We start from the raw sequence: 57,163 nt of genomic DNA, 5'->3' as shown, positions 1-57,163 counted from the left end.
GTAGCCGCGGAAGGTGTAGGGGCCGCGGGTCCACAGCTCCCCCACCGCACCGGGCGGGACCGGGTGGCCGGCGGCGTCGAGGATGCGGATCTCGTCGTCGGGGCTCATCGGGCGGCCCTGGGTGTTGACCACCGTCCAGGGATCGTCGTCGAGCCGCGTGTAGTTCACCAGCCCTTCCGCCATCCCGAAGACCTGCTGGAGACGGCAGCCCAGCCGCTCCGGCACCCGCTCGGCGATGGCGGGGCTGAGCTTGGCGCCGCCCACTTGGACCACCTCCAGGCTCGACAGGTCCTCGGCACCGCCGGCGGCCTCCAGCCAGACCGACAGCATCGGCGGGACCAGGGCCGCCCAGGTGACGCGGTGGCGCGCGATCAGTGGGAAGCAGGTGGCCGGACCGGGGTCGCCCGCCATCACCACCGTTCCGCCGGCCTGGAACACGCCGAGCGCGCCGGGCGAGCTGAGCGTGAAGTTGTGCGGCGCCGGCAGGGCGCAGAGGAAGCGGCAGGACCCGTCCAGCCCGCAGATCTCGACGCTGCGGCGGACGCTGTAGAGATAGTCGTCGTGGGTGCGCGGGATCAGCTTCGGCGTGCCGGTGCTGCCGCCGGACAGTTGGAAGAAGGCGACACCGGACGGGTCGGCGACGGGGGACGGCCCGGCGTCTTCCGCCAGCGCATCGCCGTTGGCCCAGGCGAAGCCATCGATCCCGTCGTCGGACGGAGCGCCGAGCAGGAGCAGCCGCTCCGCCCCGACCGTCTGGGCCATCAGGTCGGCCAGGGGCGTCGCCGTCGCCTCCAGAACCGCCAGCGTCGGCTCGATCTGGCGCGCGTAGGCGGTCAGCTCATGGACGCCGTGGCTGTTCAGCGCGTTGACCGGCACCACCCCGCAGCGCAGCAGGGCGAAGAAGACCAAGTAGAATTCCGCGCGGTTGGGCAGCCGCACCAGCGCGGTGTCGCCGGGCCGTAGGCCACGGGCGCGGAAGGCGGCGGCCAGACGGAGCGACAGGCTCTGCACATCCGCGTAGCGGAACCGGCGTTCCCCGCAGAGGATCGCGGTGGCCTCCGCCGCAGCACCCTGGTGGCGGTCGACCACGTCGGTCAGCGGGTCGCCGGTCCAGTAGCCCTTGGCGCGGTAACGCTCCGCGAACGCGGCGGGCCAGGGGGTGAAGGGAATGGTCACGACGCCAGCTCCACCGGACGGTCGGTGTTGGAGGGCCGGGCGGACGCGACGCCGAACAGGTTCAGCATGGTGGTCAGCTTGGCCGCCGTTTCCTCCCACTCCGCCGCCGGGTCGGAATCCGCGACGACGCCGGCCCCGGCGTAGAGGCGCAGGTGCCGGCCCTGGACCAGCCCGCAGCGGATGGACAGCGCCCATTCGCCGTTGCCGCGGCTGTCCATCCAGCCGACCATGCCGCCGTACCAGTTGCGGGCGTAGCCCTCCAGCCGGTCGATGGCGTCGCGGGCGAGGTCGGTTGGCGTGCCGCAGATCGCCGGCGTCGGGTGCAACGCGTGGGCGAGCCGCAGCGACGACACCACGGGATCGGCCAATTCACCGGTCAGTTCGGTGGACAGATGCAGCATGGTCGGGGTGCGGATCACGCTGGGCGCGTTCGGTACGGACAACGGGCTGCAATGGCCGGCAAGCGCCGCGCGCACCGCGTCGACGACGTATCGGTGCTCCGTCCGGTCCTTCGTGGAGGCGAGCAGGGTGGCGGTGCGCTGGCGCTCCACCTCGGCGGATGGGCTGCGCGGGGCGGAGCCGGCCAGCGGGTTGCTGACCACGGTCCGCCCGGTCTTGCGGATCAGCAGCTCCGGGCTCGCCCCCACCAGGGTCTGTCCGTAGGCGACCGGGGCCGCGAAGACGTAGGCTCCGGGATTCTGCCGCAGCAGGGCGCGCAGCAGGCGCCCCGGCGCGAAGGCCTCGCGCGCTTCCACGTCGAGCGGGCGCGACAGAACGACCTTTTTCAAAGCGGTGTCGCGGAACAGGTCGATGGCCTGGGCCACCGCCGCTTCGAAGGCGCTGCGTCCCACGGTTTCTTCGATGGCGTTCAGCGCGACGGGGTCGGGGTCGGCGGCCATGCGGCCGGCGTCCTCGTGGTCGCAGTGCTGGGGGATGAACAGGCGGGCGTGCTGGCGTCCATCGAAGGGGACGGCGCCGACCAGAATGGGATTCTCGACACCCTGGGCCTTGCGGCGGCGGAAGGCGCGGTCCAGCGCCTCCTCCCACCGGCCATCGGCGAAGCGGCGGTCGTCGAGGGCGACGTCCAGCCGCTCATCCACGCCGTAGGCTTTCAGGACGCGGCCGCGCGAGGCGAAGGCGAAATCCGGGTCGGAACGGCCGCCGAGCGGCCGTTCCCCGGCGGGCAGGGGTAGAACGTCCATGGAAACACGAGCCTCCACTGTCCATCCGCCAGCGCGGACGACGTTGACATGTTCGGAAAAAGCGCGCCGCCATCGGTCCGTGTGGGCGCAGGAATCACCACCGGCGTTCTGCCGGAGCCATGAGTGGCGTCCGCATACATAGAAATGCGAATGATTCTCATTCGCAATATAGGGATATGTTCGATCCCGCGCAAGCGCTTTCTTCAACCGATGCGGGATTTTTCTCTCTCGGAATTAATCGCCCGCTTCCGCCATCCTCCGGTCGTGCGCCGAAGCGCCCAAGCGGTCGGACAGGCGGAAGACCAGCGACAGCACCACGGGCAGGACCGTCACCGTCACCAGGCTGGAGATCAGCAGGCCGCACAGCACGACCAGCCCCAGACCGCGGTACAACTCCGTCCCGGCGCTGGACACCGCCACCATCGGGATCAGGCCGGCGATGGTCGTCACCGTGGTGATCAGGATGGGGCGCAGCCGGCTCTGCAAGGCGTCGGCGATGGCCTCCGCTCCGGACATGCCGTGCGTCCGTCGGTTCACGGCGGCCTGCTCGACGATCAGGATGGGGTTGTTCACCACCGTTCCGACCAGCACCAGGAAGCCCATCATGGTCAGCACGTCGAAGGGCTGTGGCGGGCCGAAGCCTCCGGACAGGCCGGCGACGAGGTTGTAGAGCCACAGCCCGACCAGCCCGCCGCCGATCCCCGTGGGCACCACCGCCATGATGATCAGCGGATAGCCCCAGTGCGAGAAGACGGCGACCAGAACCAGATAGGTGATGGCGAGCGCCAGCAGGAATCCGCCGGCCAGGGCGGAGCGCAACTCGTCCAGCGATCCGCCGGCCCCGGTGATGCGGGTGCTCATCCCGTCGGGTATCACGCCCTCGGCGCGCAGCCGGTCCACCAGATCGCTCCGCACCGCGGCGATGCCGGATTCCAGCGCCACCGACCGTGGCGGGATGATGGTCAGGGTGACCGTCCGGAACCCGTCGATCCGCGTGATGCTGGAGGAACCCACGGTTTCCCGCAGTTCGGCGAGACTGGACAGCGGCACCGGTGCGCCGCGGCCGGTGTGGAGCACCAGATCGGCGAAGCTCTGGCGATCGCGACCCAGGCCCCCGGCCACCCGCAGATAGATGTCCAGCGTCTCGTCGTTCAGCAGATACTCGTCGGCGAAGGCGCCGTCCGAATAGGCGCGCAGCGTGTAGCCCAGTTCGGCCAGCCCGATGCCCATCTCGCCCGCGCGCTCCCAGTTCGGGTGCAGCTCCAGGAAGGGCTGCGACATGGCCAGGGTGGGCGGGGAGGGGTCACTGTTGACCTGCCCGTCGGGGAACAGATCGCCCGCGCGGTCGAGCACCGTCAGCGCCGTGGCGTAGAGCGTGGTCGGCGAAGCCGCGCATGCCGGGGATCGCCCGCATCCGCTTGGTGACGTTGGCGATCAGCGCGTCGGTGTCGGCGGGGTTGATCGGCTCCGTCACGAAGCGGATGAAGCCGGGCCGGATGAAGCTCAGATTGACGCGCAGCGGCGGAATGCCGGTCTCGGCGTCGGTGTCCGCGGCGCCCACCTGACGGCTCAGCAGCGGGTCGATCTGCCGCCAGACCTCCTGCATCGACTCCATGCTGTAGCCGGGCGGGGCGGCCATGAAGCTGAAGACGGTCGCCTCCTCGCCCTCCGGCAGATATTCGGCGGGCGGCACCATGGTGAGCATGACGGCCGCCATGGCCGCGGCGGAGATGGCGAGGATCGCCAGCTCCCGCCGGGCGCTGCGCAGCATCCAGCGCACCGCCACGCCCAGCGCGCCTTCCTTTGGGGCCATGGCCGCCGGGGAGGCCACAGACCAGCGTCCGGCGACGACGGGGACCAGGACGAGGGCGGCGACCATCGACATGACGACGGCGCCGGTGATGGCGATGGCGATGTCGGAATAGAGCTGCCCGGCCTCCGCGGTGATGAACAGCACCGGCAGGAAGACCAGGACGGTGGTGAGGGTGGAGGACAGGATCGCCGGCCACACCTCGGCGATGCCGTCCTCGGTTGCGGCGGCGCGCGGTTTGCCCATGCGCAGATGGCGGGCGATGGCGTCCAGCGCGACCACGCTGTTGTCGAGCGTCATGCCGATGGCGAAGGCGACGCCGGACAGCGAGATCACGTTGATGCTGCGCCCGGCGGCCGCCAGGACCAGCAGGGTCGCCAGCGTGCAGACCGGCATGCTCGCCGCCGCCGCCGCGGTCGCCGGGATGGAGCGCAGGAACAGCAGGAGCACCACCGCGGCCAGGACGCTGCCGGCGATCAGGTTGCTCAGCACGTTGTCAATGGACCGTTCCATGTAGCGCACGTCTTCCGACAGCAGCCGCATGGTCAGCCCGCGCTCCTTCAGGGCGTGGCGGTTCAACTCCTCCACCGCCCCGGTCACCGCCTCCTTGACGGCGATGACGTTGGCGCCGGCCCGCTTGCCGATGGTGACGAGCAGGGTGGGGCGCCCGTCGGCGAAGGCGACGCTGCGCGCCTCCTGGGTCGCCATGGTCACCGATCCGACGTCGCGCAGGCGGATGGCCGTGCCGTTCTCGCGGGCGACGATCAGGTCGGCCAGATCCTCCAGGTCGGCGAAGCGCCCGATGGTGCGCAGGAAATAGCGGCGCTTGCCGAAGTCGCGGTCGCCGCCGGAGACGTCGCGGTTGCGCGCCCGCACGGCGTCGCGCACCGTTCCCACATTCAGGTTGCGGGCGGACAGCTTCAGCGGGTCGAGCAGGATGTGGATCTCCTGCGCGGCCCCACCGATCACCTCGGCCTTGGCCACACCGGCCACACGCTCCAGCCGCGGGCGCAGGACGTTCTCGATCCAGTTGGTCTCGCGCTGGATGGTCTCCGCGTCGGTGGCGCCGTCCAGCCGCTCGACGCCGAAGAACAGGAAGGGCTCCGCCGTCGCGGATTCGGCGACGATGCGCGGGCGGTCCACCGTCTCCGGGTAATCGGTGACCTGGGACAGCGCGTTGTCGATGTGGATCAGCGCCTCGTCGACGGAGGTTCCGGAGGGGAACTCCAGCTCCACCTGACCGCCGCCGAACTCGGCGCTGGAGGACAGGCGGACGAGGCCGGGGATGGCGCGCAGGTACTTTTCCTGCTCGATCAGGATGTCCTGCTCGACGTCCTGCGGGGTGGCGCCGGGCCAGTTGGTTTCCACCATGATCCGGCGCGGGCTGATGTCTGGGATCATCTGCACCGGAATGCGGAAAACCGACACCGCGCCCAGCAGGCACAGGATCAGGACCGACACCAGGGCGGCCAGCGGGTTGCGCAGGATCAGGCGGGTCATCGCGACTCCGGATAAGGAAACTTGCGGTTTCCCCTCTCCCCTCCGGGGAGAGGGTTAGGGTGAGGGGGTTGCGCGTTTTGGAGCGTCCGGCAAAAGCGCAACCCCCTCACCGGCCCTCCGGGCCACCCTCTCCCCAGAGGGGAGAGGGCTGAATCCCTCACCCCACCATGTCCGGCACGACCGGCTGGTCGGGGCGCAGGCCCTCGTTGCCCTGGACGACCACCAGATCGTCGGGGCGAAGCTCGTGGCTGAGGATTTCCACATGGTCGCCGGAGTGGCGGCCCGTGCGCACCGCCACCGGGCGGGCCACCGCCCCGTCGTCGCCGCGCTGCACCACCCAGACGCGGGCGCTGCCGTCGGGATGGCGCTGCACCGCGTCCGCCGGGACCTGGAGCGCGATCTCCGCCGTTCCCGGCGCCGGGCCGAGCGCGACGCCGACGCGCGCCGACATGCCGGGCATCAGCCGCCCCTCGGGGTTGGGAAGCGCGATGTGGACGCGGAAGCTGCGGCTGACCGGATCGGCGGCGGGCACCACGCGCTCGACCGCCGCGGCGATGCCGGCCCCCTCCGGCGCGTCGGCGACCAGAACGCTGACCGGCGTGCCGGCCGTGATGCGCCCGTGCTGGCGCTCCGGCACATCGACCACGACGCGCAGCGGGTCGGTGGCGGCGAGTTGAAGCACCGAGCCGCCGGACCCCACCCATTGCCCGCGTTCGGTGCGCCGTTCGGTCACCACCCCGGCGAAGGGCGCGATCAGCGCGTGACGCGCCACCTGCTCCCGCTGGATGGCGACGGCGGCGCGGAGTTGGCGGACCTTGGCCTCCTCGATGGCGGCTTGGGCGAGCTGCGTGCGGAAGCGGGACTGCGAGACGCTTTGCACGCCGGCCAGCGCCTCCGCCTCGCGGGCCAGCCGCAGGGCGTCGCGCTGGAGGTGTTCGGCCTCGGCCAGCGAATGCTCCAGCCGTTCCAGTTCCAGCCGGGCGATGGTGTCGTCCAGCCGCAGCAGCGGTTGCCCGGCCTCCACCCGGTCGCCGGCCTCGACCAGCAGGGCGTCCACCCGGCCCTCGACCTGGGCGGAGAGTGCGCTGCTCTGCGGCGACACCAGCGTGCCGGGGAGATGCAAGGTCTGGCGGACGGGGGCGGCGACCACCGCCGTCACCTTCACCCGCGTCTGGGCGGCGGCGGGAAGCGCGGCGGCGAGCAGGGCGGCAGTCAGCAGGATCGGCATGGCGCGCGTCATCATCCGGTTTCTCATCATCCGGTTCCCTCCAGGGCGGGGTCGTTCATCGGCGCTCCGCGCATCGTGGTGGCGGTGGCGGTCACGGCGGCGGCGAGCGCCAAGGCGCCCAGGCCCAGCGCCAGGATTCCGACGGCGGGGCTCAGCAGCGTCGCCAGCAGGCCCATGCCGATGGTGCCGGCGCTGTCGCCGAACACGTCCTGCGCGGTCCACAGGCTGTTGACGCGGCCCAGCAGCCGGTCGGGCGTGTGGCCCTGGACCATGCTGTATTCCAGGAGCGAGGCGATGGAGGTGGCGTAGCCGAACAGCACCAGCACGGGCAGCGCCACATAGAAACCACTGGGAAGGCTTCCGGCGGCCCCGATCGCGGCGACGCAGGCGAAGGCGCCCATGCAGGCGCCGCCCATCACCAGACCCGGACGCTCCAGCCGCGCGGCCCAGCCGCTGAGCGCGGCGCCCAGCGTCGCCCCGACGGGAACGGCGCTGTACATCAACCCAGTCTCGAAGGCGCCGCCGCCAAACACCTCCTCGACCAGAGCCGGGAAGAGGATTCGGATGGAGGTGGCGACCGTGGTCAGGCAGCCGAGAGCGACCACGCTCAGAATCACCTTGTGACCGGCGAGAAAGGCGAAGGCCTGCGCCATGGCGCGCAGCGGATTCTCCCCGGCCTCGCCCTGCGGCATCATCCGGGGCAGGCCGAGCAGCGTCAGAACGGTCAGCCCGGTGCCCAGCGCCGTCAGCAGATAGACCCAGCCGACGCCCAGCCCGGCGATCAGCAGGCCGCCCAGCGCCGGCGACAGGATGGTGGCGACGCGCATCGACAGCATGCCCAGCGCGCGGGCCTGCACCAGATTGGCGCGCCCGACGAGATGCGGCATCGCCGCCAGCAGAGCGTTGACGCCGATGGCTCCGAAGAAGCCATCCCAGAAGGACAGGATGTAGATCGCCGGAAGGGACGGGGAGGGCAGCGCCGCGTTGGCCGCCAGCCCGAGGAAGCCCAGGCCGCAGACGCTGCGGGCGACCAGGATCAGGCGGCGGCGGTCCATCCGGTCGGCCAGCACGCCGCCCAGCAGCAGCCCCAGGAACATGCCGACGCCGTCGCAGGCGGCGGCCAGCCCGACCTGAAGGCTTGATCCGGTGAGGGCGTAGACCTGGAGCGGCACCGCCACCGACAGCAGGCCGAGGGCCATCAGCGAGATCGTCCGGGCGATCAGCACGCGGCGGAAGTCAGGGTTGGTCTTCAGGAGGCTGACATCGACGAAAAGGTTCGACAGGAGCATCGGCGGGCCTTTCCGGCACCGGCGCCCGCGGCAACGGGACCGAAGGCGGCTTTCAGAAGGCGGGCGCGCCCGCCCCCGGAGCAGGCCGGGGACGGGCGGCGGCGGATCAGAAGCGGTAGTTGGCGGAGACGTAGTAGTTGCGTCCCACCTCCACCGACGTGAAGTTGACGTTCTTCTCGCTGAGGATCACGTCGGTGATGTTCTTGACGCCGGCCCCGACGGTCAGTGCCTCGGTGACGTCGGCGCTGACGCCCCAGTTCAGCAGGGTGTAGCCGGGCATCTTGCTGGTGCCCTGGAGCTGCGGGCCGGTGTAGCTGGTCGACACCGACGTGCTGACGGCGTCCAGCGCCTGCCACGTCAGGGAGGCGTTGACCTTATGGCGCGGACGGTAGTCCAGCTCCGCACCGTTGCTCTGCTCGGTGTAGAGGTAGGTGTAATTGCCCGACAGCAGCAGCTTCGGCGTCAGGCTGACGGAGCCCGTCACCTCGACGCCCGAGATGTCGACGTTGTTGATGTTGCTCCAATTGCGGGCGACGGCCACAGGATCGTAGACCGCCTGGATCATGTCCTTGACCTTGTTGTGGAACAGCACGACGCTGCCGTCCCAGCGGTCATAGCGGGTTTCCAGGCCGATCTCGTAGTTGGTGCTGGTCTCCGGTTCGAGGTCGGGGTTGCCCGACAGGAAGCAGCGGCCGCCGCAACTCACGATCCGGTATTCGCGGCTGAGCTGGTAGGCGTCCGGCGCCTTGTAGCCCTGGCTGACGCCGGCCTTCAGCGACAACGCGTCGGTCAGCGCGTAGACGACGTTGGCGCGGCTGGTGAAGTTGCCGCCGAAGATCTCGTGGTGGTCGTAGCGCGTGCCGACCGTCAGGGTCAGCCCATCGATCAGCCCGATCTGGTCCTGGAGATAGACCGCCTTCTGCCCGATTTCCGACTTGCCGGACTGCAGGAAGGTGTTGGGGTCCTCCACCGTCTGCTTGCGGTATTCCGCACCCGCGGTCAGCCGGTTGAAGCCGAGCTGGAAGTTGCTGCGGCCGTGCAGGAAGAGGTTCTTCTCCTTCAGGTGCCGCTGCTGCGGCGCGTTGAAGGCGGAATTGAAGTCGTCGATGCGGCCGTCTTCGTAGTTGGCCTCCACCAGCGTGTCGCCCCAGCTCCAGTTGCCGCGATGGGCGGCGCCGAAGGTGTTGCGGACGATCTCCTGCTTCTGGGAGGAGAGCCAGCGGTCGTAGTAGCCGCGCGGCCGGTTGTCGCGGTTCAGGCCGTAATTGGCCTCCAGCGTCTGGTTCTCCGTAACGTCCCAGGCAAGCGTGGTCAGCAGGTTCGCCAGGTTCTTCTTTTCCAGGACCGGAACCACGCCGTTGTAGCGGGAGTCGTCGTACCAAGCCTGCCGGTTGAAATACTCGGCGGAGACGGAGGCCGAGACCTTGTCCACGATCGGGCCGGCGGCGTAGAGGCCGGTGCGGTACTGGGTGCCGCCACGGCCCGGCTCGACGACGCGGTAGTCGCCGTTGATCTCGCCCGACCACTTGTCGGTCGGCTTCTTGGTGATGATGTTGACCACGCCGCCGATGGCGTCCGATCCGTAGAGCGCCGACAACGGGCCGCGCACCACCTCCACCCGCTCGATGGCCGACATCGGGATCGAGTGGTAGTCGAAGTCGCCGCCGCGCCACAGCGCGTCGGAGGTGGAGACGCGGCGTCCGTTCACCAGCACCAGCGAGTAGTTCTGGCCCATGCCGCGGATCACCACCTCGTCGCGGCCGGTGGCGTCGGTGCGGTCGTTGACGCCCACCGAACGGCCCAGGACTTCCGGCAGGCCGGAGGAGGCGACGCCCTCCTTCTTCAGATCCTCCGACGTGATGACGGTGGTGAAGGCGGGAGCGGTCAGCGTGCTTTGTGCCGTGCCGGTTGCCGTCACCGTCACCGGCCCCAGCGTTTGGACGGCGGCGGGCGACCCTTCCGAGGCGGACTGCTGGGCCAGCGCCGGCGTTCCCCCCGCCAGCGCGGCCGCCAGCGCCGCACCCACCATGGTTGCGGATTTCACCGCAGCCACCGAACGGCCGGCCGCCGTCCCTTCCTCTGCACACGCCCCCGCTGTGCGATTGGTCATACTCATATCCCCTGATTAGACAGTCACGTAGTTGCTAATGCGACTCATTCTCAACTACCTCTTTCGATTGTTAGTGCATATCCCTTTTCGCCGCAAGGACTATGACTCGGCGAAGTTGTTTTTTAGGTGGACCCGATCACTCCGCCGGGTGGGTCAGCGGCTGGATGCCCATCTCCGATTCCGAGCGCTCATGCGGGGCGGACCAGACGCTGTCCCGCGGGCCGGTCTGGGCGCGCCGCTCCGCGCCACGCGCCATGGCGGCGAAGGCCAGGGCGCCGGCCACCGCCACCAGATCGATCCCGATGAGCCCGTCCGACAGCCAAAGACCCGGCATGACGAGGCCGAGCAGCGAGGTCGCCGGGATGGCGGCAGTGGCCGCCGCGCTGGCCCACAGAAGTTCCACACCCGCACGGGACGCCCCGCGCAGAAACGCCCAGGCGCAGGCACCCAGAAAGACCGCGTAGTAGATGCCCCAATGCCAGGCGTGCAGGTCGTCCACCAGCCCGCTCAGCCATTTTCCGGCGGCGATGGTCAGCGACAGGCCGGCCACGCAGCCCAGGCAGACCCCGACCGTCCCGGCGGCGAGCAGGCGGGTGGCGCGGCTCTGCTCGACCGGGCCTCTCGCCTGCCGCTCCGTCCGCCGCCGCGACTCGATCCACAGCAGGTTGCCGGTGTAGAACAGCGCCGCTCCGGCCAGCCCGAGCAGGAAGTAGGACCAGCGCACGATGCCGCCGCCGAAGCTCCCGAAATGCAGCGCGAAGAAGGCGGAGACGGTGGCCGACCATCCGTTCTGGTGCCCCGGCATGTATTCGGTGTCGATGATCCGGCCATCCACCGCCCCCATCAGCACGAAGCCCTCCCGCCGCACCAGATAGCGCGGGTCATGGCCCCAGACGCGCACGGTGGCGGCCCCGGTGCCGGCGTCGTGATACTCCAGGCTGACCGGCTGGAAGCCGGGGGCTAGGCTGTGGACGCGCGTCAGGAACTCCTTGGGCGGCAGCATGCCCGCCGGACCCATGTCCTTCGACACGGTGCGGAAGGGGCTGCTGGCCGCCGCCACCGCGCGCATCTGCCCGCCATAGACCACGCGGTCCAGCGTGTCGTAGATGTGGTCGTGCAGCCCGAACACCACCGCCGACAGGGCGATGACGAGGTGGAAGGGCAGGCTGATCAGCCCCAGCACGTTGTGGGCGTCCAGCCACAGGCGCTTCACGTTCCGGGTGACGCGCAGGATCAGGAAATCCTTGACCAGCGATGGCAGCAGGATGATCACGCCGGACACCAGCGCCACGACGTAAAGGGCGCTGGCGATGCCGGTCACCGTCGTGCCGATGTCGAGATCGCCCGGAATGCCCACGGTGCGGTGCAGGAAATCCACCAGAAGCCCGATGCCGGACGGGTTGAGCTGCTCGACCGCCACGCTCCCGTCCGGCGACAGGGTGGCGGCCCAGGGGGCGGGGTCGAAGCGTTCCTCCGTCCAGGTCAGGCGCAGCGGCGCCTCTCCGGCCAGGGCCGGTTCGACCGCCAGGGTGAAGTCCCGCACCTCCGGCCGCAGGGCGCGCGTGGCGGCGACCAGATCCTCCGCCCGGTCGAGCGTCGCCGGCGTCACCGCCACCGGCGGCGTGATCCAGCGTTCCAGCGGTTCCTTGAACATGGTCAGGGCGCCGGCATAGAAGCAGACGAACAGGATCAACCCGGTCAGGATGCCGGTCCAGGTGTGGACCTGACGGTATAGGCGCACGACGTCGGTGCGGATGGCCATGGCTCGGCTCGCGGCTGTGAGGGCGGGACGGGTGGGCGACGGGTCAGTGCAGCAGCGGACTGCGCGCGGCGAGCAGCGCCGTGTGGGCCAGGATGTTGGCGCAGCCCAGCCACAACCAAGCCTGACGCCCGCTGCGGAACAGGAAGCAGACGCTGACCACTCCCAGCCAGATCGGAACGACGAGCCACATGATGAATTGCAGCTTGTTCACCGCGGCCGGCCCGCCGGGGCCGATCCAGGCGAACAGTCCCGACAGGGCGATGGCCAGCGAGAAGCCCAGGACCACTCCGGCCAGACTCTTGCTCCACCAGTCAGGACGGATCGGCGCCTGCGTGTTGCGGGTGGAGGATGCGTCGGCCATCGCTCAGCCCTCCCGGCGCGCGAGCATGGCTCCGCGGGCGGCGGCGGCGAACGGCAGGATGGTGAGGACCAGCATCGCAACGGTGAGGCTGGTGAACAGTGCGGTCACCGGATGCATCACCACCGACCACAGCAGCCACCCTTCCAGCAGAGCGAGCGTCCCGATCATGCGGCTGCGGCGACCGGCCAGTGCGCGGGTCAGCCATTGCTGGCGCGGTGCCGAAAGGTAGAACCCGGCGATTCCGGCCACGGTCGCGGCCAATGCCAGCCCGTGGAAGGCGGCTTCCGCCATCGATGCGTTTCCAAACATGGCGCGCCAATCCGATTTGGTGGATGAGGGCCATGTTCTGCCAATCAGTGATTGAAATTGCAAGTGATTCCTATTTGCATTAAAAATCACCGCCGCGATCGGCTGTGGGCGCACGCTCCATCGTTTCCGGAAGATTCCCGAGGCCGGCTTCAGGGCGTTTGCGACGGCGGGTTCAGGCTGTCTTCAGGTCAGCCATTGCGTCATTCCGACGTTGCTGGACACCACCGCGTCGATGCTGTCGCGCAGCTTGGCGAGGCTGATCGGTTTGACCAGATAGCCGTTGACGTTGTGCTCCTTGGCGAAGCGTACGGTGCTGAGGTCCGAGTCGCCGGTCAGGAAGATCACCGGGGTCTTGTCCACGTCCTTCACCTTGATCCCCCGCACGCCCTGGAGGAACTGCTTGCCGTTCATCGGCGCCATGTGGATGTCGCAGAAGACGATGTCCGGGCGCGTGCGCACCACCTCCATCAGCCCGTCCTTGCCGTTGGAGGATTCCGAGATCGAGCGGACGCCGATCTCCTTCAGCACCTTGCGGATCAGGCCACGGGTGAAGTTGTCGTCCTCGACGATCAGGATGCTCAGCTTCGAGTAATCTACCGCCATGGTGGGCTGCCCTTGTTCAAGACGTCGGTGCGGGACTGTGCGACGCCCGCATCGCGGCGGTCGCGGTGATCAACTCGTCCAGGGTGGCGTCCAGCATGCCGGCGAGAAGCGCGGCGGTCTCCGCGTCCCCGGCGTCCAGCAGGTCCTGGGTGTCGGCGGCCAGCCGGCCCAGCCGGGCCGCCCCGATCGACAGGGCCGCCCCCTTCAGCGTGTGGACCGCGTCGCGGGCTTCCCCGGCGGCTCCGGCCTCCAGCGCCGTAACGGCAGCCTGGATCAGTCCCGGCGCCATGCTTAGGAAATCGCCGAGGAAGACCATGGCGTCCGGATCGTCGCTGCCGAAATTCTGGCCCAGCTGGCCGAGGTCGAAGATCTGCGGGTCGATGTCGGCGTCCGCCCAGCTCGGCGCGGAGAGCGCTTCGGCCACGGCCGTCGGCTCCGGCTTGGCGGGCGTGCGGCGGGCCGGCAGGCGCAGCGAGCGGGCCTGCGGCAGGAAGCGGTCCAGCGTTTCGGCCAGCAGCCGGGATTCGATGGGCTTCGTCAGATAGCCGTCCATTCCCGCTTCCAGACAGCGCTGCTGCGTGCCCGGCAGGGCATCGGCGGTCAGCGCGACGATGGGCAGCCGGGTCACGGCACCGGCGCCCAACGCCTCCGCCAATTCCCGTTCGCGGGCGCGGATGGCGTGGGTCAGGCCGAAGCCGTCCATCTCCGGCATGTGGAAGTCGGTCAGCAGCAAGCCATAGCGGCCAGGCCTCAGCATCTCCAGCGCGCGGGCGCCGTTGTCGGCCATTTCGATGGCGTAGCCGCGCTTGCTCAGCATGCGGCGGATCACCGTCTGGTTGATCGGGTTGTCCTCCGCCACCAGGATCAGCGCACCGGCCGCGATGGCGGTCTCGATGGGCGGCGGTTCCCAGCCGGCGGCGTCATGCTCCCGCGGTTCCGACCGCCGTTCCAGGCTGGCCCGGCCCAGCGCCGCCGCGATGGCCAGCCAGACCCGCCGCCGCCGCAAAGGCAGATTGACGGCGCACAGCAGCCCGATGCGGTCGGCTTCCGACATGGTGGAGGCCAGCGCCCGCGGCACGGCCAGGATGACCGCGGGGATGGGACCGTCGGCGAAGGCGGGGGACTGCACGATGGCGCGGCAGCAGGCGATGGCGGCTTCGGACTGAACCCCGCCATTGACCACCACCACCAGACGCCCGGCCTCGCCGCCAAGAGTGGACTGTTCCGCCGGACCGACCTGGGTCTCGGTCACCGCCTCAAGGCCGCCGTTCAGATCGTACCAGCCCAGCGGGGCGATGCCGGCGGCGGCCAGGATGCCCTGCAGCGCCCGGCGCCCGTCCCCGTCGAAGCCGATGGCCACCACGCGGGCGTCGTCCACCGCCACCGCCGGAGCCGCTGGCGTTCGCGGCTGCGGGCAGTCGGCGGAGGGAGCGGCCACCGCGAAGGGCAGCTCGAACCAGAAGGTGGAGCCCTCGCCGAACACCGAGTCCACCCCGATGCCGCCCCCCATCATGGTGCACAGCTTGTGGCAGATGGTCAGCCCCAGCCCGGTGCCGCCGAAGCGGCGCGAGGTCGAGCTGTCGGCCTGCTGGAAGGGCTGGAACAGCTTGGCCCGCTGCTCCTCGGTCAGGCCGATCCCGCTGTCGGTCACGGCGAAGCGCAGCATCACGCCTCGATCCGGGGCGCCATCCGTGCCGGAACGCGGTTCGGCGCTGACCGTCACGGCGACGCTGCCCTTCTCGGTGAATTTGACGGCGTTGCCCATCAGGTTGATGAGGATCTGGCGCACGCGCGTCGGATCGCCGGTCAGCCGGTCGGGAACGCCCGGCCCGACGTCGACGGAGAGCTGAAGCCCCTTTTCCTCGATGCGCCCGGCCACCAGTTCCGCCGACTCCTCGACCACCTCCAGGGGGGAGAAGGGGACGGATTCGATCTCCAGCTTGCCCGCCTCGATCTTGGAGAAGTCGAGGATGTCGTTGATGATGATGAGAAGCGCCTGGGCCGACGACCGGATGACGCCCAGCATGCCGTGCTGTTCCTCGGTCAGGTCGGTCTGGTCCAGCATCTCGGCCATCGCCGTCACGCCGTTCATCGGCGTGCGGATCTCGTGGCTCATCACCGCCAGGAAGGAGGACTTCGCCCGCGTCGCCTCCTCCGCCTGGTTCTTGGCCTCGTGCAGGGCGGTTTCCCGTTGGGCGATCTCGGTGACGAAATGCTGAACCGAGCGGGCCATGGCCCCGACCTCGTCCTGGCGTCCGGTGTCCACGATGGCGCCGGTCAGCGGGTTCCCGGCCAGATGGACCATCTGCCGTTGCAGGCGGTCCAGCGGGCGGGTGATCGAGCGGGCGGCGTAGAAGGCCCCGGCGATCGCCAGCAGCAGGCCGGCGGTGGCCCCGAGCACGAGGGCGGACCGCAGGAAGGCCCCGATGGTTTCGGCGTTGCTGCGGAACGTGTCGTTCAGCGCGCTGGCGCCCGACGCCATTTCCTTCGCGTCCGCGTCCATTTGGGCGATCATCAGGTCCTGAACGCTCAGCCCCTCGCGCACCTTGTCCAGGCTTTCCCGCCATCCGGCCACGGCGGACATCATGCCGCCGCGAACCAGCGGAGGCAGCGCGATCCGCTCGATCTGCTCCTCCACCGCAGTGCCGTCCGCGATCAGTGCGATGGTCGCGCCGATGTCCCGGTGGCTCACCGCATCGGCGGTGGCGTGCGCCAGCTTCAGCACGGCGATGGTCACGCCTTGCGCCTGCTGTTCGGTCTCGTTGGCCGACACGGCGTGGGCGGTGAGTTCGGTGACCTCGTTCAGCGTGGCGGCGTAGGCCGTGCCGTAGACGTTCAGGATCTGGTCGATGCGCTTTTCCAGTTCCTGTGCGCCGTCCCGGATGTCGCCGCCGTCCATCAACGCGCTGGACACCTGCGAAACCGCCGCGACGATGCGTTTTTGCCCACGGCCCCCGCGCCCTTCCGCGGCGGCGGCCCGCTCCAGCGCGTCCTCCAGCGCGTCCGCGCTGTTGCTCAGGCGCAGCATCAGCACGCCGGTGTCGTGCGCGCCGGAATTGCCGGGTGTGGCGCCGCCGCCTTGAGTCTGGCCGTGTTCCCGAGACAGCCGGGCGGCCTCGTGCCGCCACAGCCCGGCCAGCGCGGCGTAGATGCTGCGGGCGTTGTCCAGAACGTCGCGGTGCAGGCTCAGGCGGCGGTCGGAGTCGGCCACGGTTTCGGCATAGCCGAGGTTGGCAAGATTCTGGCGCTGGCGGGCGGCGTCGGTGATGTCGATCAGCAGGGCCGCCTGCTGGGCCATGGCGCCGATCAGGGCGTCGTTCCGCTCCGTGACCGCCTTCAGCTCCTCCATCTGCGTGGCGTAGCGGTCCAGAATCCGTCGCGTCTCGCTGACGGCGCTTTCCAGCGCATCGTCCTCGGTGGCGTCGGCCAGGGCGTCCAACTGGCGGCGCGCCGCGCCGGTGTGGGCGTCGAACCGGACGGCCTGGGCCGCCCGCCGGCTGGCCGCGGTGTTCAGATAGTCGGAACGCGCCGCCTCCGCCCCCAGCAGTTCGCGGTAGATCGTCCCGGCGGTGACCACCGAGCCGTTGGCGCGGTCGGACTGCTGCAGCAGGAACCAAGCGACGATGGCGATCGCCGCCGCCACCAGCACCGGCATGCCGCCGACCGCGGCGATCCGCTGGGCGATGTTGGTGCGGATCGTCACCGCGCGCCGCCGCTCACCGGGCGAGATCGACGCGGTGGAACAGGTGCAGGCCGAAGGGATTCATCCGATAGCCCGTCACCTCCTCGCGCAGCACCATGAACACCATGGAATGGGCCAGCGGCAGCCACGGAGCCTGATCCTTGAAGATCTCCTGAGCCCGATGATACAGGGCGGTGCGCTTGGCGACGTCGGTGGTCTGCTTGGCCTCGATGATGGCGTCGTCGAAGGAGCGGTCGCACCATTTGCCCATGTTGCCGCCGCCCTTGCGGGCCCCCTCGCAGCTCAGCAGCGTGTAGAGGAAATTGTCCGGGTCGCTGTTGTCACCGGTCCAGCCGATCATGCCCAGCTGGTGGTCGCCGTTCATCAGCCGCTTCATGTAGACCGACCAGTCGTCGGTCACCAGGGTGGCCTTGACGCCGACCTGGGCCAGATCGTTGGCCATCATTTCCGCCGCCCGCTTGCCGGCGGGCATGTAGGGCCGGGCCACCGGCATGTGCCACAACTCGATCTCGAATCCGTTGGCGTAGCCGGCCTCGGCGAGGAGTTGGCTCGCCCCCTTGGGGTCGTAGGGAATGTCCGCGATGGCGTCGTTGTAGCCCCAGCTCGTCGGCGGCAGCGGATTCTTCGCTGTACGACCGGTGTCGCCGTAGAGCGCGTCCACCAATGTTTCCTTGTCGATGGCCATGCTGAGCGCCCGACGCACCCGCACGTCGTCCAGCGGCTTCCGTTCCACGTTGAAGGTGAGGAAGGCGACGTTGTAGCCCTCCTGCCGCAGCAGGGTCAGCGACGGGCTGTTCCGGATCTTCGGCAGGTCGGTCAGGTTGGGATAGGGCATGACGTGGCACTCGCCGGCTTGCAGCCGGTTCAGCCGGACCGTGGCGTTGGGGGTGATGGCGAAGACCAGATTGTCCAGCGGCGGCCGCCCGGCCCAGTGCCCCTCGAACGCCTTGTACTGGAGCAGGTTGTCCTTCTGATAGGAGAGAAGCTGGAAGGCGCCGGTCCCCACCGGCTCCAGGTCGAACAGCTCCGGCGTGCCGCGCTTGGCCATGGTGTCGGCGTATTCCGCCGAGGTGACGGCGGCGAAGACCATCGACAGGTTGGCCAGGAAGGGCGCCTGCGGCCGGTTGAGGGTGAAGCGCACCGTCAGGTCGTCCACCGCCTCGATCGACTTCAGGATCGATCCCATGGAAAGATCGTTGAAGTAGTTGTAGGCCCCGTTTCCGACCGAATGATACGGGTGGTCCTTGTGCCATTGCCGGTAGAAGCTGAACAGCACGTCGGCGGAGGTCAGCGTGCGCGTCGGCGTGTAGCCGGGCGTGTCGTGGAAGCGCACGCCGGGGCGCAGCTTGAAGGTGTAGACGGTGCCGTCCGGCGAGATGGTCCAGGATTCCGCCAGCGCGGGCACGATGCTCCTCGATTCCGCGTCGAAGCGCACCAGCGTGTCGTAGGCGTGCAGGATCGCGTCGAAACTGGTGTTGGTGCGGGCCAGCGCCGGGGCCAGATTGTCCGGATTGCCTTCCGAACAGAAGACCAGCGTCGATGCCGCCTCGGCCTTCTGCTGCGCCCCGGCGCCCGCCAGAGCCGCCGCCGCGATCAGGAATGCCCCGCCCAGCCGGGCCACCCCATTCTTCAACACATCCGCCTTCACTCCGCCGTCCTCCCTCAACCGACCATCTGCCCGAGCCCCCAATTGGTGTGCGGAGATTAAAGCCAAACGGCGCCTACTTGCAATTGACGATATCTTTCAGAAGACAATCAATGAGTTTCTTTGGGGAAACACGGCTTCTTCAACGAAATTTTTTATAACGACCGGAATGAGTCGATGGGGATTGATGGAAAAAACACATTTCGGGGTTGTATCGAGAGATTTGGCGGGGAGCGGACAGGGAGGCGGCGTCGCCATCGTTGTGCGACGGATCGGAACACACGACCGGACCACGTCCAGAGCGGCGTCATCGTCCCGGGCTGTTTTGGCGACGAAATGATGCACGGATTGGTGGGGGGCGCCGACCCGGCCGCCGAGATCCATGACGCCTTTCTGATTGGAGCATGAATCCCGTTCACAGATTGTCTGGAAACGTCTCCATGTGTTCGGCGACAATCCCCACGTCGTCATCCCCGCGAAGACGCGTTCTTCACGGGATGTCCGGCCCTTTGGTCAGAAGACCCTTCGAGAGAAGCTGAAGATACATTCGAACGGCTTCTTCCGGCAGATTGACGACGCCGTCCTCATCGGTGTAGCGGAGGGCGAGATAGCCCCGCGTGGCGATCAGCATGTACACCAGCGGCTCCAACGCCTCGTCGCCGAGGTTGGCGATCTCGCCGTTCTTGCGGGCGCTGCGCAGGAAGCGCATGTAGCCGCCGGTGATGTTGTGGAAGTGCTGGCGGTGGGCCTTGGGTGCGAAAATCTCCGCCTCGTTCAGGATGCGCAGGAAATAGGGCATGCGCTTGAGGAAGGAGAAGAAGGCCCGGAACGACTGTTCCTCCTTCTCCAGAAAGGTTTTGGCGCCGCTGGCCTGCTGGCGGATGTGGGCCAGCATCTTGGCGCCCAGCACCGGAAGCAACTCGTCGAAAATTTCCTGCCGTGAGGAAAAGTAGTTGTAGAAGGTGCCCTGCGCCAGGTTCGCCCGCTGGGTGATGCGGGTGATCGAGGCGTCGATGTAGCCGTATTCCCCCACCACCTCGGCGGCGGCCTGGAACAGGGCGTCGCGGACCTCTTCCGATCGCTGCACCCGCGTCTTCTTTCCCGCCGTCCGCCCCATCGCCGCCATCGCCTGCAATCTCCCTCACCGTCCCGGATTTAGCCGTTCCCCACGCCTTTGACGAGAGAAACCGACACCTGATGCGGGTGATCGGGAAGCCGCCCGAACGCTTCCAGCACGTCGCCGATTGCCGCGTCGGGCAGGGCGCGGGCGAAACGCTCGATCCGGTCGTAGGCGTCGGCGGGTACCCCGGTTTCGTCCCCGATGCGGCGGACCAGCGCGCTCACCGCCTCCCAAGGCAGTGAGAAGTCGTCGGTTGTCATGTCCTGGCGGCGGGTCAGCGCCGTGCCGTCCTCCAGCACCACCTCGATGGCGCAGCACAGCCGCCGCACGCCCTCGTCGGGGACGAGATCGACCCGTTCGACCAGGGTGTTGACCGCGCCGTCGTCGTAGCGGGTCATCGTCTCCATGGTCGGCACGCCGCGCAGCAGGGTCAGCGCGATGCAGAAGGGGATGCTCATCAGCGTGCCGGAGATGCTGACGAACGGTCCCTTCGAATCCATGCCGGCGTAGCCGGTCTCGAACGGGTTCATGCGCACGGTCACCGACCGGATGGCCCTGCCTCCCACCTCGCCGCGCAGGGCGAGCGCCGCGGTGACCGGGGTCTGGTTGAAGGCGCAGACCGGGTAGGGCTTGAAGGTGACGCGGTGGATCGACCAATCGCGGCCCAGCCGCGCCGCCAGTTCCACGGGATCGCAGCCGGTGCGGGCGAAGGCGCGGATGAAACCGGTGCGGCCCTCGAAGGCGCGGGGGGCGGAGACGGAGCCCGCCGCCGCCAATCGCGCCGCCGTCAGGCCGTTCACCGCGGCGACGCCGACCTGATAACGCCACTCGTCGGTGCCGTCGTCGAAGGATTGCAGGATACCGCCGGTGAAGGAGGCGGCGTTGGCGAGCGCCGCCGCGATGCGCTCCTCCGGCAGGCCGAGCAGGTACGCCGCCCCGGCGGCGGCGGCCAGCGTGCCGTAGAGCGGCGAGGCGCGCAGGCCGGTGGGCGTGGTCAGCGGCGAAAAGGCGTTCTCCAGCAGCCCGCCCGCCTCGTAGCCGGCGACCAGGGCGGGCAGCAGCCGTTCCACCGGCCCCTCCCCGGCCTCGACCAGTGCGGTCAGCAGCGGGATCAGCACGGCGCCGATGTGGGCGGCGCCGCAGGTGTCCTCCTGCGCCCGGCCATGGAACAGGGGGGAGCCGGCCAGCGCCGCGCCGGGAACGCTGGTCCGTCGTCCATCCCCCAGCATGGTAACGCCGCCGGAATGTTCCCCATGCAGGGCCAGCGCCGCCGTCCGCGCCACCGGGGCGTAGGGCGTGCTGTGGCCGCCGAGCGCGATGCCGTAGCCGTTCAGCAGGCAGACCCGCGCCTTCTCCACCACGTCGGGCGGCAGGCTGTCCAGGGTGAGGCCGGCGACGAAGCGGGCGATGGCCGCCGCCAAAGTTTCGGAAGCGGTCATGGGGTGTCCTCCTCGCGGGTCGGAATCAGCTCGTCGCGCAGCACGCGCTTCAGCACCTTGCCGGACGGGTTGCGCGGCAGGGCTTCGCGCAGCAGCAGGCGCTTGGGGATCTTGAAGCCGGCGAGGTGCCGGCGGCAGTGCTGTTCCAGCGTCTCGGCGTCGAGGCTCTCGCCCTCCTTCAGCACCACGACCGCCGCCGGTACCTCGCCCCAGCGCTCGTCGGGGACGGCGATGACGGCGACCTCGACGACCTGGGGCAGCAGGAAGACGACCCGTTCGATCTCCGAGGAGGCAATGTTCTCGCCGCCGCTGATGATCATGTCCTTCTTGCGGTCGGTCAGGAACAGGAAGCCGTCGGCGTCGAGATAGCCGACGTCGCCGGTGCGGAACCAGTCGCCGTAGAAACTGCGCGCCGTCTTCTCCGGGTCCTTCCAGTAGCCCTTGGTGACCTTCGGCCCGCGCAGGCAGATCTCGCCGATCTCCCCGGCGGGCAGGGAGGTGCCGGCATCGTCGCGGATGTCGATCTCCACATGGGCGAGCGCCCGGCCCGTCGAGCCGATCTTCTCGATCTCCCGCCCGGCCTCCATCAGCGTGTCGCCCGAACAGCTCTCGGTCAGGCCGTAGCCATCGATGTAGCGGGCGTTGGCGAACAGGCCGGTGAAGTCGCGGATGCGCTGTTCCGGCGTGCGCTCGCCGCCGCCGATCGCCCATTTCAGGCTGGAGACGTCGTAGCGCCCGCGCTCCGGGTGGGACAGGATGCGCCCGACCATCACCGGGGCGAACCAGGCGCCGGTCAGCCGCTCGCGCTCGATGGCCGCGAGCGCCGCGTCCGGATCGAAGTCGCGCAGCAGGCAGATCGTCCCTCCCAGCCACAGCACCGCGAGGCCCGGCAGGTCGAAGGCGCCGACATGGTACAGCGGCCCGACCGCGAGAAGCCGGTCCTCCGCCGTCAGCCCCAGCGCCGTCACATGGTCCATGCATTTCCAGTAGAAATTCTCGTAGGAATGCATGACCCCCTTGGGGTGGTCGGTGGTGCCCGACGTGTACATCAGCCGGAACAGGTCCTGCGTCCCGCGCACCCGCATCGGCGGCACCGGCCCCTCCATGCCGGCCAGCGTCCGCCCGTCCGCCTGCGCCGCCGCGTCGACCAGGACGGCGTTCGGTTCGCCCTCCACCGCCGCGGCCAGTTCGGTGTCGGCGAAGACCAGCACCGCCCCGGCGTTGCCGGTGATGAAGGCGACCTCGGGGGCGGCCAGCCGGTAGTTGATCGGCAGGAACACCGCGCCGATGTGGCTGGCGGCGAAGGCGATCTCCAGGAAGGCGGCGCTGTTCTTCATCACCACCGCCACCACGTCGCCCTCGCGCACGCCGCGCCGGTGGAGGAAGGCGGCCATGCGCCCGATGCGGTCGAGGAAATCGGCGTAGCTGATGCGCTGGTCGCCGTAGACCAGCGCCAGCCGGTCGGGCGTGCGCAGCGCGTGGAACCGGATGAAGGCGCTCAGATTGACCACGGGTATCCCCTCCCTCGGGATGTGCGTCCGGCGTTGCCCGCCGGTTCCGCTGTCTATACGACCTCACTTGCCGGTCGGGCTTCGGCCGCATGGGCGGCCGGGACCGCGGTCGCGGTCCGAAGCGGATCGTAATCCGCTTCAGTAGGATTTCGGCATGCCGAGATCGTGCATGGCGATGAAGTTCAACACCATCTCTTCCGACACCGGGGCGAAGCGGAACAGCCTTGCGTCGCGCCACAGCCGCTCGACGTGATACTCTTTGGCATAACCCATGCCGCCCATCGCCTGCATCGACCGCTCGATGGCGTGGGACGCCGCCTGCGCCGCGATCAGCTTGGCGATGTTGGCCTCGCTGCCGTAGGGCAGGCCCGTGTCGCACAGGGACGCCGCCTTCAGATTCATCAGCCGGGCGCATTGCAGCTCGGCGTGGGCCTGGGCGAGCGGGAACTGGACGCCCTGGTAGGCGGCCACCGGCTTGTCGCCGAAGACCTTGCGGTCCTTGGCGTAGTCCACCGCCAGCCGGATGGCGAGGCTGCCGGCGCCGACCAGTCCGGCGGTGGTGACGATGCGCTCGGTGTTCAGCACGTCGAGAAGCTGGTGCCAACCGCCGTCGAGCGTGCCGATCAGCTCGTCCGGCTCGATCCGCACGTCGTCGAAGTAGACGGTGCTGGAGGCCAGCGTGTTGGTGCCCACCTTCTCGATCGGCTGGTGGCTGAGCCCCTCGCGGTCCACGTCGATCAGGAACAGGCTGATGCCGGCGGTGCGGCGGCCCGCCTCCTCCAGTCGGGTGGTGCGGGCGACCACCAGCATCTTCTGCGCGTCGGGCACCCCGGTGATCCAGATCTTCTGGCCCTTCAGCCGCCAGCCCTGCCCGTCGGCGTGGGCGAAGGTCCGGATCTCCAGGCTGTTGGAGCCGGCGTTGGGCTCGGTCAGCGCCATGCAGAAGTTCAGCTTGCCCTGGATCAGGGCGGGCAGCATGGCGTCCTTCTGCGCCGTGGTGCCGAACTTTGCCAGCGCCACGCCGCCGAAGATCGGGTTGATCATGAAGAGCTGGGCCAGCGTGGAACCGCCGCCGGCCGCCGACAGCGCCTCCACCACCAGCGCCATGTCAAGCATGCCAAGGCCGGAGCCGCCATACTCCTCCGGCAGGGAGACGCCGCCGAGTCCGGATTCGCAGATGCCGGCCCAGGCTTCGGTCGGGAAGCTCTTCTTCGCGTCCTGCTCGCGCCAATAGTCGGGACCGAACTCGGCGCCGACGCGCGACGCCGTCTCGATCATCAGGCGCTGTTCTTCGGAAAGCTGGAAGTCCATGGGGATTCGTTCCTTGGGTCAGGCGGCGCGAAGCAGGCGCAACGGCCGCTCCAGCCCGGCGATGATGCGGTTGAGGAAGGCCAGGGCGGTCACGCCGTCGAACAGCCGGTGGTCCGCCGACAGGACGAGGCCGAGTTCGCGCTTCAGCACCGGGGCTCCCGCCGCGTCGGGACGGAAGACGGAGCGGATGCTGCCGACGCCGAGGATGCTCGACTGGCCGGGGTTGATGATCGAGGTCATGTAGGTGACGTTGTGCATGCCGGCGTTCGACACGGTGATGGCGCCGCCCTGGAAGTCCTCCTCCGTCAGGCGGCCGTCGCGGGCGCGGCGGGTCAGCGACGCGGCCTCCGCCGCCAGCCGGTCGAGCGGCAGGGTCGCCGCCCCGCGCAGCACCGGGGCGACCAGCCCGCGCGGCGTGTCCACCGCCATGCCGATGTCGCCGCGGCCAAGGGCGAGGATCGCCCCGCCGGGAGGCTCGTCGTCCCACACCCGGTCCATTTCCGGCATGGCGGCGAGCGCCCGGCCGACGGCGGCCAGCACCAGATGGGTCATTGAAATCCGCGGTAGCCCGGATTCGGTGTCGGCGTTCAGCCGGTCGCGCAGGGCGGCCAGCTCCGTCACCTCTGCCTCGGCGGCGAGGTAGAAGTGCGGGACGTCGCGCTTGGCGGCGGTCAGGCGACGGGCGACGGTCGCTTGCAGGGTGGTGGGCTTCGACCGCTCCCCGGCAGGGGCTTCGACCTTTAGCGGCTGGGGCGCTGGTTGGGGCGCCGGTTGAGGCGTGGGCCGCGTTTGGGCCGCCACCGCCTCGACGTCGGCGACCTTGATGCGGCCACGCGGGCCGCTTCCGGCCACCGCCGCGAGATCGACGCCGAGCCCCTCGGCGCGTCGGCGGGCGAGCGGCGTCGACAGGATGCGCTCCCCATTGGCGCGGACCGGGGCGGGCAGGGAGCGGGCGTTGGCGGCGACGGGTGCCGGGGCGGCCTTCGCGGCGGCGGCCTCCGCCGGTTGCGGAGCGGGGGCGGCGCCCGCGCCATCGGTGGACCAGCGGGCGATCGGGGTGCCGACGGCCACCGTCTCGCCGGCCGGGATGGTCGTCTCGATCAGCACGCCGTCGCTGTCGGCCTCGACCTCCGAGGCGATCTTGTCGGTTTCGACGACGAGCAGCACGTCGCCGCTGCGGAAGGGCTGGCCGGGAGACACCCGCCATTCGGCGAGCACCCCCTCGGTCATCGTCAGCCCCAGCTTGGGCATCACCAGTTCGCGGACCATGGTCATTGCCCCGTGAAGGCGGCCTTGCGCTTCTCCAGGAAGGCGCGGCAGCCCTCGTGCGCGTCCCGGCTGTCGAGCACCAGCCCGATCATCGCCTGCTCGTAGGCCAGCGAGGCGCCGAGCGGCATCTCCGCGCCATGGCGCAGCGTGCGCTTGGTCAGCTTCAGGATCAGCGGCGATTTTGCGGCGATCTTGTGGGCGGTGGCCATCGCCTCGGCCATCAGCTCGGCCTTGGGGACGGCGCGGTTGACCAATCCCCAGGCGACGGCCTCCGCGGCGGTGAACTGGTCGCCGGTGAAGACCAGCTCACGCGCCCGGCAGGCCGGGATCTGGCGCAGGATGCGCTGGGTGCCGCCGGCGCCGGGGAACAGGCCGAGATTGATTTCCGGCAGGCCGAACTTCGCGCTGTCGGCGGCGATGCGGATGTCGAGCGACAGCACCAGCTCGGTCCCGCCGCCGAGCGCCCAGCCGTTGACGGCGGCGATGGTCGGCTTGTCGCAGGTTTCGAACCGGCGGAACACCCGGTGCACGACCTCCGCGAAGTCGAGATAGTGGGCGAGGCCCTGGCGGCTGTCGAGGTCGGCGATGTCGCCGCCGGCCACGAAGGCGCGCTCGCCGGCGCCGGTGACGACGATGACGTGCACGCCGTCGTCGGTCTCCAGCTCGCCCAGCGCCCGCTCCAGCTCCAGCAGAGTCGGCACGTCGAGGGCGTTGAGAGTCGCCGGGCGGTTGATGGTGATCAGGCCCACGGCGCCGTCGCGGCTGATGAGGATGGGGCTTTCTTCCGTCATGGTGTTTGTCCTCCCGTGGGGCGTTCAGGCGAGCGTGCTCTTGACCGCCGCGACGATCCGGTCGGCGTCGGGCAGATAGGCCGCTTCGAGGGTCTTGGCGAAGGCGATGGGCATGAAGGGCGCGCCGACCCGCAGCACCGGGGCGTCGAGGTCGTCGAAGGCATCCGCGGCAATGCGCGCGGCGATCTCCGCCCCGACGCCGAAGGCCTGCACCGCCTCGTGCGCGATGACCACCCGGTGGGTCTTGGCGACGGAGGCGAAGACGGCCTCCTCGTCCCAGGGCTGAATCCAGCGCAGGTCGACGATTTCCGCCTCGATGCCCTCGGCGGCCAGCCGGTCGGCGGCGGCGCGGGCGGCGTAGAGGGTGGCGCCGTAGGTGACGATGGTGGCATCGCGGCCCGCCCGGTCGATGCGCGCCTTGCCGACCTCGCGCGGGGCGTTCACGTCGATGTCGCCCTGAAGCGCGTAGAGCGCCTTGTTCTCGACGACGACGACCGGGTCCGGCGCCTCGATGGCGGCGCGCAGCAGGCTGTAGGCGTCGGCGACGGTGGCCGGGCAGACGACGCGCAGGCCGGGGATGTGGGCGAACCACGCCTCCAGGCACTGCGAATGCTGCGGCCCGGCGTTCAGCCCGCCGCCGTGCGGCGTGCGCAGCACCATCGGCACGCTGCACTGTCCGCCGAACATGAAGCGGGCCTTGGCGGCCTGGTTGACCACGGCGTCCATGGCCAGCGTCACGAAATCCATGAACATGATCTCGACCACCGGCTTCATGCCGGTCAGCGCGGCCCCGACGGCGGCGCCGACCAGCGAGGCCTCGGAGATCGGCGTGTCGCGCACCCGCTCCGGCCCGTGGGCGTCGAGCAGGCCGCGGGTCGCCTTGAACGGCCCGCCGGCGGCGGCCACGTCCTCGCCCATCAGCATCACGGCGGGGTCGGCGGCCATCGCGTCGTTGAGGGCCTGGGCGACGGCGTTCACATAGCGCAAAGGCTTCGGCATCGGAGGTCAGGCCCCGGCGGTGAGGGTGGCGGTCGGCGTGTAGACGTCGCGAAAGGCGGCGTCCACGTCGGGCAGGGCGTCGGCGCGGGCGGCCTCCAGCGCCTCCCGGATCTCGGCGTCCACCGAGTCGACCAAGGCGGCGAGCGCCGATTCCTCGACCCCGGCGGCGAGCAACGCCTCGGCGGAGCGGCGCAGCGGGTCGTTCTGCGGCAGGCCGGCGATCTCGTCGGCGTTGCGGTAGCGCTGCGGATCGCCCTCGAAATGACCGTGCCAGCGGGTGGTCAGGCATTCCAGGATGCGCGGGCCACCGCCGTTGCGGGCGGCGTCCACCACCTCCGCGGCGGTCTCGGACACGGCGGCGACGTCGTTGCCGTCCACCCGGCGGTGCGGCACGCCGAAGGCCGCGCCCAGCTTGTCCAGCGTCGCGGCGAACTGGGTGGAGGTCGGCGAGAATTCCGACCAGCCGTTGTTCTCGCAGACGAAGACCATCGGCAGCTTCCACAGCGCCGCCATGTTCAGGCACTCGTGCAGGGCGCCCTCGGCCATGGCGCCGTCGCCGAAGAAGGCGACCGCCACGCCGCCGGTGCGCTGCGTCTGGTGGGCGAGCGCGCTCCCGGTGGCGAGCGGCAACCCGGCCCCGACGATGCCGTTGGCCCCCAGCACGCCGAGCGACAGGTCGGCGACGTGCATGGAGCCGCCGCGCCCGCCGCAGATGCCGCCGGCCCGCCCCATGATCTCCTTGAAGAAGAGGTCGAGCCTCACGCCGCGGGCCAGCACGTGGCCGTGGCCGCGGTGGGTGGTGGCGAAGCTGTCCTGCGGCCCCAGCGCGCCGACGACGCCCGCGGCCACCGCCTCCTGCCCGACGCTGAGATGGATGAAACCGGGGATCTCGCCGTCGGCGAACAGCCGGGACAGGGTGGTTTCGGTCGCCCGGATCGTCTGCATGGTGCGGTGGAGCGCCAGCCGCCGGTCGGTTGGGATCGTGGTGGCCGCGATCGTGGTGGCCGGGGCCGGTGGAGTGGGGTCTGCCTGCGCGGCGGATGACGGCATGGGTGCCTCCCTTCGCAATTCTTCCGCGCCCCGCCGGTGTGTGGGAAAGCGCGGTGCGGAGTCGATGCTCCGTTGGTCGACCAAACAATGAACGATGATTCATGTTTCAGTCAAGTGGTCTGTTTGCCCCCACGCCGGCTCCCTTCTGCTGGGTGGGGCGACGACATCTGGTGCCCCTCTCCCGCCCCGGGAGAGGGAAGGGGCCCGCGCCCAGCGCGGGAAGGGTGAGGGTGCCGCCGCCAATAAGGTCTTTGATCCTTGTGCTACCCTCACCCGCCCGCTTCCGCGGGCACCCTCTCCCGGGGCGGGAGAGGGGACAGCCTCAAATACACCGTTGCGCGGAAAGTTGGCGCGCGTTACATTCTCGATGAAAAATGACTCATGGTTCATTCAAATAGGCGAGCCCGCACGCTCCGCCGCATAAGGGAGGGAAAAGCGCCATGCACCGTCGTTCCGTCATCCGCCTGCTCGGGGCCGCCGTCACGCTGACCTCGGCGCTCGCCCTGTCCGCCGGGTCCGCCGCCGCGCAGGACACCATCAAGATCGGCATGACCTCGGCCCTGACCGGCCCCTACAACGAGTATGGCGAGGGCGGGCGGCGCGGTGTCGAACTCGCCATCGAGAAGTGGAACGCCAAGGGCGGCATCAACGGCAAGAAGGTCGAGCTGGCGATGCTGCTCGACGACCAACTCGTGCCCGACCGCGCGGTGCAGAACATGCGCCGGCTGCTCGACAACAAGGAGCTGGTCGCCATCATCGGCCCGGCGGGCAGCGGCCCGACGCTGGCGGTGATCGAGATGGCCGCCGCCGACGGCCGTCCCTACATGAACCCGGTGGCGCAGACCCCGACCGTCACCTACCCGGACGGCGGCAAGCCGCGCCCGAACGTCTTCTCCTTCGCGTTGCAGAACGACGTCGAGTCGACGGTGCTCGGCCGCTACGTCGCCAAGCAGTTCAAGAAGCCGGGGCTGGTTCACGAGAGCACGGCCTATGGCGTGTCCGGCGCCGACATGATCGCCAAGGAGCTGAAGGCGGCGGGCGGTGCCGTCGTGGCGACGGAAACCTACAACCAGCGTGCGCAGGACGTGACGGCGCAGATCGCCCGCCTCCAGCGGGCCGGGGCCGACGTGGTGGTTTGCGTCGGGCTGGGCGCCGATCTGGCGGTGATCCGCCGCACCATGGCGCGGCTGAACTTCAACGTGCCATTGGTCGCCTCCAACGGCGCCCTGTCGATCCCCTATCAGGAGGCCGCCGGTGATCTGGTGACCGGCACGCGCGGCTCGATGGTCTACGTCTTCGGCGAGGAGACGCTGAACCCGGCGGCGCAGGGCTTCGCCGACGCCTACAAGGCCAAGTACGGCACCGACCGCTGGTGGGGCAACGACCCGCAGCGCCCGCAGATCTTCATGTCGCTGTCGGTCAGCAACGCCTACGACGCCGCCGACGTGCTGTTCGAGGGCATCAAGCGCGCCAACTCCACCGATCCCAAGGCCATCGCGACGGCCATCGAGGGCATCCAGGGCCTGCGCGGGGTGAACGCGACCTATTCCTTCTCCGCCACCAAGCATCACGCCATCGCGCCGGAGGATGTCGCGATCTTCGAGTATGTGAAGACCGGCGACAAGATCGGGCTGACGATCGTCAAGAACTGACGGGGTTCCCTCTCTCCTCCTTTCGTCTCCGGAGCGATCCCCCTCTCCCCTCTGGGGAGAGGGTCGGGGTGAGGGGGATGTCGGGGGACCGAAAGCGCAGGCGATGCGGGACCCCCTCACCCTAACCCTCTCCCCAGAGGGGAGAGGGGACTCAAAGGCGGGTGCTGCGACGGGGGAGAGACAACAAGGACGACGCCATGCATTTCGTGCTGCAACTCGTTTTCGCCGGCGTCTGCGTCGGCGCGGTCTACGCGCTCATCGCCATGGGGCTGTCGCTGACCTTCTGGACCACGCGGACGCTGAATTTCGGCCAGGGCTCGCTGCTGATGACCGCCTCGGTGGCGACGGTGGCGATGCTGGCGGCCGGGATGCCCGCCGTCATCGCCGTGCCGCTCGGCATCCTGCTGGCCGGCGGGCTGATGGTGGTGGCGGAGCGGATCGCCATCCGCCCGCTGCTGAAGTCCGGCGACAGCATGGGCTGGGTGGTCTCCACGCTGGGGCTCGGCATCTTCCTCCAGGGCTTCGTCTCCACCGTCTTCGGGTCGCAGGCCATCGCCTTCCCGTCGCTGGTCTTCGACAGCCTGGATTCGGTGGACATCGCCGGGGTCCAGGTCTCGTCGCAGTATCTCGCCGTTCTCGGCCTGTCGCTCACCCTGATGGTGGCGATGGAGCTGTTCCTGCGCCGCTCCGCCTGGGGCCGCGCGGTGCGGGCGGTGTCGCACGATGCCGACGCGGCGGCGCTGGCCGGCATCCCGGTGCGCCGGGTGATCGTGCTGTCCTTCGTCGCCAGCGGCGTGCTGGCCGGCATCGCCGGGGTGATGGTGGCGCAGATCACCGGCACCGTCGATCCCAGCTTCGGCTTCAACCTGATGGTGCTGGGCTTCGTCGCCGCGGTCTTCGGCGGCATGGGCAACACCGCGGGCGCCCTGGTCGGCGGCATCGCGCTCGGTGTCATCGAGAAGCTGGTCGGCGGCTACGTCTCCACCGCCGCCGAACACGGCATGGCCTTCGCCATCCTGATGGTGATCCTCGCCATCCGCCCGCAGGGTCTGTTCGGCCGCAAGGAATTCACGAAGGTGTAAGGGCCAGCGATGCGGAATTTCCTCTCCTTCCTCACCCGGACCCCGGTGGTCGCGGCCCTGCTGGTGGCGCTCGGCGTCGCGGCGGAGTTCGTCAGCGGCTCCACCGTGCAGATCTGGTCGTTCCTTCTCGTCAACGTCCTGCTGGCCCAGAGCATCAACCTGCTGACCGGCGTCGCGGGTCAGATCTCGCTGGGGCACGCCGGTTTTCTCGGCATCGGCGCCTACGGCTCCGCCCTGCTGATGAAGAATTTCGGGCTTCCGCTGCCGCTGACCCTGCTGGCCGGAGCGGCGATGGGGGCCGCGAGCGGCTGGCTGCTGTCCTTCGCCGCCGGTCGGGTGCGCGAGTTCTACCTCGCCATGATGACGCTCGGCTTCGGCATGATCTTCTACGAGGTCGTGCGCGAGTGGACCTCGGTCACCGGCGGCATGATGGGGCTGAGCGGCGTGCCGTCGCCTGGCCTGCGCACGCTGACCCTGTTCGGCTGGTCCGTCGGCCCGACCGCCTATTTCCAGATCATGCTGGCGGTGGTGGCCGGGGTTGTGTGGCTGCTGCGGAACTTCGTCACCAGCCCCTTCGGCCGCGCCTTCTTCGCCATCCATGTCAGCGAAGTGGCGGCCGGCAGCATCGGCGTTCCGCGCGCCCGCACCAAGCGGAACGCCTACATGCTCAGCGCCGCGCTGGCCGGGCTGGCGGGGGGCTTCTACGCCCATCTCGTCGGCTATCTCGGGCCGGAGACCTTTGGCCTGCACCGCTCGGTGGAGGTGCTGGTGATGGCGGTGGTCGGCGGGCTGGGCACGCTGGCCGGGCCGGTGCTGGGCGCCGTCGTCTTCACCTACCTGCCGGAGAAGCTCCAGATCTTCGCCGAGTACCAGTTCATGGTCTACGGCCTGATCCTGCTGCTGTCCTTCGTCCTGCTGCCGCGCGGGCTGGCCGGGCTGCTGCTGCCGCGCCCGCGCTTCGCCAAGGACGTGGCGCCGCTGCCCGCCCCGCCGCCCGCTGCACCGAAACCATCGGGGAGCGGGCCGCTGCTGAGCGCGGAGGGGGTGTCGATCAGCTTCCTCGGGCTGCGGGCGCTCGACAATGCCTCGGTCAGCGTGGGGGCGGGGGAGATCCTCGGCCTCGTCGGGCCGAACGGCTCGGGCAAGAGCACGCTGGTCAACATCATCAGCGGGATCTACCGCCCGAGCGACGGGCGCGTGACCTTCGACGGCGCCGCCATCACCGGCCTGCCCGACCACGCTGTGGCGCGGCGGGGGGCCCTGCGCACCTTCCAGGACCCGCGGCTCGTCCCCGCCTTCACGGTGCGCGAGAACGTGCTGCTCGGCGGGCACCGGCTCTACCGGCAGAACCCGCTGGCGGCGGCGCTGAACCTGCCGGGCGCCCTGCGCGAGGACGCGGCGATGCTGGGCCGCGCCGACGCCATCATCGCCATGGCCGGCCTGTCGCATCTGGCCGACACGCCGGTGCGCGACCTGCCCTACGGCGACCAGCGGATGACCGAACTGTCGCGCGTCATCCTCGCCGACCCGCGCCTCGTCATGCTCGACGAGCCGGCGGCGGGCCTGTCGGAGGTCGAACTGCAACGGCTGGGCGGGCTGGTCCGCCATCTGAAGGAGCGGGGTGTCGGCGTGATCCTGATCGAGCACCACATGGATTTCCTCAACGAGCTGGTCGACCGCGTGGTCGTGCTGGACAGCGGGCGGGTCATCTACCAGGGCGGCATGGCCGGCATGTACCGCGACCCGGCGGTGGTCGCCGCCTATCTCGGCACCGAAACCCACCCGGGGGAGGCCATCCATGCCTGACGCGACGGGTCTTGAAATCCACGGGCTGGAGGTCCGCTATGGACCGGTCGAGGCGGTGCGCGGTGTTTCGCTGCGGGCCGAGCCGGGGACCATCACCGCCATCCTGGGCGCCAACGGGGCCGGCAAATCCTCGCTGATGAAGGCGGTGTCCGGGCTTGTGCCGGCGGCGGCGGGGCGCATCACGCTGGACGGCGACGACATCACGCGGCTTCCTCCGCACGAGCGGGCGCGCCGCGGCCTGTCGCACGCGCTGGAGGGGCGCCGGCTGTTCCACCGCATGACGGTGGAGGAGAATCTGAAGGTCGCCTGGGACTTCCGCAACCGCGGCGGCAACTTCCGCGCGGTGGCCGACCGCGTCTACGAGCAATTCCCCATGTTGGCGCCGCGGCGGCAGACCCCGGCGGGGATGCTGTCGGGCGGTCAGCAGCAGATGGTCATCCTGTCGGCGGCGCTGATCCACGAGCCGCGCTACCTGTTGCTCGACGAGCCGTCGCTGGGGCTGGCTCCGGTGATCGTGCAGCAGATCTTCGGCTTCATCGAGTCCGTCTGCCGCGAGCGCGGCACCACCATTCTGCTGTGCGAGCAGGTGGCGGCCATCGCCTTGCGCGTCGCCCATTCCGGCTGCGTGCTGCGGCGCGGGCAGGTGGTGCGCGGCGGTCCGGCGGCGGAACTGGCCGCCGACCCCGCGCTGTCGGCGGCCTATCTGGGCGGGTGAGTGGTTGCTGCGCTTGCCCCCACCCCGGCCCTCCCCCGCTAACGCAGGGGAGGGTGCCTTTTGCGAAGCGGCGGCAGTCCCCTCCCCTGCGAGAGCGGGGGAGGGTTAGGGTGGGGGCAAGTGTCCCCAATCGCCAACGGGAGGAAACCACCATGCAATCAGGCGTCTACGAGTTCCTGGCGCAGGACCGCGTCATCTACGGCCGCCCGGCGGCGGAGGCGGTGGCGGAAACCGTCGCCAAGCTGGGCAGCAAGCGCCCGCTGATCGTGGCGAGCCGGTCGTTGAGCCGTGGGACCGGCGTCGTCGCCGCTATCCGCGCGGCGCTGGGCGACGCCTGCGCCGGGGTCTTCGACTCCTGCGTCGAGCATGTGCCGCGCGCCTCCGTCCTGGCGCTGGCCGAGGAGGTGCGGCGGCTGGAGCCGGACCTGATCGTCACGGTCGGCGGCGGCACGCCCATGGACACGGTGAAGGTCGCCCTGGTCGCGCTGGCCGAGGGCATCACCGATACCGCCGGCTTCGACGCCGTGCGCATCCGCGTCGCCGAGGATGGAACCCGCATCGTCCCGGCGGTGAAGGACCCGCCGCTGCGCCAGATCATCGTGCCGACCACCCTGTCGGGCGCCGAATTCTCCAATCTGGGCGGCGCCACCGACCCGGACCGCCGGGTCAAGGACCTCTACACCGGTCGGTACATCGGCGGGCAGGTGGTCATCCTCGACCCCGCCGTGACCGTCCACACGCCGGAGCGGCTGTGGCTGTCCACCGGCATCCGCGCCGTCGACCACGCGGTCGAGACAATCTGTTCCCGCAAGCCCCAGCCCTTCACCGACGCGACGTGCCTGCACGGGCTGGCGATGCTGGCGCGCTCCCTCCCCGCCAACCGGGAGAGGCCGGACGACCTCGACGCGCGATTGGAAAGCCAACTCGGCGTCTGGCTGGCCTCGACCGGGCTGGGCCGGGTGGAGTGGGGGGCCAGCCACGGCATCGGCCACCAGCTCGGCGCCGTCGCCAACGTGCCGCACGGCCATTGCTCCTGCGTCATGCTGCCCAGCGTGCTGCGCTGGAACCATCCGGTGAACGCCGACCGCCAACGGTTGGTGGCCCAGGCCCTAGGGCGGGAGGACGGCGACGCGGCGGCGGCGGTCGCCGATCTGGTGCGCGCCCTGGGCCAGCCGGACAGCCTGCGGGCGGTCGGCGTGACGCGCGACCATTTCGCCGCCATCGCCGCCGGGGCCATGCAGAACATGATGGTCCGCAGCAACCCGCGTCCGGTCACCGGAGAGGCCGACGTCCGGGAGATCCTCGAACTGGCCTGGTGATCCGCAGGCGCCACCACCCTACGGCATGAACGGCCCCGCCCCTCCCGGCGGGGCCGTTTTGCGTTCGGGGTGTGGAGGGGTTGAGCCGTGCATAATGACTATGGGGGTATGCATTTCAAACAATGCCAAGGACAGATAATTCGTTTGACCAACAATAAGTGCGCCCTCATAATCTTTATAGAAAATAGAATTCTCAATAGAGAACGGAGAGCGCGCCATGCTCACCGACGACCAGGACCGGGAGTCCTTCACCCTTTCGACGACGTTCAACGCCGGCAAGCCGGTCGGCGCGGTGGTCAGCGCCTTTGCGATCCTCCGCCATCTGGCGGCGCAGGACGGGGCGGTGTCGAGCGCGCAGGTCGCCCGCGCGCTCGGCCTCAACCCGAGCACCTGCTTCAACATCCTTAAGACCCTGGCCGCGGAGCGGGTGGTCCAGTTCGAGGAGGTCGGCAAGGCCTACCGGCTGGGCGCCGGGCTGCTGGAACTGGCGGGCAGCGCGCTCGATCAGGTCGGCTACACCCGGCTGCTCCACCCGGAGCTGGAACGGCTGGCCGCCGCGTGGCAGACGCCGATGACGGCGTGGCTGCGGGTCAGCGACCACCGCGTCATGCTGGTGGATCAGGCGGTGTCCAGTTCGGCCATCCAGATCCACATGCGGATCGGCCACCGGCTGCCGTTGCTGGTCGGCGCGCTCGGCCGCTGCATGGCGGCGCACGCCGGCCTGCCGGTGGAGGAGATGCGCCGCCAGTACGCCGCCGTCCGCCAGGACAACCCGCCGCCCTTCGAGCAATTCCTGGCCGAGGTGGAGGAGGCGCGGGCCGCCGGCTACGCGGTGGACCGCGACGGCTTCACGCGCGGCGTGACGACGGTGTCCAGCCCGATCCTCGACGCCGAGGGCCGGCCCTTCCTAGCCCTGTCCGCGGTCGGGCTGACCGCGCAGTTCTCCGACGAACGGGCCGTGGCGATGGCCGCCGACCTGCGCGACACCACGCGGCGCATCGGGCGGCTGCTCGCCGGACCGGGCCGGGCCGCCGCTTCCCTTTCCCCACGGGAGACCACGCGATGACCCCGGTGATCTCCGGAGCCGCCGACACCGCCGTCGGGCGGCTGGACGGCAGCGGTTGCATGGCGCTTCACGCCGAAGCGGCGTCCGCGGCGCTGGCCGACGCCGGCCTGCGGGCGGACGAGGTGGACGGCGTCCTCTGCGCCTATTCGCTGGCCGAGCCGCATCTGATGCTGTCGTCGGTCTTCAACGAGTATTTCGGCATCGCGCCGTCCTACAGCGCCGCCGTCCAGGCCGGCGGGGCGACCGCCTGCGCGCTGGTGATGCAGGCGGCGGCGCTGGTGCGGGCGGGCATCTGCCGCAATGTGCTGGCGGTCTGCGCCGACAACCGGCTGACCGGGCTGGGGCGCAGCGGCGCCGTCGCCGCGCTGGCCGAGGTTGGGCATCCGCAGTTCGAGCGCCCCTATGGCATGTCGATCCCGGCGGCCTATGCGCTGGTCGCCCGGCGCTGCATGTTCGAGCGCGGCGTCACGGCTGAGCATCTCGCCGCCATCTCCGTCACCCAGCGCGGCCACGCGCGCCGCCACCCCAAGGCCCAGGCCCGCGACCCGCTGACCATGGAGCAGGCGCTGTCCGCCCGCATGATCGCCGACCCGCTGCGGCTGTACGACTGCTGCCTCGTCTCGGACGGTGGCGCCGCCCTGGTGATCAGCGCCGCCGACGCGGCGGCCGACCATACGGATCGCGCGGTGTCGATCCTCGGCTACGGCCAGATGAACACGCACGAGCACGCCTTCGCCATGCCGTCGCTGACCGATTTCGGCTGCAGGCAATCGGCGGCGCAGGCCTTCGCCATGGCCGGGCTGACCCCGGCGGACATCGACGTGGCCGAGATCTACGACAGTTTCACCATCACCCTGCTGGCCGAGCTGGAATCCATCGGCTTCTTCCCGAAGGGGGAGGCCGGTCCAGCGATCCTCGACGGCGCGCTGGAGCTGGACGGGGTCCTGCCCTGCAACACCCACGGCGGGCTGCTGTCCTACGGCCATTCGGGGGCGGCGGGCGGCATGTTCCACATCGTCGAGGCGGTGCGGCAGTTGCGCGGCGAGGCCGAGGCCCGGCAGGTGGCGGGGGCGGAGACCGCCTTCGTTCACGGCGACGGCGGCATCCTGTCCGCCCACTGCTCGCTGATCCTGGGGAGGGCCTGACGATGACCGCGACCGATCCATCAGCCAAAGATCCAATGGCCGCAAAGCCCGTTCCGCTGGTCACCGCGGACACCCGCGCCTTCTGGGACGCCTGCGCGGAGGGGGCGCTGACCTTTCAGCGCTGCGCCGCCTGCGGCCACGTCCAGTTTCCGCCGCGGCCCTTCTGCACCGAATGCCGGGCCGCAGGGCCGGGGACGGAGCGGTCCGCCGGGCTCGGCACCATCCACAGCTTCACCATCGTCCACCGGGCGCCGACCGCGGCTTTCAAGGCGGACACGCCCTACGTCCTGGCGCTGGTCGATTTCGACGAGGGCTTCCGCCTGATGGTCAATCTGCGCGGTGGACCGCCGTCGGACGCCCGCATCGGCCTGCGCGTCCGCGTCCTGTTCGAGCCGCTGGCCGACGGCGGCGCGCTGCCGCAGGTCCGGCCCCTGGTGGACTGAACCCAACCCTTCGGGAGGGACCATCGATGCATCTGTTCGACACGCTCCGGGAGGGCGCCGCCTTCGGCGCCGAGGAGCTTCACCTGTCCGACGCGCTGATGGAGCGCTGGACCAGCCTCTACCCCGACGACCCGCCGGACGGGCGGATGCCCGCCGGGATGATCGCGGTGGCCACCATGCGGGCCTATTCCAGCCTCGTCGTGCCGCGCCCGCCGGGGAACATCCACGGCTCCCAGCGTTACGAGATGCTGCGCCGCCCGACGGTCGGGGAGCGGCTGACCACCCGCATCGCCTGCGCCGGAAAGGAGCTGAAGCGCGACCGCCGCTGGGTCCATTTCGACACCGAGACGGTGGGGGAGGATGGGACCCCCTGTTTCCGCGGCCGCATGACCATCCTGTGGGCGGCCTGACCATGGCGGACGGGACGACCACCATCGACCGCCTGACCCCGGTCACCAAGCGGATCGACCGCACGGCGATCCGGCTCTACGCCGAGCTGACCGACGACTTCAACCCGATCCACGTCGATCCAGACTTCGCGGCGACGACGCCGATGAAGGGCATCATCGCCCACGGTCTGCTGTCGGTGAACCTGCTCTGGCAGTCGGTCCGCCGCAGCCTGGGCGAGGCGGCGGTGTCCGACGCGACCCTCGACATCCGCTTCCTGCGCCCGGTGCGCGAGGACGACGTGGTGACCGCGGGCGGCCAGCGCCGCGCCGATGGCGACGGCTACGACGTCTGGATCGACAACCAGAATGGGGAAACGGTGATCGCCGGCCGCATCCTGCACGGGGCGGGGAGGGCGGCGTCATGACCGACACGCTTCTCGTTCGCGACGACGGCGACCTGCGGCGCATCACCCTGAACCGCCCTGCGAAGATCAACGCGCTCGACACCGCGACCTTGCGGGCGCTGGCCGAGGCCGTGGACGGTGCCCCCGCCGCTGGGGCGGCCCTGGTGGCGATCGACGGGGCCGGGGCGCGCGGCTTCTGCGCCGGCGGTGACGTCGCCGAAATGAGCCGCGGCGCCGAGGCCTTCGCCGCCCAGGAGGAGGCGCTGCGGGCGGCGATGCAGGCGCTGCATGGATCGGCAGTGCCGGTGATCAGCGTGGTCCACGGCCGGACGCTGGGCGCCGGCTGCATCGTGGCGTGCCTCAGCGATCTCGTGCTGGGTGTCGACGATGTGCAGTTCGGCTTTCCGGAGATGCGCTTCGGCCTCTACCCGGCCTTCGTCCACGCCGCCCTGACGGAACGGCTGCCGGCGGCGCTGGCCTTCCAGATCCTGGCGGGGGGCCGGATGATGGGCGCGGCGGAGGCCTACGGCTTCGGCTTCCTGACCGAGATCCTGCCCGCCGACACCGTCGCCGAGGCGGCCGAGGCGCGCATCGCCTACTACCGCGACCGGCTGGACGCCCTGGCGGCGGGCCGGCGCATCCTGCGCATGGAGAACCGCCTGTCGATGGCGGAGAAGACCGCGCGGCTGGCCCCGCTGCTGGCCGAGAACCACGCGGCGCCGTCCGTCCGGCGGCTGCTGTCCGGACTGTCTTTTGCCCGCTGACTTCCTTTCGAAACGGCAACGAGTCCCGCCAACGGGACCGCGTCACCCCCGAACAACGGATTCCTGGGAGGGAACGATGTCGAAACGCATCCTGTTCGCCGCGCTCGTGCTGAGCAGCGCCCTGTCCACCACCGCCCTGGCCGCCGACCCGGCGGTCTACAAGATCGGCGGCATCTTCGCGATGACCGGCGCCTCGCCCCATTACGGCAAGGTGATGAGCGCCGGGGCGCAGCTTGCGGTGGACGAGATCAACGCCCAGGGAGGCATCGACGGCATCAAGCTGCAGCTGGTCATCGAGGACCACAAGAGCGGCAGCGCCCAGGCCGCGGTCGCCGGCATGAACCGGCTGATCGACGTCGAGGGGGTGAAGGCGGTGCTGCCCTCCTTTTCCACGGTGACGCTGGCCACCATGCCCATCGGCGACCAGAAGAAGGTGCTGATGATCAACGGCGGCGGGGTCAGCGCCCAGACCGTCGGCACCTCCCCCTACATGTTCAACATCCGCTCCATGGCGTCGGATCTGGCCGCCGGCATCGCCCACCGTGCGGCGGAGCAGGGGGCCAAGAAGCTCGCCCAGATCGCCATCAAGTCGGAGTTTGGCGACGCCACCATCGCCGCCACCACCAAGGCGTGGGAGGGCATGGGGCTGAAGATGGTCGCCGCCGAGCAGTTCCAGGCCGACGCCGCCAACATCGACACCCAGGTCGCCAAGCTGCGGGCTTCCCAGCCCGACGCCATCGCCAACTGGCCGACCACGCCGCAGGCCGGGCTGGCGGTGAAGCGGATGCGCGAGCTGGGCATGAAGCAGCCGGTCTACTGCATGGAATGGACCGCCGAGGACACCAAGGTCGCCGGCAAGCACGCCGAGGGTGTGGAGGTCGTCACCGACTATTTCGCCGCCACCGACGAGAATCCCTGGTCGAAGCGCTTCGCCGACGCCTACCGGGCGAAGTTCGGCGAAATGCCCGACTTCTACGCCGCCAACTACTATGAGGGTGTCTACGTCATCGCCGAACTGATCCGGCGGGCGAAGGCCAAGGGCGGCGACTACTACAGCGGCGAGCGTCTGGTCCAGGCGCTGTGGGAGAACCCGACCTTCGACAGCGTCTACGGCAAGACGCTGACCTTCCGCAAGAACGGCGTGGCGCAGAAGCCGGTCGCGGTGTTCCGCCTGGAGAACGGCGAACAGAAATTCGTGAAGTTCACCTCGGGCGAATGACCGCCGGTCCGAAGCATCCTCATTTTCAACCCTCTCCCCTCCGGGGAGAGGGTGGCCCGGAGGGCCGGTGAGGGGGTTGCGCTTTTGCCGGACGTCCCGCCATGCGCACCCCCCTCACCCCAACCCTCTCCCCAGGGGGGAGAGGGGGAAAGAGACAGGAGCGCCATTCCATGGACTTGCTCATCCAACTGACCCTGAACGGTCTGTTCAACGGCGCGCATTTCGCCCTGCTGGCGATGGGGTTCGCGTTGATCTTCGGAACGACCGGCGTCGTGCATTTCGCCTACGGGCCGGTCTACGCGGTCGGCGCCTACGCCATCTGGGCGCTGGCGGCGCTGGTCGGGCTGCCCTTCTGGGCGGCGGTGCTATTGGGCATCGCCTTCACCGCGGCGCTCGGCGTCGGCTGCTACCTGTTCATCTACCGCCCGTTCGAGATCAGCGGCAGCCCGCCCTTCGTCGTTCTGGTCGCCTCGCTCGGCCTGTTCATCGTCATGAAGAACCTGATCGGCATCGTCTTCGGCACCGGGGTCAAGACGGTCGACAGCGTCGCCTACGACGTGCATTTCATCGGCAACGCCTTCTTCACCACGGTGCAGCTGGGGCAGGTGGCGGCGGCGCTGCTGGTCGGCTGCGGTATCGCGCTGTTCCTGCGGGCCAGCCGCTACGGCAAGGCCATCCGCGCCATGGCCGACAACCGCGAGATGGCCACCGTCATCGGCATCGACACCACGCGGCTGTCCATCCTGGTCTTCGCGCTGGGCTCCGCGGTGTCGGCGGTGGCCGGGTCGCTGGTTCTGCTGCGCGACGGGCTGAACCCCAACATGGGCTTCGGCGCGGTGTTCGTCGCCTTCGTCGCGGTGATCGTCGGCGGGGTGGGGTCGCTGCGCGGGGCGGTCATCGCCGCCTTCCTGCTGGCCTTCGTGCAGAGCCTGGGCATGTGGCAGATCCCCACCGAGTGGCAGAACACCATCGTCTTCGTGGTGCTGTTCGGGTTCCTGCTCGCCCGCCCCTCCGGCATCGTCCGCCGGGCGTGAGGAGAGGGACACAGCCATGGAATATCTCGCCCACATCCTCGTCATGGTCTGCCTGTACGGCATCCTGGCGACCTCCTTCAACCTGCTGATCGGCTTCGGCGGCATCTTCGCCCTGGCGCACGCCACCTTCTACGCCAGCGGGGCCTACGCCGCCGGCATCCTGGCGACGAAGCTCGGCATCGGCTTTCCCCTCACCCTGCTGGCCGGCACGGTGATCACCGCCGCCATCGGCCTTCTGGTCGCCTTTCCCGCCATGCGGGTGGGCAGCCACTATCTGGTCGTCATTACGCTGGCGTTGCAGGCCATCACCATCGACGTGCTGATGAACAGCAAGCCATTGACCGGCGGGCCGGACGGCATCCCCGGCATCCCCCCGGTGTCGCTGTTCGGCACCGCGCTGACCAGCCCGGTGACCTTCCTGCCGCTGGCCGCGGTGATGGCGGCGCTGTGCTGCGCCGTCGCCTGGAGGCTCGGCGCCTCGCCCTTCGGACGCTCGCTGCGCGCCATGCGGGAGAACGAGGCGGCGGCCCAGGCGGTCGGCAAGAACCTCGTCCGCATGAAGCTGGTGGTCTTCGCGATGTCGGCGGGGCTGGCCTCGGTCGCCGGTTCGCTGGTCGCCCACTACATCGCCTTCGTCAACCCGGAGTCCTTCACCATCGAGGAGACCATCCTTATCCTCGCCATGGTGATCCTGGGCGGCATGGGGAACCTGTGGGGCTCGCTGGCCGGGGCGGCGATCCTGGTGCTGCTGCCGGAAGGGCTGAAGTTCGTCCATGTGCCGGGCGACATCGCCGACATGGTGCGGCAGGTGATCTACGGCGTCGTGCTGATCGTCATCCTGCGGCTGCGCCCGGAGGGGCTGTTCCCCGAGACGGTGTTCCGCACGCCGACCGGGGCCGCGCGGTCCAGCGTTCCCGCCAACGGCCCGCTCTCCAGCGCCGTGGAGCGCGCGGCGGGCACGCCGGGGGAGGTGGTGGTCTCCGCGACCTCGCTGTCCAAGCATTTCGGCGGCATCCAGGCGGTGAAGGACCTGACCATCGACCTCAAGCGCGGCGAGATCGTTGGGCTGATCGGCCCCAACGGCGCCGGCAAGACGACCGCCTTCAACCTGCTGTCGGGCTTCCTGCGCCCGACCGGCGGCACCATCCTCTACCGCGGTCGCGACGTGACGAAACTGAAGCCGCACGAGGTGGTGGCCGCCGGGCTGGCCCGCTCCTTCCAGGACCTGAAGCTCTTCACCAAGCTGACGGTCGTGGAGAACATCCTGGTCTCGCTGCCCGCGCAGCCGGGCGACCGCCCGCTCGACGTCTACTTCCGCCCCGGCCTGGTCCGCCGGGTTGACCGTGAGAACGTCGCCCGCGCGCTGGAGATCGCCTCCTTCGTCGGGCTGCTCGCCAAGGCCGACGAGACCGCCGCCAACCTGTCCTACGCCGAGGAGAAGCTGCTGGTCATCGCCCGGCTGCTGGCGACCGGGGCCGACGTGCTGCTGCTCGACGAGCCGCTGTCGGGGCTGGACACCGTGACGGTGGAGCGCATCTGCGGGGTGATCCGCGACCTCGCCCGCGCCAACAAGGCCGTCTGCATCATCGAGCACAATCTGGAGGTCATCCGCGGCGTCTGCGACGAGATCGTCTTCATCGACGAGGGCCGCGTGCTGACCAAGGGACCGCCGGACACGCTGATGCGCGACCGCGAACTGGCCGAGAGGTATTTCGGATGACCGAGATTCACACCATGCCGATTGCCGAACCCGTCCTGGAGGTGCGCGGCCTCAGCGCCGGCTACGGCAAGCGGGCGGTGGTCCACGACGTGGACCTGACGGTGCGGGCCGGCGAAATCCGCGTGCTGCTGGGCCACAACGGGGCCGGTAAGACGACGCTGGTGCGTTCCGTCTTCGGGCTGCTGCGGCCGACATCCGGGACCGTTCGCTACCGGGGGGAGGACATCACCCGGCGGCGCTGCGCCGACAACGTGAAGGCGGGGATCGCGCTGGTCCCGCAGGGGCACGGCATCTTCCGCAGCCTGACCGTGCGCGAGAATCTGGAACTCGGCGCCTACACGGCGAACGACCCGGCGGAGATCCGGGCAAACCGCGACGCGGTGATGGACCTGTTCCCGATCCTGCGCGAACGCGCCGGCCAGATCGCCGGCACCATGTCGGGCGGGCAGCAGCAGATGCTGGCCATGGGCATGGCGCTGATGCACCGGCCCGACGTGATGATCCTCGACGAGCCGTCGATCGGCCTCGCCCCCAACCTCGTCCAGCGCGTCATGGAGGCCATCGCCGAGGTCAACCGGACGCTGCGCATGGCCGTGCTGATGGTCGAGCAGAACGTCGTCCACGCCCTGCCCATCGCGCAGAGCGTCACCGTGCTGCGCACCGGCCGCAAGATTTACGAGGGCCCGCCCGAACCGCTGGGCGACCGCCAATACCTGATGACCCTTTTCTGAAGAAATCCGCACAGAAGGATTGTGTTCATGGCCCGTCAGAAGATGCTGATCGTGGGTGCGCTGGGGACCGTCGGCCGCCCGATGCTGGAGCATTTCGAAGCCTCCCCGGAGTGGGACGTCTGCGGCGTGTCGCGCCGCACCCCCGATTTCGAGACCACCGCCGAATGGGCCGCCGTCGATCTGCGCGACCCCGACGACTGCCGCAAGCTGCGCGAGATCAAGGGCGTCACCAACATCTGCTACACCGCCGTTTACGAGAAGCCCGACGTGACCCGCGGCTGGTCGGAATGGGACCATGTCGAGACCAACCTCGCCATGCTGAAGAACGTGGTGGAGAACGTCGAGGCGGTGTCGCCCAACCTGCGCCACATCACCCTTCTCCAGGGTACCAAGGCCTATGGCGGCCATCTCGGCCCCTTCCGCCAGCCGGCGCGCGAGAGCGACCAGCGCTACATGCGCCCGAATTTCTACTACGACCAGCAGGACTGGATCAGCGAACGCCAGCAGGGCAAGGAGTGGAGCTGGAGCGTGCTGCGCCCGCAGATCGTCTGCGGCCTCGCGGTCGGCAGCCCGCTGAACATCATCACCGCCATCGGCGTCTTCGCCGCGGTGTCCCGGGAATACGGCCTGCCGCTGCGCTTCCCCGGCGGGGCGTCGCGCATCGGCGAGGCGACCGACGCCCGGCTGATCGCCAAGGCCGCCGAATGGGCCGGCACCAGCCCGCAATGCGCCAACCAAGTCTTCAACATTGCCAACGGCGACGTCTATGTCTGGGAGAACGTGTTCCCCAAGGTGGCCGAGCTGTTCCGCATGGAGCTGGAACCGGCGCAGCCCTTCTCGCTGGCCCGCATCATGCCGCAGAACGAGCCGATCTGGGACCGCGTGGTCGCGAAGCACGGTCTCAAGCCCTACAAATACACCGAGGTCGTGCCGTCCTGGCAGTTCGCCGACTTCCTGTTCGGCTACGGCCAGCGCCCCAACCCGCACCACATGAGCACGATCAAGGCGCGCAAGCTGGGCTTCCACGACTGCGTGGACAGCGAGGAGATGTTCGTCGATCTCCTCCAGGAACTCCAGAAGCGCCGCATCCTGCCGGAATGAGAGAGGCCCTCCGCATGACCATCACGCGCAGCATCCATGGCGTTCCGGTGCAATGGGAAACCCTGCCGGCGCTGGTCGCCGCCCGCGCGGCGCAGCACGGGGACGCCCCGCGGCTGACCGTCGCCGGGCGGGCGATGAGCTACCGGGAGCTGGACGGGGAATCCACCCGCGTGGCCGCCAACCTGCACCGGCTGGGGGTGCGCCGGGGGGACCGGGTCGCCTGCTTCCTGCGCAACGCGCCGGAGCATCTGCTGACCTGGGTCGCCGCCGGCAAGCTGGGGGCGATCTGGGTGCCGCTGAACGCCGGTCTGGTGGGCGAGGATCTCGTCCACACCCTGACCAACGCCACGCCCGCCGTCCTGGTGGTGGACGGGGAGCTGGCGGAGCGGGTCGAGGCGGTTGCCGACCGGCTGCCGCCGATGCGCGTCTATGCGGTGGAGGATGGCGACGGGGGAACCGGCGCTCGCTTCCGGCCCTTCGCCGACCTGCTGGAGCCGGGGCACCCGCTGCCGGTGGTGGAAGTGTCCGGCGGCGATCCGGCGGTCATCATCTACACCGGCGGCACCACCGGCCTGCCCAAGGGCGCGCTTCTGCCGCATTTCGCCTGGATCGCGGCGGGGATGCGCTACGTCGAGGCGTTCGAGACGCGGCCGGACGACGTCCATTACTCGATTCTGACGCTGTTCCACGTCGGCGGCCTGATGCTGGGCGTGATGGGGCCGATGGTCGCCGACATTCCCACGGTGATCGACCGCCGCTTCAGCGGCAGCAACTTCTGGGCGCGGGCGCGGGAAACCGGGGCGACCATCGTCGATCTGATCGGCACCATGATCACCGTCCTGACCGAGCAGACGGAGAGCCCGGCGGATCGCGATCACCGGGTGCGCGTCTCTCTGGGGGTGACGGGCCAGATTCCGCCCGCCGTGGCCGACCGCTTCGTGGAGCGGTTCGGCATCGGCTTCGTCAACGTCTATTCGCTGACCGAGACCGGCGGCGTGCTGATCGTCAACAACCGGATGGACTCGCCGAAGCCGCGCGCCAACGGCCTGACCCACGGCTGGGCGGAGGTGACCATCCTCGACGACGACGATCAGCCGGTGCCGCCGGGCGTCACCGGACAGATCGCCCTGCGCCCCCGCTACCCGCACATCTTCATGTCGGGCTATTTCAACGCGCCGGAACGCACGCTGGAATGCCTGTCGAACCTGTGGCTGCACACCGGCGACCTCGGCCATCTGGACGCGGACGGCTATCTGCACTTCACGGGCCGTCAGGCCCACTGGCTGCGCCGCCGCGGCGAGAACGTCTCGGCCTATGAGGTGGAGAGCGTGCTCAGCCGGTGTCCGGGCGTGCGCGAGGTCGTGGTGGTCGGCACGCCGTCCGAAAAGGGGGAGGAGGAGGTGAAGGCCTTCGTCATCCGCGAACCGGGCAGCGGCGTCGAGCCGGCCGCCATCGCCGCGTGGTGCGAGGGCCGCATGGCCGCCTTCAAGATCCCCCGCTTCATCGCCTTCGTGGAGAGCTTCCCCCGCTCCGTGACGAAGCGCGAGGTGGAACGTCACAAGCTGCGCGCGCTGCCGAACGACGGAGTCTGGGACCGCGAGGCGTTGCCCTCGCGACCACGTCCTGTCGTCAACGGGGTGGCGGGCTAGGCGCACGGGGCGGGACCACTCTATTCTCGGCGGTGACCAATGGCGGCGGCAAGCGCGACGCCGCTGACCCGGGAGCGGCAGATGCCTTGAACCAGAGCGGCGATGCTCGCGACGGCCCGCTCCGGGTCCAGCCCGCCCAGCCGGATGTTGGACACGCAGTTGCGGGCCGAATCCGGGGTGCCGGGCCGCGGCGCCCAGGTGACGTAGCAGCCGAGGGAGTCGGCCGCCGAAAGCCCCGGACGCTCGCCGATCAATACGATCACCAGAGCCAGCCCCAACGCTTCGCCAATGGCGTCCCCGATGGCGACCCGGCCTTGCTCCACCAGCGCCACCGGGGCCAGCTCCAGTCCCAGGTTACGCAACGCCTGCCGAAGGCCGAGGACGACCGGGGCGGCGTTGACGTCGATCGCCATGGCCGACAGCCCGTCGGCCACCACGATGCCCACGCGTTGACATTCACGCGACCTCCCCCCGTCCGCGCCTTCCGGTACCGCCAGCCCGCGCAACCGTCCGGCGTCCTCATCGGCGAGGCGGCGGCCCAGGTCGGGGCGGCGCAGATAGACGGCCCGGTCGGGGGCGGCGCTGCGCAGCCGGACGACCGACATCCCGGCGGATTCCAGCCGGCTGCCCAGCCCGTCCAGATCGGGGGTTGCCCACACGGCGTCACGGGCACGGGCATGGTCATGCAGGAAATCCAGATGCGCCCGCGTGGGGAGCGAGGTGCCCGCCCGGCCCAGCGCCACCCGCGCGTCGGTGAAGCGGCGCAACGGATGGATGTCCCCAGGAGCCGGAACAAGGCTCGGCGTCCTGTCGTCGTCGTTCCTGGTCATCGCGGAGCCTCCAGGGCGGAGAGCGACCGGACCGCCTCCAGCAGCGGCGTCCCCATCGGGTCGGGCCGCCAGGCGTTCCGCTCGTCCAGCAGCCCGACCCGGCGCGCCCAGTCCTCGAACTCCGGGGCGGGCGGGCGGCCGGTCAGGCGGCGTACCGTCAGCGCGTCGTGGTGCGACAGGCTCTGGTAATTCAGCATGATGTCGTCGGAGCCGGGCACCGTGATGACGAAGGTGACGCCCGCCAGCGTCAGCACCGCGAACAGCGTGTCCATGTCGTCCTGGTCGGCTTCGGCGTGGTTGGTGTAGCAAACGTCCACCCCCATCGGCAGGCCCAGCAGCTTGCCGCAGAAATGGTCCTCCAGCCCGGCGCGGATGATCTGCTTGCCGTCGTAGAGATATTCCGGCCCGATGAAGCCGACCACGGTGTTGACCAGCAGAGGCTGGAAGGCACGGGCGACGGCGTAGGCGCGGACCTCCATGGTCTGCTGATCGACGCCGTGATGGGCGTCGGCGGACAAAGCGGCGCCCTGGCCCGTTTCGAAATACATGACGTGGTCGCCGACCGTGCCGCGCTTCAGGGACCGCGCGGCCTCGTGCGCCTCGCGCAGCACGGCCAGGGAAACGCCGAAGCCGCGGTTGGCCTTCTCCGATCCGGCGATGGACTGGAACACCAGATCGACCGGCGCTCCGCCCTCGATCGCCCGGATGGCCGTGGTGACGTGGCCCAGGCAGCAGGTCTGCGTCGGGATGTCCAGCCGGATGCGCAACTCGTCCAACAGCCGGACGACGCGGCTGTAATCCTCCACGCTGTCGGTGACCGGGTTGACGCCGAGCACCGCGTCGCCGCTGCCCATCAGCAGCCCGTCGAGCAGGCTGGCGGCGATGCCGCGGCTGTCGTCGGTCGGGTGGTTGGGTTGCAGGCGCGTAGACAGCCGCCCGGCCAGCCCCAGGCTGTTGCGGAAGGCCACGGGGTTCTCGCATTTGGCCGCCACCGCCATCAGGTCCTGCGCCCGCATGATCTTGGACACGCCCGCCACCATCTCCGGCGTCAGGCCGGCGGCCAGAGCGGCCAAGCCGTCGCGGTCGGCGGCGTCCGACAGCAGCCAGTCCCGGAACTCCCCGACGGTCAGCGACGCGACGGGGCCGAGCGCCGCCGCGTCCCGCTGGTCGTGGATCAGGCGGGTGACCTCGTCCTCCTCATAGGGCACGAGGTCGGTAGCCAGGAAATCCCGGAGCGGAATGTCGGCCAGGACGCGCTGGGCGGCGTGGCGTTCCAGCGCGCTGTCGGCGGCCAGCCCGGCCAACTGGTCCCCCGACCGGGCGGGCGACGCCTTGGCCAGCACGTCGCGCAGATGGGGGAAGCTCCAGCGGGTGCCGCCGAGCACGGTGGTGTAGGGCATACGGACTCTCCGGTGCAGGGGAGAACGGCGACTGGGAGAACGGCGAATGAGAGACGGTTCAGAAGCGGCGGGGATCGACCGCCGTCAGGTCGAGCGGCGGCTCGCGCCCGGCCACCAGATCAGCGACCACCATGCCGCTCAGCCCGCCGAGGGTCAGCCCGACATGCTGGTGGCCGAAGGCGTAGACCACCCGCTCGCTGGCACGCGACCGGCCGAGCACCGGCAGCCCGTCGGGGAAGGTCGGGCGGAAGCCCAGCCAGTCGTCGGTCTGGCGGACGCCCGGTTCCTTGAGGGCGGGCAGGGCATCGCGGGCCGAGCGCGCCAGCAGCCCCGTCAGGCCGGACGCCTTGCGGGGATCGAGCCCGGCCAGTTCCACCGTGCCGGCCACCCTCAGCCCCTGGGCCATGGGGGTCATGTAGAGCCCGCGCTCGGCCCAGCCGCAGGGCCGCCCGATCGGGTCGATCACCCCGCCGAAGGTGACGTGGTAACCGCGCTCGGTGTCCAGCGGCAGCCGGTCGCCGCAATCGGCGGCCAGCGGCCGGGAATGGATGCCGGCCGCCACCACGGCATGGTCGAAACGCTCATCGCCGTCCGGTGTGACGAGGACGACGCCGGAACCGCCGGGGGCCAGCCGCGTCACGGCGCGGGCCTCGGTCCTCAGGCCGCGCCCGGCCAGCCAGCCGTGCAGCGTGGTGAGGAAGCCCGCCGGGTCGCTCAGATGCCAGCTTCCGGGGAACAGCACGCCGTGGGCGAAGATCGGTGCCAGCGCCGGTTCCAGCCCCCGGATGGCCGAGGCGTCCAGAACCTCGCAGGCCGCGCCGGCCTCGCGGCGCAGCCTCAGGGAGTCCGCGCTGTTTCGGAAGGACCGCTCGCTGGAATAGAGATAGAGGCATTCGCGGCGGCGGATCCGGTCCTCCAGCCCGGCGTCGCGGATCAGGTCGGCGTAGCCTTCGTAGGCGCGGCCAAGGAGCTGCCCGAGCGCGGCCACCGCCGCCTCGTAGCGCGCCGGGGTGGAATGCCAGAGGAAGCGCGCCAGCCACGGCGTGAGCCGGGGCAGATAGGAGGCGCGCAGCCGGAAGGGACTGTCGGCGGCCAGCAGGTAACGGTGGAAATCCCGGAAGACCGACGGGTTGTTGACCGGGATGCAGGCGTAGTTGGCGAAGGTTCCGGCGTTGCCGTAGGAGGCGCCGCCCGCCGGCCCCGCGGGATCGAACAGCGTGACGGCGTGCCCGTCCCGCATCAGCCAGTAGGCCGAAGACAGACCGACGAAACCGGCACCGATGACGGCGACTGTGGCCATGGCGGGCGCGCTCCTTCAGCGTGGATCGGGTGGAACGGACCGGCGGCTCACCAGACGTCGCGCAGCAGCCGCAGCCAGTTGCCGCCCATGACCCGCTCGATCTTGCCGGACGACCAGCCCTTGCGGACCATGGCGGCGGTCAGGTTGGGATAATCCTCGATGCGCTCGATGCCCTTGGGGAAGACCAGATCGCCGAAGGTGGTCAGGCGGCGCCCGTTGCCCTTGTCGTGCATCACCCATTCCTGGAAGGACCAGGGCTGGCCCTGCGACATGTCGGTGCCGATGCCCACATGCTCCTCGCCGCAGACGCCGACCATGTGGTCCACCACGTCGATGAAGTCGTCGATGGTGGAGTCCGTGCCCTTGGGCAGGAAGGGCGGGAAGATGGTGACGCCGACATAGCCGCCGCGCTGCGCCACGCTGCGCAGGGTCTCGTCGGACTTGTTGCGCGGGTGGTCCTTCAGGGCGCGCGGGCAGCAGTGGGTGTAGGCCACCGGCTTCACCGACGCCTCGATGGCCTCGGTCGCTGTCCGTTCCGACACGTGGGACAGATCGACCAGGATGCCCAGCCGGTTCATCTCCGCCACCACGTCGCGCCCGAAGCCGGTCAGCCCGGCGTCCTTGCCCTCGTAGCAGCCGGCCCCGACGAGGTTCTGCGTGTTGTAGGTGAGCTGGATGATCTTCACGCCCAGCTCGGCGTAGAGTTCGAGATAGTCGATGTTGTCGTCGATGCCCGACGTGTTCTGCCAGCCCAGGATGATGCCGACCTTGCCGTCGGTCTTGGCTTGACGGATGTCCTCGACGCTGCGGATCTGGGTGATGATGTCGCCGTGCTCGCGGAACATGCGCTTCCAGTGGCCCACGTTCTTCATGGTGTCCTGGAAGCCTTCCCAGACGCTGCAGGTGCAGTTGGCGGCGGTGATGCCTGCCGTCCGCATGGCCTCGAAGATCTCGCGGTCGAAGTTGCAGACGAGGAGGGAGTCCGTGACGATCAGGTCCTCGTGACGGATGTCGGCGATGCTGTCAGGCATGATGGCCTCGGATATGATTGCGGATGGGAGGCGCGCGCCGGGGCCCSCCACGTCGAGGGGAGGGGGTCAGTAGAAGAAGTTCGGCAGGCCGGTGACGATGCCGGGGAAGAGGGTGAAGAGCGCGATGGACACCAGCATCAGCAGCCAGTAGGGGATGGCCTCCCACGCCGCCTCGGTGATGTTGACCGCGCCCTTGGTCAGCGACACCAGGACGAACAGGTTGATGCCGACCGGCGGGGTGATCATCCCGATCTCGATCAGGATGGTGACGACGATGCCGTACCAGACCGGGTCGAAGCCGATGTTCATCATCAGCGGGAAGGTCAGCGGCAGGGTCATCAGCATGATGGAGATGCCGTCGAACAGGCAGCCGAGGACCAGATAGAGCAGGACGATGCCGAGCAGCAGCTCGTACTTGCCGATGGCCATCGCGCCCATGGTCTGGGCGAGCTGGGCCGGTAGCCCCAGGATGCTGATGGCCTGCGACAGGATGGACGCCCCCAGGAAGATCAGCGCGATGGCGCCGAAGCCGCGTACCGCCGCGATCAGAGCGTGCAGCAGCCCCTTCATCGTCAGCTCGCCGACGGTGAAGCCGAGCGCGATGGCCGCGACCACCCCCAAGGACGCCGCCTCGGTCGGGGTGGCGATGCCCATGTAGATGGTCCCCAGCACCGCGAACATGAGAATGGCCAACGGCCACAGATCGACCAGCGACCGCAGGATCACCGCCAGCGACACCGCCTCGCGGTCGTCGGGCAGCCAGTCGGGCGAGAGCCGGGCGCGGACGGCGACCAGCCCCATGAACATCGCCGCCAGCAGGAAGCCGGGGATCAGGCCCGCCAGGAACAGCTTGCCGATCGACACGTCCATGGTGGCGCCGTAGATGATCAGGATCAGGCTGGGCGGGATGATGATCCCCAGCGTGCCCGAGGCGGCCAGGATGCCGACCACGCTCTTCGCCGGGTAGCCGCGCTTGATGAGCTGCGGATAGGCGACCGATCCGACGGCGGCGGCGGTGGCGAGGCTGGTGCCGCTGACTGCGCCGAACAGCGTGCCGACCGCGACGTTGGTGTGCATCAGGCCGCCGGGCACCCGGCGGAACAGCGGCGACACCCCCGAATAGATGCGGGCGCCGAGCCCGCTGGCCAGCAGGACCTCGCCCAGCACGATGAAGGCCGGGACGGCGCTGAGGGTGAAGCTGTTGAAGGCGTTCCAGCCGGCGGTGATGCCCAGTTGCAGGGCGCCGCCGACGAACAGTTCCAGGATGAGGAAGCCGGTCAGTCCCAGCGCCACGCCGATGGGAAATCCGGCGAGGAGCATGACGGCCAGACTCACGCCCATGACGAGCCATACCATGTCGCTCACTCCAAACTCTTGATGTTGCCCGGTCGGGCGTGGGTGGGGGCGGTGATTCCGTGGCCGATGGCCGGGCGACGGGTCAAACGGCGGCTCAGGCGCGCCCCAGCAGGCGCAGGACGCGCAGGAAAATCATCGACAGCGCCATCACCGGGATGCCGAACATCCAAGGGGCCACCGGCAGGGCGGCGTTCTCGGAGCGGGCGGAGATCTGCCAGGAAAAGGCGGCGAACTTGTAGCCTTCGACCAGAATGATGACGAAGAACAGGATGGTCGCCACGTCGCCGGCCAGCCGGCAGATGCGCTGCAAAGTGGGAGACAGCCGGCTGGTCACGATCTGCACCGTGATGTGTTCACGGTCGAGGTCGGAGGTGACGATCGAGATGAAGCTGGAGGTCGCAAACAGGAGCCCAACGAACTCGTCGCCGCCGACCAGCCGGCGGCGTGCCGACCGGCTATTTCACGGCGTCGAGGATGGCGTTCATGTTGGCGACGGCCTTCGGCCCGACCTGCTCGGACATCTCCTTCCAGGTCGTGCGGGCGGCCGTGATGAAGGCCGCCTGATCGGCGTCGGAGAAGGGCTCCAGCATCTTGCCGCCGGCATCGGCCAGCTTCTTCAGCCCGGCCTCCTCCCGCTTGCCCTTGGTGAACTCGTCGTTGGTGTAGGCCAGCACGTCGGCGGCGGCGGCGCGCAGCGCCTCCTGCTGGGCAGGCGACAGGGACTGGAAGCGCTTGGTCGAGATCAGCAGGTTGATCGGCACCCCGGCGTGCGGCTGCAGATAGGCGGCGTAGGGCGTCACCTCCTGGAGCGAGATGGTGGTGGCGATGCTGCCCATGTAGGTGGCGCAATCGACGACGCCGGTCTGCAGGGCGACGTACATGTCGTTCTGCCCGATGATCTGCGCGGCGATGCCCAGCTTCTTGAAGGTTTCGACCTGATGGCGGCCCCACACGCGGATCTTCTTGGACTTCAGATCCTCAAGGCTGCGGACCGGAGTCTTGCAGAAGACATGGACGCCGCGCTCGGGAACCTGGACGGCGCCCAGCGTGGTGATGCCCCACTTCTCGAACACCGGCGCGTAGATGGCCTGGATGGCCGGCACGGCCTTGAGCTGGTCGTCCACCGCCTCGATGGAGCCCTGGACGTAGGCGACGGCGAGTTCCGGCTCGTCGCGCGCCACGTACTCGGGATACAGCGCCGACATGTCCACCGCGCCCGACGGCAGGACACGCAGGATGTCGGCGTCCTTGATGCCAAGGGACCCGCCATGGAAGACCTGGATCTTCAGATCGCCTTTGGAATGCTCCTCAACCTTCTTCGAGAAATAGTTCAGGTATTCGGCGACGGGGCGGCTTTCGACCCAGACCGAGTGCAGCCGGAGGGTGGTTTCCGCCGCGGCCGGAAGGGCGGACAAGGCCATGCCAGCCGCCAGAAGCGCAGTGCATGCCGATTTGCAGAAACGCATATCACCCTCCTTGATGAGCATCCAATGTGAGAGGCTGTCCTACAGCCGTATGTAAGCCTGTCATACTGTACGGCGTACAGTCAACGTCCGTATTACAAAAAATTGCCGATACCGCCATACACTTGATGCGACCACACGCGGCAATGTATGGTGAGGCCCGAACATCGACGCCCCTGCGCTCAGGCGACAGGGGGCGATAGGCCATCATGGGAAGGACAATGGCACTGAACAGCCGCGACCGGCGGAGCGGCGTCGATGCGCGCGCGCTCGCAACGCTGAAGGCCACGATGGCCGAACTCGACCGCGACAGCCCGATCTACGTGCGCATCGCCACCGCCCTGACGGCGCAGGTCGCCAGCGGGCAACTGTCCCCCGGACAGCCGCTGCCGTCGCACCGCGAACTGGCGCGCTCCCTGGACGTCAACCTGACGACCATCACCAAGGCCTTCAACCTGTTGAAGAAGCGCGGTGTGATCTCGGCGGAGGCGGGGCGGGGCACGGCGGTGCGCGGACGGGACCTGAACCACGCCGCCCCGTCCTACGATCAGCCGCGCCTGCCCCCGGCCATCGACCTGTCGGTCCACAAGCTGAACGTGCCGGGCTATCAGGAGTTCATCGGCAGCCTCCTGCGCAAGATCGCCAGCCACCCCGACGATCTTGCGCGGCTGCAGGAGTATCATTCGGCCTTCGGGAGCAACCACAACCGCCGTCTGGCGGTGGAGTGGCTGCTGTCCTGGGGGGTCAGCGCCACGCCCAACCAGGTCGCGGTGACCGCCGGCGCCCAGCACGCGATCCTGGTGGTTCTGGCCAGCGTGCTGACCGCCGGCGATTCGATCCTGGTGCCGCGTCTGGTCTATCAGGGCGTGAAGGCCGCCGCCCAGGTGCTGGGGCTCGGCCTGATCCCGGTCGACACGGACGAGCACGGGATGATTCCCGACAGCCTCGCCCGGCTGGTCGGCAACCCGCGGGTCAAGGCCATCTTCCTGGTGCCGACGCTGGCCAACCCGACCACCGTCACCATGCCTCTGGACCGGCGTCAGGCCATCGTGGACATCGCCCGCCGCAACTCCCTGCTGATCGTCGAGGACGACCTGTTCCGGCCGCTGGCCTCGAACCGGCTTCCCAGCCTGTGGTCACTCTATCCGGAAGGGTGTTTCCACATCTCGTCCCTGTCCAAGGTGATCGCCCCCGGCAACCGCTGCGGGTTCGTGGCCTTTCCGGAACGGTACGGGGCGGCGATCGCCTCGGCGCTTCGCGGCAGCATCTGGATGACCGACGTGATCTCGCTCACGCTGGTGCAGAGCCTGCTGGAGCAGAAGAAGCACCTGGAGTTCGTCGGCACGCTGCGCCAGCAGCTGACGACGCGCCACAGCCTGGCGCTGAACCATTTCGGCGGCGCTCTGGCGAAGAGCGATCCGGAAAGCCTGTTCCTCTGGCTGGATCTCGACTCGGCCCAAGATTCCACGGCCGTTGCGGAAACACTCTATGAGCGGGGTATCGGCGTGGTGTCGTCGGATGTCTTCATGATCGGCAAGACCAAGCCGAGCAACGGCATCCGCATCTACAAAGGCTCGGCCCGCAGCGACACCGAATGGGACATCGCCCTCTCCCTGATCGCGACGCTGTTGCGCAAACCGGAGCAATGAGCCGATCGACGCTGTAGGGGGCGGCCATCCGGGCAGCGGTGCGCGTCCGACCCACTGACGGGGCGGGCAATCCGGACGCCACGAGGCTGCGGACCATGATGCCCGTCGGGGATCGCACCGCGGCTTCCGGCCGATCCGATGCCGGTCAAGTGGGCGCCCCGGTGGATCGCGCCTCCAGCCTTGCGGCTCGCCGCATCGCTTGGGGCGGCTGGCCGAAGGCGCGCAGAAAGGCGCGCCGCATGCGCTCCGGATCGGCGAAGCCGCTCTCGCGGGCGACGATCTCGACCGGATGTCGCGTCTGCTCCAGCATCAGCCGCGCGCTTTCCAGCCGCAACTGCTCCACCGCCTTGGCCGGGGACTGCCCGGTCTCGGTGCGGAAGGCGCGGCTGAACTGGCGCGGGCTCAAGGCGGCGGCTCCCGCCAGTTTTTCCACAGACAGCGGATTCTTCAGGTTCTGCCGCGCGTAGGTCAGCGCCGCCTCGATGCGGTCGGACTTCGCCGCCATCTCCAGCAGTTCCGAATGCTGGGTCTGGCCGCCGCCGCGGCGATGGTACATCACCAGCTTGCGGGCGACCGACCGTGCGATGTCGCTGCCGAGGTCCTTCTCCACCATCGCCAGAGCCAGATCGACGCCCGCCGTCATGCCGGCGGAACTCCAGACCGGCCCGTCGATGATGAAGATGCGGTCCTCCTCGACCCGGATGGCCGGAAACCGCGTCCCCAACTCGCGCGCCAGCAGCCAATGGGTGGTGGCGCGCCGCCCGTTCAGCACACCGGATTCGGCGAGCACGAACGCGCCGGTGCAGATTGCGCCCAGGCGCCGCACGGCGGGCAGACGGCCGGCGATCCAGGCGCGCAGCCCGTCGCTCGGCCGGGGCACCTCCACACCGCCGCCCACCAGCACCGTGTCGAAATCCTGTCCGGCAAAGGACACGCTGTCCACCGCCATCCCGGTGGAACTGCGCACCGCCCCTCCATGCTCCGAGACGGTGACCAGTTCATAGATCTGTTCGCCCGCACAGATGTTGGCGAACTCGAACACCGAACCCGCAGCCAGGCTCATCATCTGGAAGCCCGGGTAGATGACGAAACCGATGCGCATGGTGGATTCTCCTCGCGTCCTGAAACGAGGGATATACGACATTCAGGTCAAGCGCCAGACGTTCTAAACATGGCCTCACGCCGGGCGGCAATGACGCGGCCCGCAGACAGGACACAGACCCATGAGCCTTTCTCCTCTCGGCACCGCGCTCGTCACCGGCGCGTCCTCCGGCATCGGCGCGGTCTACGCCAATCGCTTGGCCGACCGTGGCCACGACCTGATCCTGGTGGCCCGCAACCGCGGTAAGCTCGCCGGTCTCGCGGCGCGGATCGCCGACCGCACCGGCCGCTCCGTCGAGGTCTTCGCCGCCGATCTGGGCGACAAGACCGACCGGCGCGCGGTGGAGAACATGCTGGCGTCCGACGCCAGCATCACCATGCTGGTCAACAACGCCGGGGTCGGCGCGACGGCCCCGCTGCTCTCGGCCGACGTCGATGCCATGGAGCGGATGATCGACCTCGACGTGACGGCGCTGATGCGGCTGACCTACGCGGCCGCGCCGGCCTTCGTGGCGCGCGGACGCGGCACCATCGTCAACATCGCCTCCATCGTGGCGATCGGGCCGGAAATCCTCAACGGCGTCTATGGCGGGGCCAAGGCCTTCG

General features: G+C 69.5%; 49 protein-coding genes (2 of these 49 only partly in view). 19 read left to right on the top strand and 30 right to left on the bottom strand.

The features are described 5' to 3' along the window. From AC1DVI_RS09260 to AC1DVI_RS09155, 22 genes are all read right to left on the bottom strand, one after another. Positions 1 to 1,176 carry the 5' portion of a (2,3-dihydroxybenzoyl)adenylate synthase gene (locus tag AC1DVI_RS09260; RefSeq protein ID WP_476957706.1) on the bottom strand. It extends 447 nt beyond the left edge of the window, so the window shows 1,176 of its 1,623 coding nt (coding positions 1-1,176); it begins with the start codon at positions 1,174 to 1,176; its stop codon lies beyond the left edge, outside the window. Next, complete coding sequence (locus tag AC1DVI_RS09255; protein WP_476957705.1) at positions 1,173 to 2,378, bottom strand: isochorismate synthase; 1,206 nt, start codon at positions 2,376 to 2,378, stop codon at positions 1,173 to 1,175. The genes AC1DVI_RS09260 and AC1DVI_RS09255 overlap by 4 nt, the downstream gene beginning before the upstream one ends. Positions 2,379 to 2,612: 234 nt before the next feature. Beyond that, entirely contained in the window at positions 2,613 to 3,731 is a 1,119-nt protein-coding gene (locus AC1DVI_RS09250; protein ID WP_476957704.1) for an efflux RND transporter permease subunit, read from the bottom strand. Beyond that, a complete protein-coding gene (locus tag AC1DVI_RS09245) occupies positions 3,682 to 5,688 on the bottom strand; it encodes an efflux RND transporter permease subunit (protein WP_476957703.1) in 2,007 nt (668 codons plus the stop codon). Before AC1DVI_RS09245 ends, AC1DVI_RS09250 begins: the two co-directional genes overlap by 50 nt. A 157-nt stretch (positions 5,689 to 5,845) precedes the next feature. Then, on the bottom strand, positions 5,846 to 6,946 hold the full coding sequence (locus tag AC1DVI_RS09240) for an efflux RND transporter periplasmic adaptor subunit (RefSeq protein ID WP_476957702.1): 1,101 nt from the start codon (positions 6,944 to 6,946) through the stop codon (positions 5,846 to 5,848). Then, positions 6,943 to 8,205: an enterobactin transporter EntS gene (entS, locus tag AC1DVI_RS09235; protein WP_476957701.1), complete on the bottom strand. Its 1,263-nt coding sequence runs from the start codon at positions 8,203 to 8,205 to the stop codon at positions 6,943 to 6,945. The genes AC1DVI_RS09240 and entS overlap by 4 nt, the downstream gene beginning before the upstream one ends. Before the next feature lie 106 nt (positions 8,206 to 8,311). After that, entirely contained in the window at positions 8,312 to 10,249 is a 1,938-nt protein-coding gene (locus AC1DVI_RS09230) for a TonB-dependent receptor domain-containing protein (RefSeq protein ID WP_476957700.1), read from the bottom strand. Positions 10,250 to 10,451: 202 nt separating this feature from the next. Further along, positions 10,452 to 12,077, bottom strand: coding sequence for a PepSY-associated TM helix domain-containing protein (locus AC1DVI_RS09225; RefSeq protein ID WP_476957699.1), 1,626 nt, complete (start codon positions 12,075 to 12,077; stop codon positions 10,452 to 10,454). Between the two features lie 43 nt (positions 12,078 to 12,120). Continuing rightward, the gene (locus AC1DVI_RS09220) at positions 12,121 to 12,438 is read right to left on the bottom strand and encodes a hypothetical protein (protein WP_476957698.1); all 318 of its coding nucleotides are present in this window, start codon (positions 12,436 to 12,438) and stop codon (positions 12,121 to 12,123) included. A gap of 3 nt (positions 12,439 to 12,441) precedes the next feature. Next, positions 12,442 to 12,729: a hypothetical protein gene (locus AC1DVI_RS09215; RefSeq protein WP_476957697.1), complete on the bottom strand. Its 288-nt coding sequence runs from the start codon at positions 12,727 to 12,729 to the stop codon at positions 12,442 to 12,444. 201 nt (positions 12,730 to 12,930) lie between these two features. Beyond that, on the bottom strand, positions 12,931 to 13,350 hold the full coding sequence (locus tag AC1DVI_RS09210) for a response regulator (RefSeq protein ID WP_149165621.1): 420 nt from the start codon (positions 13,348 to 13,350) through the stop codon (positions 12,931 to 12,933). 16 nt (positions 13,351 to 13,366) lie between these two features. Further along, positions 13,367 to 17,053 (bottom strand): hybrid sensor histidine kinase/response regulator, encoded by a 3,687-nt coding sequence (locus AC1DVI_RS09205; protein ID WP_476957696.1) that lies wholly within the window; start codon positions 17,051 to 17,053, stop codon positions 13,367 to 13,369. A 13-nt stretch (positions 17,054 to 17,066) separates the two neighbouring features. Continuing rightward, on the bottom strand, positions 17,067 to 18,701 hold the full coding sequence (locus AC1DVI_RS09200; RefSeq protein ID WP_476957695.1) for an ABC transporter substrate-binding protein: 1,635 nt from the start codon (positions 18,699 to 18,701) through the stop codon (positions 17,067 to 17,069). Positions 18,702 to 18,797: 96 nt separating this feature from the next. Further along, positions 18,798 to 19,082 carry a hypothetical protein gene (locus AC1DVI_RS09195; protein WP_476957694.1) on the bottom strand — a complete coding sequence of 95 codons (285 nt, stop codon included), beginning with the start codon at positions 19,080 to 19,082 and terminating at the stop codon, positions 18,798 to 18,800. Positions 19,083 to 19,188: 106 nt separating this feature from the next. Then, positions 19,189 to 19,824, bottom strand: coding sequence for a TetR/AcrR family transcriptional regulator (locus AC1DVI_RS09190; protein WP_476957693.1), 636 nt, complete (start codon positions 19,822 to 19,824; stop codon positions 19,189 to 19,191). Between the two features lie 29 nt (positions 19,825 to 19,853). After that, complete coding sequence (locus AC1DVI_RS09185; protein ID WP_476957692.1) at positions 19,854 to 21,257, bottom strand: MmgE/PrpD family protein; 1,404 nt, start codon at positions 21,255 to 21,257, stop codon at positions 19,854 to 19,856. Continuing rightward, positions 21,254 to 22,768: an AMP-binding protein gene (locus AC1DVI_RS09180; RefSeq protein WP_476957691.1), complete on the bottom strand. Its 1,515-nt coding sequence runs from the start codon at positions 22,766 to 22,768 to the stop codon at positions 21,254 to 21,256. The genes AC1DVI_RS09185 and AC1DVI_RS09180 overlap by 4 nt, the downstream gene beginning before the upstream one ends. A gap of 138 nt (positions 22,769 to 22,906) precedes the next feature. Beyond that, on the bottom strand, positions 22,907 to 24,079 hold the full coding sequence (locus AC1DVI_RS09175) for an acyl-CoA dehydrogenase family protein (RefSeq protein WP_476957690.1): 1,173 nt from the start codon (positions 24,077 to 24,079) through the stop codon (positions 22,907 to 22,909). 18 nt (positions 24,080 to 24,097) lie between these two features. Next, complete coding sequence (locus tag AC1DVI_RS09170) at positions 24,098 to 25,348, bottom strand: dihydrolipoamide acetyltransferase family protein (RefSeq protein ID WP_476957689.1); 1,251 nt, start codon at positions 25,346 to 25,348, stop codon at positions 24,098 to 24,100. Positions 25,349 to 25,350: 2 nt separating this feature from the next. Next, the gene (locus AC1DVI_RS09165; protein WP_476957688.1) at positions 25,351 to 26,139 is read right to left on the bottom strand and encodes an enoyl-CoA hydratase/isomerase family protein; all 789 of its coding nucleotides are present in this window, start codon (positions 26,137 to 26,139) and stop codon (positions 25,351 to 25,353) included. A gap of 24 nt (positions 26,140 to 26,163) precedes the next feature. Beyond that, positions 26,164 to 27,138 carry an alpha-ketoacid dehydrogenase subunit beta gene (locus tag AC1DVI_RS09160; protein WP_137118466.1) on the bottom strand — a complete coding sequence of 325 codons (975 nt, stop codon included), beginning with the start codon at positions 27,136 to 27,138 and terminating at the stop codon, positions 26,164 to 26,166. A gap of 6 nt (positions 27,139 to 27,144) precedes the next feature. Next, positions 27,145 to 28,188, bottom strand: a complete 1,044-nt coding sequence (locus AC1DVI_RS09155; RefSeq protein WP_476957687.1) for a thiamine pyrophosphate-dependent dehydrogenase E1 component subunit alpha — start codon at positions 28,186 to 28,188, stop codon at positions 27,145 to 27,147. Between the two features lie 440 nt (positions 28,189 to 28,628). Here AC1DVI_RS09155 and AC1DVI_RS09150 point away from each other — a divergent pair, with 440 nt between their 5' ends. The 17 genes from AC1DVI_RS09150 to AC1DVI_RS09070 all read left to right on the top strand — a co-directional run bounded on the left by AC1DVI_RS09150 (position 28,629) and on the right by AC1DVI_RS09070 (position 46,427). Continuing rightward, positions 28,629 to 29,840, top strand: a complete 1,212-nt coding sequence (locus tag AC1DVI_RS09150; protein WP_137142448.1) for an ABC transporter substrate-binding protein — start codon at positions 28,629 to 28,631, stop codon at positions 29,838 to 29,840. A gap of 197 nt (positions 29,841 to 30,037) precedes the next feature. After that, positions 30,038 to 30,922 (top strand): branched-chain amino acid ABC transporter permease, encoded by an 885-nt coding sequence (locus AC1DVI_RS09145; protein WP_149165734.1) that lies wholly within the window; start codon positions 30,038 to 30,040, stop codon positions 30,920 to 30,922. A 9-nt stretch (positions 30,923 to 30,931) separates the two neighbouring features. Beyond that, positions 30,932 to 32,728 (top strand): branched-chain amino acid ABC transporter ATP-binding protein/permease, encoded by a 1,797-nt coding sequence (locus AC1DVI_RS09140; RefSeq protein WP_476957686.1) that lies wholly within the window; start codon positions 30,932 to 30,934, stop codon positions 32,726 to 32,728. Continuing rightward, complete coding sequence (locus AC1DVI_RS09135; protein WP_476957685.1) at positions 32,721 to 33,443, top strand: ABC transporter ATP-binding protein; 723 nt, start codon at positions 32,721 to 32,723, stop codon at positions 33,441 to 33,443. Before AC1DVI_RS09140 ends, AC1DVI_RS09135 begins: the two co-directional genes overlap by 8 nt. Before the next feature lie 152 nt (positions 33,444 to 33,595). Continuing rightward, positions 33,596 to 34,762, top strand: coding sequence for an iron-containing alcohol dehydrogenase (locus AC1DVI_RS09130; protein ID WP_476957684.1), 1,167 nt, complete (start codon positions 33,596 to 33,598; stop codon positions 34,760 to 34,762). A 217-nt stretch (positions 34,763 to 34,979) separates the two neighbouring features. After that, the gene (locus tag AC1DVI_RS09125) at positions 34,980 to 35,828 is read left to right on the top strand and encodes an IclR family transcriptional regulator (RefSeq protein ID WP_476957683.1); all 849 of its coding nucleotides are present in this window, start codon (positions 34,980 to 34,982) and stop codon (positions 35,826 to 35,828) included. After that, positions 35,825 to 36,973, top strand: a complete 1,149-nt coding sequence (locus AC1DVI_RS09120; protein WP_476957682.1) for a thiolase family protein — start codon at positions 35,825 to 35,827, stop codon at positions 36,971 to 36,973. Before AC1DVI_RS09125 ends, AC1DVI_RS09120 begins: the two co-directional genes overlap by 4 nt. Before the next feature lie 35 nt (positions 36,974 to 37,008). Continuing rightward, entirely contained in the window at positions 37,009 to 37,416 is a 408-nt protein-coding gene (locus tag AC1DVI_RS09115; protein ID WP_476957681.1) for a Zn-ribbon domain-containing OB-fold protein, read from the top strand. Between the two features lie 26 nt (positions 37,417 to 37,442). Then, entirely contained in the window at positions 37,443 to 37,826 is a 384-nt protein-coding gene (locus tag AC1DVI_RS09110) for a MaoC family dehydratase (RefSeq protein WP_149165639.1), read from the top strand. Between the two features lie 2 nt (positions 37,827 to 37,828). Further along, positions 37,829 to 38,230: a MaoC family dehydratase gene (locus AC1DVI_RS09105; RefSeq protein ID WP_476957680.1), complete on the top strand. Its 402-nt coding sequence runs from the start codon at positions 37,829 to 37,831 to the stop codon at positions 38,228 to 38,230. Then, entirely contained in the window at positions 38,227 to 38,973 is a 747-nt protein-coding gene (locus AC1DVI_RS09100) for an enoyl-CoA hydratase/isomerase family protein (protein WP_476957679.1), read from the top strand. The genes AC1DVI_RS09105 and AC1DVI_RS09100 overlap by 4 nt, the downstream gene beginning before the upstream one ends. A gap of 76 nt (positions 38,974 to 39,049) precedes the next feature. Continuing rightward, positions 39,050 to 40,192 carry an ABC transporter substrate-binding protein gene (locus AC1DVI_RS09095; RefSeq protein WP_476957678.1) on the top strand — a complete coding sequence of 381 codons (1,143 nt, stop codon included), beginning with the start codon at positions 39,050 to 39,052 and terminating at the stop codon, positions 40,190 to 40,192. A 170-nt stretch (positions 40,193 to 40,362) separates the two neighbouring features. Further along, entirely contained in the window at positions 40,363 to 41,226 is an 864-nt protein-coding gene (locus AC1DVI_RS09090) for a branched-chain amino acid ABC transporter permease (protein ID WP_476957677.1), read from the top strand. Positions 41,227 to 41,242: 16 nt separating this feature from the next. Next, positions 41,243 to 42,946, top strand: coding sequence for a branched-chain amino acid ABC transporter ATP-binding protein/permease (locus tag AC1DVI_RS09085; RefSeq protein WP_476957676.1), 1,704 nt, complete (start codon positions 41,243 to 41,245; stop codon positions 42,944 to 42,946). Then, positions 42,943 to 43,677, top strand: a complete 735-nt coding sequence (locus tag AC1DVI_RS09080; RefSeq protein WP_476957675.1) for an ABC transporter ATP-binding protein — start codon at positions 42,943 to 42,945, stop codon at positions 43,675 to 43,677. The genes AC1DVI_RS09085 and AC1DVI_RS09080 overlap by 4 nt, the downstream gene beginning before the upstream one ends. Positions 43,678 to 43,704: 27 nt before the next feature. After that, positions 43,705 to 44,778, top strand: a complete 1,074-nt coding sequence (locus AC1DVI_RS09075) for an SDR family oxidoreductase (RefSeq protein WP_137118482.1) — start codon at positions 43,705 to 43,707, stop codon at positions 44,776 to 44,778. A 14-nt stretch (positions 44,779 to 44,792) separates the two neighbouring features. Beyond that, entirely contained in the window at positions 44,793 to 46,427 is a 1,635-nt protein-coding gene (locus AC1DVI_RS09070) for an AMP-binding protein (RefSeq protein ID WP_476957674.1), read from the top strand. Between the two features lie 20 nt (positions 46,428 to 46,447). Here AC1DVI_RS09070 and eutC read toward each other — a convergent pair whose 3' ends face one another. The 7 genes from eutC to dctP form a co-directional block, all read right to left on the bottom strand. After that, positions 46,448 to 47,257 carry an ethanolamine ammonia-lyase subunit EutC gene (gene eutC / locus AC1DVI_RS09065; RefSeq protein WP_476957673.1) on the bottom strand — a complete coding sequence of 270 codons (810 nt, stop codon included), beginning with the start codon at positions 47,255 to 47,257 and terminating at the stop codon, positions 46,448 to 46,450. Then, a complete protein-coding gene (locus AC1DVI_RS09060) occupies positions 47,254 to 48,657 on the bottom strand; it encodes an ethanolamine ammonia-lyase subunit EutB (RefSeq protein ID WP_476957672.1) in 1,404 nt (467 codons plus the stop codon). The genes eutC and AC1DVI_RS09060 overlap by 4 nt, the downstream gene beginning before the upstream one ends. A 58-nt stretch (positions 48,658 to 48,715) precedes the next feature. Next, positions 48,716 to 49,957 (bottom strand): NAD(P)/FAD-dependent oxidoreductase, encoded by a 1,242-nt coding sequence (locus tag AC1DVI_RS09055; protein WP_476957671.1) that lies wholly within the window; start codon positions 49,955 to 49,957, stop codon positions 48,716 to 48,718. A 47-nt stretch (positions 49,958 to 50,004) separates the two neighbouring features. Next, on the bottom strand, positions 50,005 to 50,988 hold the full coding sequence (locus AC1DVI_RS09050; RefSeq protein ID WP_476957670.1) for a dipeptidase: 984 nt from the start codon (positions 50,986 to 50,988) through the stop codon (positions 50,005 to 50,007). Between the two features lie 66 nt (positions 50,989 to 51,054). Next, positions 51,055 to 52,344, bottom strand: a complete 1,290-nt coding sequence (locus AC1DVI_RS09045; protein WP_476957720.1) for a TRAP transporter large permease — start codon at positions 52,342 to 52,344, stop codon at positions 51,055 to 51,057. 94 nt (positions 52,345 to 52,438) lie between these two features. Continuing rightward, positions 52,439 to 52,780 (bottom strand): TRAP transporter small permease, encoded by a 342-nt coding sequence (locus tag AC1DVI_RS09040; RefSeq protein ID WP_476957719.1) that lies wholly within the window; start codon positions 52,778 to 52,780, stop codon positions 52,439 to 52,441. A gap of 19 nt (positions 52,781 to 52,799) precedes the next feature. Beyond that, positions 52,800 to 53,765: a TRAP transporter substrate-binding protein DctP gene (dctP, locus tag AC1DVI_RS09035; protein ID WP_476957669.1), complete on the bottom strand. Its 966-nt coding sequence runs from the start codon at positions 53,763 to 53,765 to the stop codon at positions 52,800 to 52,802. 263 nt (positions 53,766 to 54,028) lie between these two features. Here dctP and AC1DVI_RS09030 point away from each other — a divergent pair, with 263 nt between their 5' ends. Next, positions 54,029 to 55,456, top strand: a complete 1,428-nt coding sequence (locus AC1DVI_RS09030) for an aminotransferase-like domain-containing protein (RefSeq protein WP_170295876.1) — start codon at positions 54,029 to 54,031, stop codon at positions 55,454 to 55,456. Positions 55,457 to 55,601: 145 nt separating this feature from the next. Here AC1DVI_RS09030 and AC1DVI_RS09025 read toward each other — a convergent pair whose 3' ends face one another. Then, entirely contained in the window at positions 55,602 to 56,558 is a 957-nt protein-coding gene (locus AC1DVI_RS09025) for a GlxA family transcriptional regulator (RefSeq protein ID WP_476957668.1), read from the bottom strand. Between the two features lie 121 nt (positions 56,559 to 56,679). Between AC1DVI_RS09025 and AC1DVI_RS09020 the strand changes: the two genes are divergently transcribed. Then, positions 56,680 to 57,163, top strand: partial view of an SDR family NAD(P)-dependent oxidoreductase gene (locus AC1DVI_RS09020; protein ID WP_149165657.1) — the 5' portion only. It continues 326 nt past the right edge of the window; 484 of the gene's 810 nt are visible here — the first part of the coding sequence; its start codon is at positions 56,680 to 56,682; the stop codon falls past the right edge of the window.

This window comes from Azospirillum sp. P4_B5 (genome assembly GCF_056402275.1).
The sequence above is the reverse complement of the archived record's forward strand: the minus strand, read 5'-3'. Positions and strand labels throughout refer to the sequence as shown.

Bases quoted from the DNA above. Each gene is read 5' to 3' on its own strand.
- AC1DVI_RS09255 (WP_476957705.1), bottom strand. From the start codon at position 2,378: ATGGACGTTCTACCCCTGCCCGCCGGGGAACGGCCGCTCGGCGGCCGT.
- AC1DVI_RS09245 (WP_476957703.1), bottom strand. From the start codon at position 5,688: ATGACCCGCCTGATCCTGCGCAACCCGCTGGCCGCCCTGGTGTCGGTC.
- AC1DVI_RS09240 (WP_476957702.1), bottom strand. From the start codon at position 6,946: ATGATGAGAAACCGGATGATGACGCGCGCCATGCCGATCCTGCTGACT.
- entS (WP_476957701.1), bottom strand. From the start codon at position 8,205: ATGCTCCTGTCGAACCTTTTCGTCGATGTCAGCCTCCTGAAGACCAAC.
- AC1DVI_RS09225 (WP_476957699.1), bottom strand. From the start codon at position 12,077: ATGGCCATCCGCACCGACGTCGTGCGCCTATACCGTCAGGTCCACACC.
- AC1DVI_RS09220 (WP_476957698.1), bottom strand. From the start codon at position 12,438: ATGGCCGACGCATCCTCCACCCGCAACACGCAGGCGCCGATCCGTCCT.
- AC1DVI_RS09215 (WP_476957697.1), bottom strand. From the start codon at position 12,729: ATGGCGGAAGCCGCCTTCCACGGGCTGGCATTGGCCGCGACCGTGGCC.
- AC1DVI_RS09210 (WP_149165621.1), bottom strand. From the start codon at position 13,350: ATGGCGGTAGATTACTCGAAGCTGAGCATCCTGATCGTCGAGGACGAC.
- AC1DVI_RS09195 (WP_476957694.1), bottom strand. From the start codon at position 19,082: ATGGATCTCGGCGGCCGGGTCGGCGCCCCCCACCAATCCGTGCATCAT.
- AC1DVI_RS09190 (WP_476957693.1), bottom strand. From the start codon at position 19,824: ATGGCGGCGATGGGGCGGACGGCGGGAAAGAAGACGCGGGTGCAGCGA.
- AC1DVI_RS09185 (WP_476957692.1), bottom strand. From the start codon at position 21,257: ATGACCGCTTCCGAAACTTTGGCGGCGGCCATCGCCCGCTTCGTCGCC.
- AC1DVI_RS09175 (WP_476957690.1), bottom strand. From the start codon at position 24,079: ATGGACTTCCAGCTTTCCGAAGAACAGCGCCTGATGATCGAGACGGCG.
- AC1DVI_RS09170 (WP_476957689.1), bottom strand. From the start codon at position 25,348: ATGGTCCGCGAACTGGTGATGCCCAAGCTGGGGCTGACGATGACCGAG.
- AC1DVI_RS09165 (WP_476957688.1), bottom strand. From the start codon at position 26,139: ATGACGGAAGAAAGCCCCATCCTCATCAGCCGCGACGGCGCCGTGGGC.
- AC1DVI_RS09160 (WP_137118466.1), bottom strand. From the start codon at position 27,138: ATGCCGAAGCCTTTGCGCTATGTGAACGCCGTCGCCCAGGCCCTCAAC.
- AC1DVI_RS09155 (WP_476957687.1), bottom strand. From the start codon at position 28,188: ATGCCGTCATCCGCCGCGCAGGCAGACCCCACTCCACCGGCCCCGGCC.
- AC1DVI_RS09150 (WP_137142448.1), top strand. From the start codon at position 28,629: ATGCACCGTCGTTCCGTCATCCGCCTGCTCGGGGCCGCCGTCACGCTG.
- AC1DVI_RS09145 (WP_149165734.1), top strand. From the start codon at position 30,038: ATGCATTTCGTGCTGCAACTCGTTTTCGCCGGCGTCTGCGTCGGCGCG.
- AC1DVI_RS09140 (WP_476957686.1), top strand. From the start codon at position 30,932: ATGCGGAATTTCCTCTCCTTCCTCACCCGGACCCCGGTGGTCGCGGCC.
- AC1DVI_RS09135 (WP_476957685.1), top strand. From the start codon at position 32,721: ATGCCTGACGCGACGGGTCTTGAAATCCACGGGCTGGAGGTCCGCTAT.
- AC1DVI_RS09130 (WP_476957684.1), top strand. From the start codon at position 33,596: ATGCAATCAGGCGTCTACGAGTTCCTGGCGCAGGACCGCGTCATCTAC.
- AC1DVI_RS09125 (WP_476957683.1), top strand. From the start codon at position 34,980: ATGCTCACCGACGACCAGGACCGGGAGTCCTTCACCCTTTCGACGACG.
- AC1DVI_RS09120 (WP_476957682.1), top strand. From the start codon at position 35,825: ATGACCCCGGTGATCTCCGGAGCCGCCGACACCGCCGTCGGGCGGCTG.
- AC1DVI_RS09115 (WP_476957681.1), top strand. From the start codon at position 37,009: ATGGCCGCAAAGCCCGTTCCGCTGGTCACCGCGGACACCCGCGCCTTC.
- AC1DVI_RS09110 (WP_149165639.1), top strand. From the start codon at position 37,443: ATGCATCTGTTCGACACGCTCCGGGAGGGCGCCGCCTTCGGCGCCGAG.
- AC1DVI_RS09105 (WP_476957680.1), top strand. From the start codon at position 37,829: ATGGCGGACGGGACGACCACCATCGACCGCCTGACCCCGGTCACCAAG.
- AC1DVI_RS09100 (WP_476957679.1), top strand. From the start codon at position 38,227: ATGACCGACACGCTTCTCGTTCGCGACGACGGCGACCTGCGGCGCATC.
- AC1DVI_RS09095 (WP_476957678.1), top strand. From the start codon at position 39,050: ATGTCGAAACGCATCCTGTTCGCCGCGCTCGTGCTGAGCAGCGCCCTG.
- AC1DVI_RS09090 (WP_476957677.1), top strand. From the start codon at position 40,363: ATGGACTTGCTCATCCAACTGACCCTGAACGGTCTGTTCAACGGCGCG.
- AC1DVI_RS09085 (WP_476957676.1), top strand. From the start codon at position 41,243: ATGGAATATCTCGCCCACATCCTCGTCATGGTCTGCCTGTACGGCATC.
- AC1DVI_RS09080 (WP_476957675.1), top strand. From the start codon at position 42,943: ATGACCGAGATTCACACCATGCCGATTGCCGAACCCGTCCTGGAGGTG.
- AC1DVI_RS09075 (WP_137118482.1), top strand. From the start codon at position 43,705: ATGGCCCGTCAGAAGATGCTGATCGTGGGTGCGCTGGGGACCGTCGGC.
- AC1DVI_RS09070 (WP_476957674.1), top strand. From the start codon at position 44,793: ATGACCATCACGCGCAGCATCCATGGCGTTCCGGTGCAATGGGAAACC.
- eutC (WP_476957673.1), bottom strand. From the start codon at position 47,257: ATGACCAGGAACGACGACGACAGGACGCCGAGCCTTGTTCCGGCTCCT.
- AC1DVI_RS09060 (WP_476957672.1), bottom strand. From the start codon at position 48,657: ATGCCCTACACCACCGTGCTCGGCGGCACCCGCTGGAGCTTCCCCCAT.
- AC1DVI_RS09055 (WP_476957671.1), bottom strand. From the start codon at position 49,957: ATGGCCACAGTCGCCGTCATCGGTGCCGGTTTCGTCGGTCTGTCTTCG.
- AC1DVI_RS09050 (WP_476957670.1), bottom strand. From the start codon at position 50,988: ATGCCTGACAGCATCGCCGACATCCGTCACGAGGACCTGATCGTCACG.
- AC1DVI_RS09045 (WP_476957720.1), bottom strand. From the start codon at position 52,344: ATGGTATGGCTCGTCATGGGCGTGAGTCTGGCCGTCATGCTCCTCGCC.
- dctP (WP_476957669.1), bottom strand. From the start codon at position 53,765: ATGGCCTTGTCCGCCCTTCCGGCCGCGGCGGAAACCACCCTCCGGCTG.
- AC1DVI_RS09030 (WP_170295876.1), top strand. From the start codon at position 54,029: ATGGCACTGAACAGCCGCGACCGGCGGAGCGGCGTCGATGCGCGCGCG.
- AC1DVI_RS09025 (WP_476957668.1), bottom strand. From the start codon at position 56,558: ATGCGCATCGGTTTCGTCATCTACCCGGGCTTCCAGATGATGAGCCTG.